The organism is Streptomyces sp. 35G-GA-8, assembly GCF_023534745.1.
GTDB lineage: Bacteria > Actinomycetota > Actinomycetes > Streptomycetales > Streptomycetaceae > Streptomyces.
The window spans coordinates 56313-113983 of sequence record NZ_JAMHJQ010000003.1; the positions used below are offsets into that span (position 1 = coordinate 56313).

A 57671-nucleotide genomic window follows, 5' to 3' on the forward strand; every position below is an offset into this window, starting at 1 on the left:
TACGCGCCCAGTCGCTCGCGTACTCGTCCGACAGCCACGGGAAGCGGACCTTCACCCGCCCCATCGCCTGCGGGTCCTGAGTGTCCGTCACCGTTCCATTGACCAGCCCCGAGCAGCGCCCGCCCGCACCCGCACCGGCGCCACCACCGCCCGAGCCCGCGCCGCCGCCGGTCAGACCGAACAGCGAGCGCTCCTGCTGCCCCGAGACGGTGATCCACGTCTCGTAGCCGCGCACGGGGTCGAAGACATGCCGCGAGGAGGTGACCGTATAGCGTCCCTCGAACGGCGCGCCCACGGCATTGAGCGCCACGGCGCTGCCCGCCCGCACCCGCGGATTGCCCCGGATCACCGCCTCCAGCTCGGCGAAGGATCCGGCGATCCGCTCCGCCAGCGCCTTCGCCGCCTGATCCACCTGCGCCTGCGTCCCGTACGAGGCGTCCGTGACGACGAAACTGGCCTCGCCGAAGGGCGCCGACACCTCGGCCGCCGTCACCCCGAGAGCCAGCGTCGACGCACTCCCCGCCGGTGCCCGGCCCACCAGCGGCTGTTTGGCCGCCACGTCCCAGCCGCGCACCTCCACCTCGGAGACCTGCTCGGCCGACGACACCCCGGCCCGGCAGCGGATCAGATTGCTCCCCATCTCCAGTACCAGCGGGTTCTGTTCGGCCCGCGCGGAGCTGTCCGGGGCACCACCGGCCTCGGCAGGCCTGGTGATATGCAGCCGGCCGTCCGTGACATAGGCCTGGGCGCCGGCCTCCTCCGCGAGCCCGCGCACGAACTCCCAGTCGCTGATGTTGGGCTGGGCCACATGCTCCAGCACCGGCCCGGCGACATCGACCGTCCCGGGGCGCAGCCCGGCCCGCTGTGCCACCTGCGCGCAGATGTCGGCGAGCGTCATGTTCTGATACCCGGCGACGCGGCGGCCCCGGAACAGCCGGTGCGACTCGTCGAGCCCGCGCACCACCGTGAACGTGCCGGTGTCATCGATCTCGACCTCCAGGGCCGTCACCACACCGGTCAGCAGAGGCGTCGCGGAGGGGCCCCCGCCCGCGTGCGCCAGCAACCGGGCCTCACCGCCGATCTTGAGGCCCGTCTGTTCCAGCAGCACCCGGCCGGGATCGCGGAACCGAAGCACGAAGAGGTCCGGCAGCGTCCGGCTGTCGTCCACATACCCCTCGACCAGTGTGTTGGCGAGGGCCGGTGGCAGCGGACTGCCACCGAACTCGATCACCAGCGCCTTGGCGACACCCTGCTGGGCCATCCGCCCTCACCCCTGCCTCGGCTGTTCCCGCGCGCGCTCGGATTCGCGCAGCCGGTCCAGCTCGTCGAGTGCGGGCAGCAGCAGCTCCTGGCCGCTGGTCAGCCGCATCGGGTCGTCGATCCCGTTCGCATCGGCGATGACCCGCCAGGCCCCGGGATCCCCGTACTCGCGATGGGCGAGACCCGGCAGCGAATCCCCGGCGCGTACCCGGTGCACGCGCCGCGCCGCCAGCGCACCCGAGGTCGGGTTCTGTCCCGGTGTCTCTCCGCTGATCTCCTCCATCGTCACCTGGCAGAGCGCCCTGATGGGTACACCGGAGGTCGTGAAGAGCGTGTACTTCGCCTGCACTTGGCTCACATAGCCGGGAAAGCCCGTGAGCCCGCCCCAGTGGAACACCACCCACGGCGGCGAGGAGCGCTGCTGCTGACGGGTCTCGTCGGTCGGCACACAGCAGGCGAAGAGCTTCTCCACGGATGTCACGACGCTGCTGTCCTGGGTGTCGCTGGCGTCGAAGAACATCTCCACCGTCAGCTTGCTCGGCTGCGGCCCCTGGTACTCCGGCGGCCCCGAGCTCTTCGCGCCCTTGGCGGGGGTGCGCTTCCAGGACGCCGCCTTCGTCAGGCTCAACTCCTTGGGATTGAACTGGAACTCGATACGGCCGCACGGCCCGCCAGGGGTCAGACTGCCGCCGGGCGGCGGCGTACGCAGCTCCAGATAGGCGTGCTCCAGCTTGGGCCTCGCCGAGCCGGGCGCCCGGGAGGCGGCCGTACCCGAGCTGCCGGCGGCACTGAAGGCGATGGGCCCGCTCATCGCGCTCAGCCCTCCATCACATAGCCGTGGTGGGCGATCTCGATCGTCTCGATCGCGACCTTGGGGGACTCGGGGGTGAAGGAGGGGCCGGTCCAGCGCACCGGTACGACCTCCAGCAGCCCCCACTGGGCGACCTTGCGGCCGTCGCCCGTCCTGGCCTCGATATGCGCGGTCTTACGGCTGAAACCGGTCGTCATGCTGGCGAACCACTTGGCGACCTTCTCCGTCTCCCGGGTCAGCGGGCGGGACAGCTTGACGTTCGAGTACTTGAGGCGGGTGGGCAACTGCCAGACGTGGCCGTTGTTGCCGCCCTCCTCGCGTGCTTCGAGCACCACTTCGCAGCCGAGACCGTCGCAGGTGTTGAACGAGCCGAGTTCGATGCCGTCGATGGTGACGACGAAGCAGACGCTGACGGCCGGATCGTCGTTGTCGGTCGGGGCCATGGCATGTACCTCTCCATGCTGGTGTTGATCAGGTCAATGCCTGGTGTTGATTCAATGCCTGGTGTTGATCAGGAATCCGGCGCGTTCGCGCTCCAGGCGCAGGTCCGCCTTGAGGAGTCTGCTCAGGGGCGCGTACAGCGCTCGTACGAGTTCATCGGTGACGGGCGGGGTGGCTGTGCCTGTGCCTGTGCCCGTGCCTGTGCCCGTGCCTGTGCCTGTGCCTGTGCCCGTTCCCGCGTCTGTGCGCGCGCCTTGGGCGGCCGGGGAGCCGGGTGGGGCGGACTCGGGGTCTCCGGGCACTTCCGGGGCGGTGGCGTCCGGGAACGTGGGGGCGTCGGCGCTCGGTTCCGGGTCCGGGACGGTGATCGGCGGAAGATCCGGTTCCGGCGCGGGGGCCGGGGGCTCGCTGGTGGCGGTCGCACGCTGGATCACGCGCGTACCGCGCGCACCGCGCGTACCGCTGAAGACGACGCTGCCGTCGGCCATCCGCTGGGCCACCCCCGCGGCGACGGCCGCGGAACCGGCGTCCTGGAAGGTGGGGGCGGGGCGCCCGGGGTTGGTTGTCGCTGTGTCTCGGGGCGTTGCTTCGGCCATTGCCCTTCCGACCATTGCCTCTCCGGCCATGGCTGCTCGGGCCGCCGTTGCTCGGGGTGCGGTTGCTCGGGCCACGGTCAACGGAGCTGCCGAGGAGGATTGTTGGACCGATGGCGTCCTCGTGGGCCCCGGGGGTTCCCACCGGACCGGCACGGCCGGCGGCTCCGGGGCGGTGCCGGTGCCGGTGGGTGCGGGGGCGTCCGGCCCGGTGGCGAAGAGGGGGACCGCCCGCTGCGCGAGGAGCGGAGCCACCGGACCGGACGCCGGTTCTGTCGGCCGGGGGAGTGCGGGACCGCTCAAGCGCTGGATCGGGACGGGGGCGGGGCCAGGGACGGGGGTCGGGTCGGGTGCGGGGGCTGTCGGTGACGCGGCGGGTGGTTGTTCCGTCCCGGACTCCGGTGCGTACGGCGTGTGTTGCGGTGTGAGGGGTGGGGCTTCGCCGAGCAGCGGCCCGATCGGCTCACCCGTATCCGGCGCAGACGCGGGTGGTGTGGCCGGTGTGGCCGGTGTGGCCGGTTCGGTTACCGGCCCGGAGGTGCGAGCCGCGATCGCCCGTTGCGCTGTGGGGGGCAGACCGGCCAGTGGCGCCCCGAGGCCGGGCATGCGCGGCCGGGACGGTGGCCTCGGCGTTTCCGGCGGGACGGGGAGGGGCGCGGCGTGCGACCGCTGAACGGGTGCAGGAGCGGGGGGAGTTGGTGACGTACCGACGGTGGGGACAGTGGGTGCCGGTTCCAGGGGGCGCTCACCCACCAGTTGACGTACGGGGAGTTCTGCGGGCGAGGTACCGGCGGTGACCATCTCCCCCGGGGAGTAGCTCCGTTGCAGCGGAACCGCCCGAGGCTGTACTTGTACGCGCCCCGTCGCCCCCGGCCGGTTGGCGACCGCATTGCCTTCCGTCCCCCGAATCCGCTCGCTCTCGGCCCGTCGGCTCACCGTTGCCGTCGTCGGTCCGGTGGAGGCGACGAGCCCGTGCACCAGCCCCGAGGGTGCCTGTGGACTGACCAGATGGCCCAGCGGCGTACTGAGCGAGGCGTCCTGCCAGGTGCCGAGCGAGCCACGGAAACCGGCCGGGTCCGTGATCAGGCCGGGCGTCGTCAACGTACGCTGCACGGGCGGGAGTTCGCGCCAGCCTCCCGCCGGGCGGCCTGTCCTGGCGGTTGCGCCGGCGTCCGCCGAGGTCCTACCGGTGTCTGCCGCGGTCTTACCGGGGTCCGCCGCGGTCCGGTCTCCGCGCAGCCAGGACAGCAGTCCCATGGTGTCTCCTCCCTCCCTCGCGTTTCCGGTCCCGCTGGACGCTTTCCGTTGCTCCTGGCCTACTCCTGGCCTACTCGTGGCCTACTCCTGGCCGGTGAGCCGGGCGATCTGTGCGATATACCGGCGCCGCTCGGAATGCTCCAGATCGAGCAGTTCGTCGCGTGGCCAGTGGAAGTGATAGGCGAGGTACGCGACCTCCTCGTACAGCAGGTCGGCCGCGTACGTCACGATTCCCCCGGGCGACCACCTCCGGCGAGGTCCACGGCGAAGTTCTCCTGGCAGGACGGGCAGGTCACGGCGGCGCGGGTGTGCCCCTCGGCGTTGATCCTGCGGTAGAAGTCCTGGAGGAAGGCGAGGTCCGAGGCGAACAGGTCCTCGATGACGCCCGGATGGATGTCGTCGACCGTGCCGATCCGGCTGACCACGCGGGCGATCAGGACCACCGACAGATAGGCGGCGTTCTCCCGTACGCGGTCGTCCCGGAGCGGGATCAACTCGTCGCGGGCGGTGGCCAGCCGCATCACGCCGCTGCGGTGGACGGTGCCGTCGTCGTCCACGTACCCGCGCGGCAGCTCGAACGGGAACTCGGTCCGTAGCGTCTCCCTGGACTCCCTGGACTCCCTGGACTCCCGCGAGTCCCGCGATTCCAGGGCGGGCGTACGTTCCTCGTCGCTCGTCCCACCGCGCGCGGAGGCGGACAGCACCCGCCGCATCAGTCGACTTCCATGCTTTCGTAGGTGATCGCCAGCTTCTCCGTGAGCACGGAGGTGTCGCCCGCCTTCAGCGTGCCGATCTCCAGGGACTTCGGCCAGGCGTTGATCAGCTTGTAGCGCTTGATCGCGATGCCCTCGTAGTCGTAGACGATGATCGCCCCGTTGCGCCGTGCGTCCGACATCCGGCCGAACCGCGAGTCCTTGACCCACTGCTCGAAACTGTTGTCCTCGGTGAGTCCACGGCTGACGGTGACCTCACCCGCTTTGGGGCGTCCCGGGAGCTTTTTGATGGCGTATTTGCCGTCGGCGGTGTTCTGCTTCAGCTCGATGACATCCTGCTCCATCTTCAGACCCGTCACCTCGGTGATCTGTTTGATGACGACGCTGTCGAATTCCAGACCGAAGGAATGCCCGACGGAACTGTCGAGATCGGGAAGTGGCACTACCAGCCTCCTCTGTGCTAATGGTCAGTTCGTCGATCTTCGATCTTCGATCCTCGATCGTCGCTTGGTGAGGGCCGATCGGCGAAGGTCACTCCTCGACGGCGCCGGTTCCGCCGGTCAGCTGGGACAGCCGGAACACCACGAACTCCGCGGGCTTCACCGGTGCCACCCCGATCTCGCAGATGACCTGCCCCGCGTCGATGCTCTCGGGCGGGTTCGTCTCGCGGTCGCACTTGACGTAGAAAGCCTCCTCGGGCGTCAGCCCGAACAGCGCGCCCCTGCGCCATTCATTGACCAGGAACGCCGATACCGTACGGCGGATACGGGCCCACAGCGCGTCATCGTTCGGCTCGAACACCACCCATTGTGTGCCGGTCAGAATCGACTCCTCCAGGTAATTGAAGAGTCGGCGCACATTCAGATAACGCCAGTGGTGGTCCGACGCCAGCGTCCGCGCGCCCCAGACGCGGATACCGCGACCGGGAAAGGCACGGATGCAGTTCAGGCCGATCGGATTGAGCAGATCGTGTTCGCCCTTGGTCAACTGCGTCTGCAAGGAGACCGCTCCGCGTACGACCTCGTTCGCCGGGGCCTTGTGCACCCCGCGTGAGGCATCGCTCCGGGCCCATACGCCGGCGATATGCCCGCTCGGCGGCACGAAGGTATTGCGGCCGGTCGCCGGGTCGAACACCTTGATCCACGGATAGTAGAGCGTCGCGAACCTGGAATCGAAGCCTGTTGTCTCCGTGCGCCAGCCCTTGATCTGCTGTGGGCTCAGGGCGGGGGGCGCGTCCAGGATCGCGATACGGTCACCCATCAGCTCGCAGTGGCTGATCAGGGCCTGCTGCACCGAGATCACCGACTCCCGGTCCAGCACTCCGCGCTCGAAGGCGCTCATGAGGTCCGGTACGGCGACCATGGTGACCTCGTCGATGGCCTCCAGCCCGCCGAGGCCCGTGCGCTGGTCCGGGTCTCCCACGTACTCGTCCGCGGACAACGGCCCGGTCGCGGGCCCCGCGTCGTCCGCGGGCCGGAGTATCACCGTCCCCGCCTCGGGTCTGCCCGGCGCGGGCCCGCGCCCCGGCTCGCGTACCTCGATCAGCTCGGACCGGGCCTTCACCTGGGAGGCGACATTGTCCTTGCTGCGCTTCGACGACACCGCCGGGTAGGTCTCCACGACCTTGCCGTCCTTGGCCACCACCAGACTGAACACGTCCTGCGGCGGATCCTCGCCCTCGGGGTCGGCCACGGTCACGGTGATCTCACCGGTCACACCGGGCAACGCCCGTACGGTGTACGGCCCGAGGCGCGCCTCCGCGCCGGAAGCGAGTTCCCCGGCCGGACCGCTGTCCGCCTCGCCGCCACCGATGCGAATCACGTAACAGGTCCCGCCGCCATTGGCGAAGAAGCCGTAGACGGCCGAGGCGAGATAGGTGCCTTCGACGAATTCGCCGAACCGGCCGACGAACTGCGACCAGTTGGTGATCAGGGTCGGTTCGTTGAACGGCCCCCGCTGGGCGAAGCCGACAAAGGCGGCGACGGATGTACCCACGCCCTCGATGGGCCGTGAGCCGGACTGGACCTCTTCGACATACACGCCCGGGGACAGATACGACGGCATGCGACTCTCCTTGACCGGGAACGTGGTTGATCAGGGAACATGGTTGATCAGGGAACGTGGGCGATTCTCGCCGTGGGCGAGATCATCCGGAACGGGCATTCGGCCGCCGCGTCGTACCGAGGCGACTGCCCGAAAAGGCAGAGTCGCCGGGACAGATGATCGGGCAACGCATCCTGCCCTCGACGCTGTCCGCCTACGCTGCCGGGCGTACCGTACGCGCGCACACCCTGGCTGATATGTCGGGGACCCGTGACCGGGAGCGGCGGTGAAGGCCGCTCCGGAGAAGAGCTCGGCGGCTGCCGTACGCGCGGACGCGCCCCGGTCCTCGGCCCCCGCGAGGGAGACGGCCCCCTCACCTGACGTATCGACGGCAGCTGTCCCCGGCCCACGCCTGAACGCCCGAAGCCTCCAGAGACTCCAGGGGAGGGCGGGCAACGCGGCGGTGTCGCGGCTCGTCGCGCAACGGTACGCGGAGGTGGTGAAGCCCCCGCCGGCACAGGCGCCCGGCTTCCGCAAGGTCCAGCAGGACGTGGCCGCGAAGAAGCAGCGGATCAAGCAGCACAAGACGGCGGCGAGGGAATCGAAGTCGGCGCAGGACGCGGCCGTCGCCCCGCCGGACGACAAGCAGGCGCAGGGCAAGGCGGCCAACGCCGAGAAGATGAACGAGGCCAAACCGGGCGAGTTCGACAAGAACGCGTTCGTCGGCGCGGTCAACGAGGCGATCGCCGCCCAGGCGCCGAAGAACCTCGACGAGGCCGACGGATTCGCCGACTCCGGTAAGGCCGACACCATCAAGGACTCGGTCGACGGCAAGGTCAAGGACGGCAAGGAGTCGTCGGCCGAGGACATCGAGAGCGCGACGGCGGCCGCCCCGGACACCTCTCAGGCCAAGGAGAAGCAGGTCACCCCGATGGGCCCGGACCAGCCTCCGGGCAACCCGGGCGCGCCCAGCGCGGCGGACGCGGTGCCGGCCAAACAGCCGGACAAGGTGCTGGACTTCTCCGAGGGCAACCAGCGGGTCGACCAGCAGATGGCGGACGCCGAGGTCACCGAGGAGCAGCTGGCCAAGGGCAATGAGCCGCAGTTCGACGCGGCGCTGTCGGAGAAGAAGAAGGGCGAGCAGCACACCGCGAGCGTCCCCGCCAAGGGCCGCGCGGCCGAGGCCGAGCAGCTGTCGGCGGCGCAGGCCGGCGCCGCCGCGTCCGGCGCGGCGGCCATGACCGCGATGACCGCCGACCGCGCCGCCGCGGGCAAGGCGGTCGACGGCGGCAAGGGCGAGACGAAATCGGCGGACGAGAAGAAGCGCGAGCAGGTCACCGCCAAGCTCCAGAAGGTCTTCGACGCCACGCAGAAGGACGTCGAGAAGATCCTCGGCGACCTGGACGGGAAGGTCGACAAACAGTTCACCGAGGGCGAGAAACGGGCCCGCGACGCCTTCACCGCCGACCACAAGCGCCGCATGAAGCAGTACAAGGACAAGCGCTACTCGGGCTTCACGGGCAAGGGCCGCTGGATCAGGGACAAGTTCAAAGGACTGCCGCAAGAGGGCCTGGACATTTTCAAGAAGTCCCGGGAGCTCTATGTCACCAAGATGCAGGCCGTCATCTCGTCCATCGCCGACACCATCGGCACCGAGCTGGGCCGGGCCAAGGCGCGTATCGCCACGGGTCGAGCGGAGTTGAAGGCGGAGGTCGAGCAACTCCCCGCGGATCTCAAGCAGTTCGGCGAAGAGGCGGCGGCGGACTTCGCCGGCAAGTTCGACGACCTGGAATCCGAGGTCAACGACAAGTCCACCCAACTGGTCCAGGACCTGGCCCAGAAGTACACCGAGGCTCTCAACTCGGTGGACGAGGAGATCAAGAAACTAGAAGAAGAGAACAAGGGCCTGATAGCGAAGGTCGTGGACGCCGTGGCAGGCGTCATTCAGACCATCATGGAGCTGAAGAACCTCCTGATGGGCATCCTCGCCAAGGCCGCCGGCGCCATCGGCAAGATCATCAAGGACCCGATCGGCTTCCTCAGGAACCTGGTCTCCGCGGTCGGTTCGGGCCTGAATCTCTTCATCGGAAACATCGCCACCCATCTTCAGAAGGGCCTGGTCTCCTGGCTCCTGGGCACGGCGGTCAGCACGGGCCTCGAAATCCCCGCCCGCTTCGACCTCAAGGGCATCATCCAGCTCATCGCCTCACTACTGGGCCTGACCTGGGACAACATCCGAGCCCGCGTCACCCGCAAGGGCGTCCCCGACGAAGCGATGACCAAGGCCGAACAATCCGTCCCGGTAGCCCAGTCCCTGGCCCGAGAAGGCCCGGCCGGCGCAGCCCAGGAGATCACCGCGGAGACGGGCGATCTCAAGTCGACCATCCTGGACGACCTCAAGTCCTATCTGATCCCGACCGTTCTGATGGCGGGCATCACCTGGATTCTCTCCCTCCTCAACCCCGCCTCGGCATTCATAAGGGCGGTCAAGGGGATCATCGACATCGTCACATTCATCGTGACCCAGGGCGCCCAGATAGTCGAGTTCGTCAATTCGGTGCTGGACGCGGTGGTGGCCATAGCCAACGGAGCCGCGGCCGCCGTCCCCAAAACAGTGGAAACCGCCCTGGCGGCCAGCATCCCCCTCCTCATCGGCCTCCTCGCCTCACTCCTGGGAATCGGCGGCCTGGCCAACAGGGTCAGACAAGCCTTCCAAAAGGTCTCCCGCCCGGTGAACCGGGCCATCGACAAAATAGTCGACAAAATCGCCAAGGCCGGCAGGGGGATCTGGAATAGAATTCGCCGACGCGACGCGAAGTTGAGTAATCGAAAACCTTCAGCTGGAGATGTGGGAGGAAATAAGAGCTCCGCTGAGAATAGGAATTCTCCAGAGCCTGCAGGCGGCACTCGGGATGCCAAGCAGCGGCGTCTGGAGCGGGCGGTGGCTGCCCTGAAACCGCGTATCGCCAAGGCGCTTGAGAGCGGTGTGAGCCCTTCCAGGCTTCGCGTCAAGCTCGCGCTCTGGAAAGCACGCTATCGCCTCTCTTCTCTCTCATTGGAGAGTGGCGGAAGTTTCGTAGCGAAGATCAACCCGTCCATTACTTTGGACGATCCGAAGGGGAGGAGAGTATCCGACGCCGAGTTGGCGGACCTTCTGTTGCCAATATTTCGAGAAATAGAAGAAAGGTTCAACCGAGAGCCAGCGGGAACTCTACTTCCTGACGGCTCGATCCAGTTGAGGCTTCCCCTTGCTGCGGAAGCCGAGCGGCTCTTCGCGGCGGGCGCCGCCAATGCATTGGATCTCGGTCTCACTCGTTCGCAGCAGCGTGCAATTCTTGCGAACGTACGTCAAGCTGCCTCACAGCAGGAAGTGGAGCCCGGGGTTTTCCTCTATCTCCCCTCGAATTCCCTGAAGAGTTGGCAGCACACTCCAGATGGCGTGCGGCGCATCGGCAAGGTGCAGGCCCCCTGGAATCCTCAACTCAACACTCCCAAGAGGCGAGAGCGTCGCGAGCCGGGAAAGTATAAAGCCGAGATGATGGCTGCCCTCGTGCTGCGAGGCGTAACGGAGTTTGGTCTTGCCGCAGCAGATATCGAGCATGCCTTGACTGTGGGATCGAGGGCTGCCACTGCCTCCTTGAGGCGGAAGATGACATCAGGGAATGTTCAAGATCAGCGCGAATATATCGACCTGCTTCATATGCATAACCTGCTCCGGCACGCAGTGGAAGCAGGCCGTTATCCGGGAATGGGAACAGTAACGGCCCTCTCATCTGCGCTCGTGGCAACTGGAGTAGCTACGCATGATCAAGTGGTGAGTGGAAATATGGCGCCGATGGCTCCGGTGGGTGCCGCATTCACTGCGAAGAAACCCAAGCGGCGCAGGGATGATCAAGGGAATCTTGTCCCGCTCGGATCTAGCTATCCACATGAGCACCAACTTGCTGACCGAATCCGCATGCGCAGGGTGGGGACGATTATTCGCCAGTTACTGGAGGCGGCCAAGAGTAAAACGGTTATTGCCACGCCTGCGGGATATCGTCTGGATGTCCTGGCGCGTGCGATCAGGCAGTGGCTCGCGACCCGTCTGGATCAGGGCCGTGACGCACTCGACAAAGAGCTTGCTTCCAAGCAACTTCGACAAGAGCTTATGGAACTTATGTCTCACTATGACGGCCAAACCTAGAAAAACCCCACCTTGGGGCAGAGGTTGCGGGCTCCGGTCGAGTCGAGAGTCAAGGTTTACGATACGCCGAATATGGCAATAGACGAAGGGGGTAAGAGAACGGATCGCGAGTAGTAATATCCTAGCTTAGGATGTTGGATGCTTAGCCGCTATTATGTCCTGAACAGCAGGCCTGGTGATGATCAATTCTTCGACATCCTGGAAGACGCCTTGGCGTCTCTGGAGGAGAATGCTTCGGTATCCGTGAGTTTTCAGGACAGCAAACAGGTCGGCGAGCATCAAGAGGTGCATAGTTACAGCACGGAGAGTGGAAATCTGCAGCTCATTGTAACGGATGATCGCGATATTGGAACGCGATATATCATGTTGGCGGCGAAGGATATTGATATCCTCGATCAGGTTTCGGTGTTGGCAGATGCGTTGAGTGTAAAGTCGATCGAAGATTTGAGATCTGAAGCCCGGCAGTCCATGAATCGAGACCCCATTGCATTGGTTCGTGTTGCGCTGGCATCTGAAGATCATTCGGATGTTGAGACTCTGGAGCTGATCACAGAGGGGCTTCGGAGTGAAGATCGGGAGGTGCGGCTGAGGGCGGTGGAGGCCGGAAGTCTCACCCAATGGCGCGAGTTCGCCATCCCATTGGCTGAAATCTATGAAAGTGACCCCGATCGGGAAGTCCGCTTCGTTGCGGGCCACGCTTTGCAGGTTTTGCTATCCGCGAACCCGTGAACTCGATAGAAATACTCGACCGCGCCGTCTTAGATATTGTCGAACGTGGCGAGTTTCGCGAGCTTCTTGTGGCAGGTCACGGCGGAAGACATGGCCAGGCCTCGGCTCTGCCAGTCGTTGCGGACCACGTACGGGATCTTGAGACCGCGAGCGGCCCATGGCAGGCTCATGCCGCATGATCGATGAGTTCGCGAAGGACAACCTGCACGGGAGACTGAGGCGGGACCGCAAGGCGCTGCTCTGGAAACTCGACGGCTTGTCCGAGTACGACGCCCGCCGGCCTTTGACAGCGACCGGGACCAACCTCCTCGGCCTGGTCAAACACGTGGCCACCGTCGAGGCCAGATACTTCGGCGAGGTCTTCGACCGCCCTTCCCCGGAACCGTTGTCCCGGTGGCAGGACTCCGACGGCAGCGATCTGTGGGCGACCGAGGACGAGACCAGCGATCAGATCATCGGATTCTACCGGCGCACGTGGGAACACTCAGACGCGACGATCAACGAGCTTCCCCTCGACGCCCCCGGCCACGTGCCGTGGTGGCCGGAGCCCTATCTCAACACGAACCTGTTCGCCGTCATGGTCCATGTCCTCGGCGAATCCATCCGGCATGCCGGGCACGCCGATATCCTGCGCGAGGGCCTCGACGGCCGGACCGGGTTGCGCGCCGAAGCCGAGAAGCGGATCGACGAGGAAGCCCGTGCGGCCTACTGCGCCAAGGTCGAGCAGGCCGCCAGGTCGGCCGCGTCAATCAAGGCTCAGGACAACGGCGGCGCCGACCCGTTGAACTCCGCTGGCTCCGCGGCCACAGCCGCCTCACCGTCCGATACGAACGAAGGGGCTCGCACTTCCTCGCCCTGGCCTGCTACAAGAGGCTCGCGAAACTTGCCACGTGAGACAACCTCTCAGGTGAGTAACCCCACGTAGGGGCCGAACTCCGAGGCCAAGGTCAGGCGGCCCAGTTTCTGGTATTCGCGTTGGATCGCGTGGATCAGGATCGGCATCGTCACCGGGGTGCCCGAAGCCGCCGAGAGGTAGGCCGCCGTTACCGCTACCGAGCGGATGTTGCCGCCCGCCAGTTCGAAGGACTCGGCGCAGAAGGCGAGATCGAGGCCGGAGGCGCGCGGGAGTGCGGGGCCCAGACAGCGTTCCCAGAGGAGCAGGCGTTGGGGCGGGTCAGGAACGGGGAAGTCGATGACCAGATCGAGGCGGCGGGTGAAGGCGTCATCGAGGTTGGCGCGGAGGTTGGTGGCGAGGATGGCGAGGCCGTCGAAGGACTCCATGCGTTGCAGCAGGTACGCGCTCTCCACGTTGGCGTAGCGGTCGTGGGCGTCCTTGACCTCCGAGCGTTTGCCGAAGATCGCGTCCGCCTCGTCGAAGAGCAGGACGCCGTTCACACCGGCCGCCTCGGAGAAGATGCGTTCGAGGTTCTTCTCGGTCTCGCCGACGTACTTGTCGATGACGGTCGCCAGATCGACCGTGTAGAGGTCGAGACCCAGATCCGCCGCGATCACCTCGGCCGACATCGTCTTCCCGGTGCCGGAGTCGCCCGCGAAGAGGGCCGACACGCCCCGACCGCGCCCGCCGCCCGGACGCATTCCCCACTCGCCGAGGACCTGGTCGCGAAAGCGGGCGCGGGCGGTGAGCTCGTGGAGCTGGGCGTGGGTGTCCGGGGGGAGGACCAGGTCGTTCCAGGTCACGGAAGGTTCGATACGGCGGGCCAGCCGGTCGAGGCCCGCGGCGTTCTGGGCGCGGGCGCCCCGGCGGATGTGGTCAGGTCCCAGGGCGCCACCGTCCAGGCGGGCCGTCTGGGCGGCGCTGCGGGCCGCGCCCTCGATCTGGTCAGGGGTGAGCAGGAACGGGGAGAGCAGAACGCCGACATCCAGATCGGCCGGGATCGGCTCGGCGTAGGCGTCGCGCCAGAGGGCCGCCCGTACCGCCGGTTCCACCCGAGGCGCGGACAGCAGCAGTGGCGGGCGCGTCGACCAGGCCGCGTCCCAAGGGGTGCGGCCCACCAGGACCGTCGGCAGCGGGGTGTCGGTGAGCAGCCGGAGAGTCCCCGGGTGGTCGCGCGACAGCACGTCCAGCGGCGCGCAGACCAGCCCGGCCCCCGTCAGCCGACCCTCCCGTACCAGTGCCCGCACCGCCTCGACGGGCGTCGGATCCTCGGCCAGCCGGGTCAGATCCAGACCCAGTACGCCACGCCCCGCGAGGCTCAGCGCCGTGGCGGCCAGCGCCGTACCCGCGCCGCCCTGTTCCTCGCGGAGATACGCCAGTTGGACACCGGAGCCGAGGGTACGGGCGAGCGGCCCCGGGTCTCCCACACCCGGTACGGCGTGCCAGGGCGCCAGCAGACCGATCAGCCGGGGATCGGGGCTGTCGTCGCCCAGGAGGTGCGCGGTGACGCGGTCGGGAACCCGTAACGCGCGCCCCAGGAACGGCCGTTCCGCCTCCTCCACCAACAGCAGCCCGCCGGCGCGCAGCGGTGCCCGGGGGCCGAGCCTGGCGCGGGCGTCCGCGTCCGCCGGGGAGAGACCGCAGAGACCGAGGGCGAGTCCGAAGGTCGGGCGGCGGCGGGTGACATCGTCGTTGAGGTAGCCGTAGAACGCCTCGAACCGGTCGTCGAGATCCGGCAGGAGCGCGATGAGCAGAATCTCGACATCCAGCGGACTGAGGTCGAACTCCTCTGCCAGCGTGGTGAGTCGGGACGGCGGCCCAAGTGCGGGTGGAGCGCTGTCCTCGTCAGGTGCATCGGTCGCGCCGGATGTGCCGGTCGCGCCTGTCGTACCGGTCTCGTCCGGCGCGGGGAACGCGCGGCGCCCGTCCAGCAGCCGTGTGATCGTCTCCTCGGTCAGATACAGACCCCGGAACTCGTCGTCCGGATGCGGGTCCGTGAGCCGGCGCGCCTCGACCGCCCGGCGTACGCGCCGCTCGATACGTACGGCACAGCTCAGGAGATGGCGGAGGTCCCGGCTCTCCTCGTCGGAATCGGGCCGTTGCCTGTCCGGCCGCTTGGCGTCGTGCCGTTCGGGCTCAGGCATCGCCCCGGTTCTCCGTAATCCGCAGCGACAGCCCGGGGCGCCGGCGGGCCGTCTCGCGCTCGTCGGCGCCGCCGGGCCGCCCGTCCTCGCCGACGCCCTCGTCCGTCGGCTCCCCGCCACGGTCGACAGCGGCCCCGTGGGCCTCGTGGGCCCCGTACAACGGAAGCACCCCACGGCCCGGCATCGGTCCGGCGGGCCGTCGTGCGCGCTCCTCCCGCGCACGGTCACCCGCGCGGTCACCGAAGTGGACGCGCATCCCCTCGTCACCCACCGGCGGACCCGCGGCGTAGGTCGGCGACGCCGTGACCGGCACACTGATCACCAGGTCGAGCGACGGCTTCAGTTCACCGCCGAGCGCGCTCCACACGTCCGCGAAGGAACGGTCCTCAGGCGGTGGCAGCGCGATGGTCATCGGTACGGCCACCCCGATGTCCTGGAGCGTTCCCGTCAGCCGCTCGGAGGGCAGCGCCTCGTACCGCAGCAGACAGGCCAACAGCGAGGACAGCAGCCGGTGTTCGTCCTCCGGCCGCTTCGTCCAGGCGGTGATCAGATACGAGAGCTTGAAGAACCGCGGCGGCCGGCGGCGGGCGACGACCGTGCCGCGCTCGTCGTACTCGTTGTGCAGCCCGCGTTCGCGCCGCCGCATGTCCTCGCGGATGTCGTAGAGATACAGATTCACCGTGGGCGCGTTGACTTTGGCAGCCCACTCGCGGGTCGGCGCGTCGAACACCACCGCGATCTGGGCGCCTTCGAGGACCTCGGCCCTGAGCAGCGCGCGCAGGGCGTCGTCCACCTCGTGGATCACGACTCCGCTCCTGTCATCCCCGCTCCTGTCGTCCCCGCCCCTGTCATCCCCGGCTCTCTCGTCGTCGCTCCCACCGGCCTCTCGCTCATCCGCGTCTCGCTCATCCGCGTCTCGCTCATCCGCGTTCCGCTCATCCGCGCCCCGCGAAGTCCGGTGGCTGGAGCTTGCGTTGAACCACCAGGACGGGCTTCGTGAGCCGGTCGAGTCCGGTGACGTCCGCGCGGAGATCGCGTGGCCCGAGCTGGTCCCTGCGCAGTACCAGCACCTGCGCCTCGAACGTGCCGTCGCGGCCCGCCGTCACCGGCGGACCGCTGGCGGTGATGCCCGCGCTCCAGCTCAGCCGTACGTTCGAGCCCGGCGGGAAGTCCGTCCCACGTGCCAGCACCACCTGTCCCGGTGTGGCGACCTGAGGTGTGACGACCAGCTTCGGCTGGAGGACACGGAGCGGGCCCCGGTCGGTGTTGTTGGCCGGTCTGCGGTCGGGCAGCGTGGCGACGGCGGTCGCGTGGACGTCTCCGCTGATCGCCGTCCCGTACGTCGCCGTCTGGGTGACCTCGACCCGCCCTCCCGCCGGGATCGTGCACGGCGCGGTCGGGGTGCAGCGCGACAGCCCGGCCAGCGTACGTTTGCCCGCGTCCGGCGTCCTCGGCCAGGCGGAGGTGACGATGACACCGGTCGCCGCGTCCGGACCGGCGTTGGTGAGGAGGAAGCGGGCACGTGCGGGGCGGCCGGTGTATGTGCGCGACGGGGTGAGCTGTACGTCCACGGTGACATCGGCGGTCGGAGGCACCGGGGGAGCGGGCGGCGCGGGGGGAGCGGGAGGAACCGGCGGAACGGGCGGGACAGGTGGCAGCTCAAGGACCTCCACCGTGGCCGTGTCGGTGCCGGTGTTGCCGTTCGAGTCGGTGGCGGAGCAGGTGACCAGGGTGCGGCCGACCGGGAAGAGCGAGCCCGACGCGGGGGTGCAACGTACCGGCAGCCGCCCGTCGTTGGCGTCCACGGCGGTCACCGTCAGCTCGACGCGCGCGCCGTCCGGGTCCCTGGTCGTCACCGTACGGTCGTCCACGACGACCACCGGCGCGTCGACATCGTTGACATCGATGTTGATCGCCTGCGTCAGCGCGGGGTCGGCCGCCGCGTTCGGCCCGACGGCATCCGTACCGGGCGGGCTCGTGCCCAGCAGGAACTGGACCGTGCAGGTCAGCCTGCGCCCCTGCGGAGCATCCTCGGCGACCGTGATCGTCTCGTCGAAGGCCGCCGGGTCACCACTGGTGACGGTACGGGTGGGCGGGGCGAGCGTCACCGTCAGGGCGGGGTCGCAGTTGTCCAGCCGGTGGCCGACCTGGGTGGGCAGGTTGGCGAGACCTTCGGCGATCGAGTTCACCACCGCGTCCGCGTCGACGCCGGGGATCAGCCGGCCCCTGGTGGCCTCGATGACCTTGTCGGCCTGGCCCGGCTCGTGCAGTGGGTCCTCGATCTGTCCGGGGACACCGGCGTCCCCGTTCCCGTTGAGTCCGTCGCCGACGGCGGTGGCGACGTCCACGCCCAGTACCCGGATTCCCCGGTCCTGGAGCGCGTAGATGGTGTCGGTCAGGGAGTGGCCCATGCTGGGGTCGTGGCTGGAGGCGTCGCCGACCAGGACGACCACGGGGCTCGCGTCCGTACGGAACTCGGTCTGGCCACCGCTGCCGTCGGCGATCTGCCACAACGCGTTGATCCAGTCCTCGGAGGGGCCCATGCTGCCCTGGCCGCGTTCGACAGTGAGGGCGTTCACCCCCTCCTGCACCTTGCCGAGGTCGTCCGTGAACGACTGGAGCACGGTGTAGGTCCGGTCGCCGTCGACCTGCTGGTCGCCGTACGTGGCCACGGCGAAGCGCGAGTCGGGCTGCTCCTCGATCACTCTCTCGGTGATCACGGGAAGGTTCCGCTGGATCTGCTCGATGGACGGTTCCATGCTCAGGGTGCCGTCCACGAGCAGCACGATGTCGGGCTTCGGCGGGATGGCCGGTGTACGGACCAGCTTGTCCACGGCGATGGACTCGCCCGGGTCCAGCCGCTCCGTCACGACGGCCGGTGTGACCGGCGGCTCGGGTACGGGGACGGCCGCGCGAGGTTCGGCGGCGGAGCTGGGCAGGCCGGTCACGATCAGCAGCAGGAGGGCGAAGGACAGTACGACGCGCAGGACAATGCCGTTGGGCTGAGGTCGTTTCCGTGCCGACCGCCGGAACCGTTGATACCGCCGCACGGAAACCCTCCCCCAGATCGGCGCACGGGCACCCACCATCCCGTGCTCGCGCCCCGCGGGCAGCGGGGCGCGAGTCATATCCGCGGGTACCGAGTTCTGCCCTTTGGGGCAGCCGTGCGGCGAGTGGCTGTGATGAAAGATCAAAACCCGGCGCGGTTCGAACTTATAGATCTTTTCGGCCCGTGGATCAGTTCGGTCTTGAGTTCGGGCCGTGGATCTTTTCGAACTGTGGCTCAGATCAGACCCTGGCGCAGCGCGTACGCCACCGCGTGGGAGCGATTACGCAATTGAAGCCGGGTCATGACCGCGTGCAGGACGTTCTTTATCGTGCGTTCGGAGTACGCGAGCTTGGTCGCGATATCGGCGGTGTCGTATCCCTCCGCGACCAGCCGGAGTACATCGATCTCCCGGGAGGAGAGCCCGGTGAAGTGCAGGCCACGTGGTCCGAGCACCTGGCCCTGCAACTTTCCCACCTGCTCCAGAAGGCGTCCCAGGAGATCGGCGGGCACATGGCCCTCGCCGTTCGCCACGGCGACAATGACCCGAACGAGATGATCAGGTGTCGCCTCCGAACGCCGGACCACCCCGGCGACACCGCACTCCGCCGCGCTGACCAGCTTCTGCTCGTCGATCTCGGTGGCCACCAGTACTCCGCGTGCCGTACCGCTGCGCTGGATATTGCGCAGCATCCGTAATGCCTCCTCATCTATGACATCCACGACCACCACGACTACCTGCGGGGTGAGTTCACCGTCCTCCCATCCGGTGAGCGTCACCTCCGGCCTGGTCCGCAGCTGGCTGGCCACCCCCGCTTGGGAGATCGGATCCTGTGCGCGTAAACCGACGATCGTACGGTCTGTCATGAATTTCCCCCTCCGCAAATGCGAACCGATGGCGTCATCATGGGCCGTATGGGACCTGGCAAACTGAGCGGTGGTTGCCTTACGCATCGGCAGATACTCCATTCCCACCGAGTGCGGACGCGAAATCCGCAGCCGCCCGATGGGCACTACATCTGCCCGAAAGTGTTCCTGTCCGACCGGTGTTCCCGGTAATGCGCGGTCCTACGGTGCGACGTATGAGTCTTACGGCCAGCCTCGACGCATCGTCCGTCACCGCCGAGCCGGGCGCACGGACTGACGTACCCCTACAGATCCTCAACTCCGGCAGTACGGTCGAGGAATACCGCTTCGAGGTGGTCGGAGCCTGCGCCGCGTGGGCGACCGTGGAACCGCGGACACTCTCCCTCTATCCGGGCGCCTCCGACACCGTCGTGCTACGGCTCACACCACCGCGCGACCCCTCGGTTCCCGCGGGCGAGACACCGTTCGGTGTGCGTGTGGTGCCGACGAGCGAGTCGAGCGAGACCGTGGTGCCCGAGGGGCGGGTGACCGTGGCACCGTTCACCGAGGTGACCTCGGAACTGGTGCCGCGCGGCTCCAGCGGCGCGCGCCGCGGCAGCCATCAACTCGCCGTGGACAACCGGGGAAACGCGCCGGTGACCGTACGCCTCAGCGGCCGTACCGGTACCGAGCGCGCCCGCGTCCGCTTCGCCTCCGCCGAGCTGCTGATACCGCCCGGACACGCGGACTTCGCGAAGTTGTGGGTACGGCCGGCCAAGCGGCTGTGGCGCGGTACGCCGGTGACCCACACGTTCCAGGTCCTCGCCGCGCCCGTGGCGGCGGAGGAGGGCCAGGAGCCGTACGAACCGGTGGTGCTCGACGGATCGTACGAGCAGCAGGCGATCCTGCCCGGCTGGCTGCCCCGCGCGCTCATCCTCGCGGCGGTCGTGGCGATCGCGCTGGTCGGGCTCTGGTACGCGCTGCTGCGCCCCGCGGTGAAGTCGGCGGCCCGTGAGGCGATCACCCCGGAGGCGGTGGCGTCCGCCGCGGAGAAGGCGGCGTCCCCGGGGGGCGGGACGGCTGACGGCGGAGCCACGGCCGGAACCGGGGGCGGGGGTGGGAACGCCGGCGCCACACCCGGTGCCGAGGGAGGCGCGACCAGCGGAGCGGGGCAGAACGGGACGGGCTCCGGGGCGAGTTCGGGATCCGGAACGGGCACGGGCGCGGGCAGCGCGCAGGGGGCGGGCGCGCCGACCAGCGCGCGCGTCGAGGTCAGGGACGCGGTGGGCGGCGGCTCGACCAGCGCATCCGCGTACCGGGTGCCGGCCGGCAGCACCTTCGAACTCACCGACATCGTGGTCCAGAACCCCCAGGGCGACGCCGGGACACTCGTCGTGTCCAGCCAGAACAATCCCCTTTGGCGACTGGCCCTGGAGAACTTCCGTGACACCGACTATCACTTCGTCACCCCCATTCTGGTACCGGCGGGCGGCGAGATCACGATGACCGTCGACTGCCGGCAGGTGGGCAGGCCGGTACAGGCGCCGAGGCCGTCGCGCTGCGCGGAGTCGCTGTTTCTGGGAGGGACGCTGCGGTCGGGCTCGGAGTGAGAAAGAGCGGCGAGGGAGTGGGGGAGTAATTGGTGAGGGAGGGATTCTCCGGCTTGGTCAGGTGGGCGGAGCCTCTTCCTCTTCCTCGGAACCCTCGTCGGCCCGCTGAACGAAGGATCCCTGTACGTTCGCGGGCTCTTCGTCCTCGTCCTCTGTTGCCTGGCGTTGCACGGGGGCTGCGGTATCCGTCGTAACGGGTGCGGACTCGGGCGACGGGGTTGGCGTCGGTGTCGGGCTCGGCTCGGAGAGCACGCGATCGGCGTTCGCGACGGCCTCCTGCTCGAAGCGGTCGGACGGATCGCTCACACGGATCCCGCCGGGCGCCTCGGATCCCTCCACCGGACCGTTGCGCTGCTGAACCACATGCGTCAGCTCGTGCGCCAGTGTGGTCCGGCCGTCGGGTGAGGACGGGTCGTAACTCTCGCGCTGGAAGACGACATGGTTGCCGACGGTGTACGCGCGGGCGCCGACCCCCTTCGCGGACTCATGAGCCGCGGCGTCGGTGTGCACGCGTACGTCGGAGAAGTCGGCGCCCATGCGACTCTCCATGTCGGTACGGGTGTCGGTGTCCAGAGGCGAACCGCCACCGGAGGAGATCACATCGTGCACGGGAGAGCGGTCCTGGTGGGCGTCGGGTGTGGGCTCCTCCTCGGGCGCCGCGTCCCTGCTGAGCATCGTCCCGACGGCGCTGTTTCCCACGGAGCGCTGAAGGCTGCTCAGGCCGGCCGCCCCGACCACATCGGGCCGCCCGGCGGCGGCTGCCTTGAAGAGGTACGAGGTATGCGCGGACTCCCGCGCGTCAGTGGCCGAGCCCTGTGCGGTGGACCGGAAGGTCTCGTCGTGCTCGTGCCCGTGCCCGTGCCCGTGTTCATGCTCCGACTCGTGCCCCTGGTCGTGTGCGCGCATCTCTGTCTCCCCTGACTGTGCCGCTCACCCTGCCTGGACCTCCACTGCCCACTCTCGGGCCGAGCACCGAGGACGGTCCAGCCCGGACTTCATGGGCGGGGGGCATGGCGTTCTGCCTTTTGGGGCAGGGGTGGGGGCTCGGGTGGGTGGTTGGCGTCAGGTCAGGGCGGAGGGGTAGTCGGGGTGGGCCGGAGTCGGACATGGCGGGTGGGGGCCGCCCCTGATCTTTGAGTGTCGCGGTTGCGGGTCGGGCGTCAAGGGCGCTCCTTCGTCGCGTCGGCAAGCCGATGACCTTCGGTCACCCTTGACTCCCGCCCCTCCACCGCAAGTGCTGCTTTGAGGGGGGCGGCCCGGGGGGAGGGGTCCCCGGGGAAGCTCCCTTGTCCAAAGGTGTGCTCCCGGCTTTCGGGTGGGTGGGCCCTGCGGGGCGCGCGGGAGTGGAGTGGGGCGGCCCGGCACCGGCTCAGCGAGCTGATGTGCGTGGGTGGTTGGGACTCATGCCCCGCTGCGCGGGCTCGTTGTTGTCTGCATCTGTTGCCTGGGGCGGACGAGCCCGTCACCCGCCCCCTATGTCCCAGTTTGGCGGGCTGTTCTGGGGGCTCCCGGCCGGTGATGCGTCCTGAGTTCGGTTAAGTCGTTCCCACGACACATCACCTCCTCTGACCGGCCCAATCAGCGCCTCGTCAGTCACACCCACCCCACCACCCACACACCCTGACCAGCGGGGCATGAATCCCCGCCGCCCACGGGGATCAGTCGCTTTGCCGGTGCCGGGCCGCCCCACTCCACTGCCGCGCAGCCCCGCAGGGTCCACCGACCTGCGGTCGGGAACCGGCCGCCGAAACATGGGTGCTTCCCCGGGGACCCCTCCCCCCGGGCCGCCCCCCTCAAAGCTGCACTTGCGGTGGAGGGGCGGGTGTCAAGGGTGAAGCGAAGCGGAATCGGCGCAGCCGACGCGACGAAGGAGCGCCCTTGACGCCCGACCCGCAACCGCGACACTCAAAGATCAGGGGCGGCCCCCACCCGTCTCTGGACCCTCCGGTCCACCCCGACCAGCCCGCTCACAAGGCGGCTGACGGACCATGGTGCGCCACACTGCTATGTGACATGCTACTGACATGGGCAGCTCGGAGAGATCTCCAGATGTCGTTGTCATCGGCGCGGGCATGGTCGGCGCCGCCTGCGCCTACTACTGTTCCGCGGCGGGTCTCCGCGTCACCGTGATCGAGCGGGGCGCGATCGCCGCGGGAACCACCTCCGCCTGCGAAGGCAACATCCTGCTCTCCGACAAGGAACCAGGACCCGAACTCGATCTGGCGCTGCTCTCCGTGCGCCTCTGGGGCGAAGTCGCCCAGGACATGGGTCCCGAGCGGCTGGAGTACCAGCGAAAAGGCGGCGTCGTGGTCGCCACCTCAGGCGCCACGGCCGACGGTCTCCGGACACTCACCGCCGTTCAGCGCGCCGCCGGAATCGACGCGATCGACGTGTCCTCCGGCGAAGTCGCCGAGCTGGAGCCGCACATCACACCCGACGTGGTCTCGGGCGCCTACTACCCGCAGGACTGCCAGGTCCAGCCCATGCTGGCGGCGGCTCGGCTGCTCCAGCGCGCGCGTGGGCACGGTGCCACCGTACTGCCGGGGACGGAGGTCGTCGGATTCGTACGGGACGGCCGTGGCACCGTCACCGGCGTCCGGACGGACTCGCCCACGGCGCCCGTGATCCATGCCGGGTGGATCATCAACGCCACCGGCACCTGGAGCGGACAGACCGCCCGCCTCGCGGGCGCGCCCGTCCCGGTGCTGCCGCGCAAAGGGTTCATCCTGGTCACGGAGCCGCTGCCCCGGGTCATCCGGCACAAGGTGTACACCGCCGAGTACGTCGCCAATGTGGCCAGCAGTGACGCGGCGCTGGAGACCTCGGTCGTGGTGGAGGGTACCGGGGCCGGGACCGTACTGATCGGGGCCAGCCGCGAACGTGTCGGCTTCGACCGGTCGATGTCGCTGCCGGTCCTGCGCAAGCTCGCCGCACAGGCCATCGCCGTCTTCCCGTTCCTCGCCGAAGTCCGGCTGCTGCGAAGCTACTTGGGCTTCCGCCCCTACTGCCCGGACCACCTCCCGGTCATCGGCGCCGACCCGCGCGCCCCCGGACTCCTGCACGCCGCGGGACACGAGGGCGCCGGGATCGGGCTGTCCACCGGGACCGGGTATCTGATCGCGCAGGTGATCGCCGGTACGGAACCCGACCTGGATCTCTCTCCGTTCCGCCCGGACCGGTTCGGGGAGGAGGTGGCGGCGTGAGTGCCGAGGGCGAGACCCCCCAACCGCGGTTCCAGTTCCGGTTCGACGACGGGACGATCGACGCCTCGGCGGGCCAGACCATCGGCGCCGCGCTCATCGCCGCCGGGCACCGCTCCTGGCGCCGTACCCGCATCGGCGGCGCTCCGCGCGGTGTGTTCTGTGGCATCAGGGTGTGCTTCGACTGCCTGGTCACCGTCAACGAGCAGCCGAATCGACGGGCTTGTCTGATCGAGGCCGCGCCAGGCGACCGGGTACGTACTCAGGAGGGGGCGGGCCATGACGACCTCGCGTGCTGATCCGGCCGCCGCACGGCGCGACCGTTACGATCTCGCCGTCCTCGGCGCCGGCCCGGCCGGTCTCGCCGCCGCCGTCACGGCCGCCGGCGCCGGAGCACGCGTCGCGCTGATCGACGCGCAGCCGCGGCCCGGCGGCCAGTTCTGGCGCCACCGCGAAGGCGACAACGGCGCGTCACACCACGACTGGCCGGTGTTCCAACGACTGTTGCGCGGACTCACCGACCACGCGGAGCGGATCGCACACCTGCCGGGGCAGTCCGTGTGGCACATCGAGCGGACCGCCGAGGAGTCTCCGTACGGATTCCGCACCCACACCACTGCCACCCGCACCCTCGACGACAGCACCGAACGGGTCGTCGAGAGCCGTACGGTGGTGATCGCCACCGGAGCGTACGACCGCCAACTCCCCTTCCCCGGCTGGACGTTGCCCGGCGTCTTCACCGCAGGCGGCGCGCAGGCGCTGCTCAAGGGGCAGGGGGTACGCGCAGGCCGGCGGATCGCGGTCGCCGGCACCGGCCCGTTCCTCCTCGCCGTCGCCGCCGGACTCGCCGAGGCGGGCGCGGACGTCGTCGGGGTCTTCGAGGCCGGGCTGCCCACCGCCTTCGCGCGGCATCCGCTCGCCCTGGCCCGTAACCCCGGCAAGCTCGCCGAGGGCGCGGGGTTCCTCCGTACGCTGCTGCGCCACCGCGTGCCGTACCGGACCCGTACGACCGTGGTCGCCGCCCACGGCGAAGGCGAGGTGTCCGGGGTCACGGTGGCCGCGCTCGACGCGCGGTGGCGGATCGTGCCGGGCAGTGAGCGCCGTGTCGACTGCGACACGCTCGCCGTCGGCTACGGCTTCACGCCCCAGATCGAGATCCCGCTCCAGCTCGGCTGCGACACGCGCCGCGACCTCGACGGAAGCCTGGTCGCCGGCGCCGACGGCCGGCAGCTCAGCTCGGTTCCCGGGGTCTATCTCGCGGGCGAGGTCTGCGGCGTCGGTGGCGCGGACCTGTCCGTGACCGAGGGCCGGCTCGCCGGACTCCACGCCGCGTACGCCACCGTCGGCACCGCCCCGGACCCGGCGGCGGTGCGCCGGCTGTCGCACCGGCGCGCGGCGCTGCGCGCCTTCGCCACCGCCCTGCACGAGGCCTGTCCGGTGCGCCCGGGGTGGACCGGGTGGATCGACGACGACACCGTGGTGTGCCGGTGCGAGGAAGTCACGGCGGGCGCGATCACCGAGGTCATCGAAGAGCTGGGCGCCACCGATGCGCGCGCGGTGAAGCTGTTCGCGCGGCCCGGCATGGGGCTGTGCCAGGGGCGCGTCTGCGGATACGCCACCAGTTGTCTGGTCGCCGCACGCACCGGGCGCGAACCGACCGAGGACGATCTGCGCTCCATGGCGAGCAGACCCATCGCGCAGCCGGTGTCGCTCGGCGCCCTGGCCGCCGCCGCGAAACCCACCGCCCAGCCCCGTCAGTCCCATCAGCGAGGTCAGTCCCGGCAACAGAGTCTCCGTGGAGGTCGTATGAACGCGTCAGCGCCCCGGCAACTGCAAGAGCACGAGCACGAGCAGTCCCGGCGCAAGCCCTGGCACGGCGTGCTGGTCGCCACAGCGCTGCCGCTGCGCGAAGGCTCCACCGGCCGGCTGGAGGTGGACTTCGACGGCTACGCCGACCATGTCAGCTGGCTCGCCGCGAACGGATGCGACGGCGTCACCCCGAACGGCTCGCTCGGCGAGTACCAGACCCTCTCGCCGGAAGAACGCGCCCGTGTGGTGACCACGGCGGTCGAGACCGCTCCCGAGGGCTTCACGGTCATGCCCGGAGTGGCCGCCTACGGCGCCGACGAGGCCCGCCGCTGGGCCGAGCAGGCTGCCGAGGCGGGCGCCGCCGCCGTGATGCTGCTCCCGCCGAACTCCTACCGGGCCGACCCGCGTGCCGTGGTCGCGCACTACCGCGAGGTCGCCAAGGCCGGCCTGCCGGTCGTCGCGTACAACAACCCCTTCGACACCAAGGTCGATCTGGTGCCCGAGCTGCTCGCGGAACTCCACGCCGAGGGACTGATCGTCGCGGTCAAGGAGTTCTCCGGCGATGTCCGCCGCAGTTACCGGATCGCCGAACTCGCCCCCGGTCTCGATGTGTTGTGCGGCGCCGACGATGTCGCGCTGGAGCTGGCCGTCGCGGGTTCCCCCGGCTGGGTCGCCGGCTATCCCAACGCGTTCCCCCGCGCCTCGGTCGCACTGTGGCGTGCCGCCTCGGCCGGTGATCTGGAGACCGCGCTGCCGCTCTACCGGGCGCTGCACCCGCTGCTGCGCTGGGACTCCAGGACGGAGTTCGTGCAGGCGATCAAGGCGAGCATGGATCTGGTTGGTCGCTACGGCGGTCCCTGCCGTCAGCCGCGCGTTCCGCTCACCCCCGAGCACGAGGAGATCGTGCGCAGGGCCACCGAGAAGGCGCTCGCGGAAGGGCTCGGGTAATCCGTATGCGCAGCAGCAGGGTCTTCCACGCGGTCGATTCCCACACCGAGGGCATGCCCACCCGGGTCATCACCGGCGGCGTCGGTGTGGTGCCCGGCGCCACCATGTCCGACCGGCGCCGGTACTTCATCGAACACCTCGACCACATCCGTAAGTTCCTGATGAACGAGCCCCGTGGCCACGCGGCGATGAGCGGGGCGATCCTGCAACCGCCCACCCGCCCCGACGCCGACTACGGCGTGCTCTACATCGAGACCTCCGGCTGTCTCCCGATGTGCGGGCACGGCACCATCGGTGTCGCCACCGTCCTGGTGGAGACCGGCATGGTCGAGGTCACCGAACCGGTCACCACCATCCGCCTCGACACCCCCGCCGGGCTGGTCGTCGCCCGGGTCCGGGTGACGGACGGAGTGGCGACGTCGGTCGTCCTGCGGAACGTACCGTCGTTCGTGCTCGGTCTCGACCGTACGGTACGGGTCGAGCCCTGGGGCGACATCCCCTACGACCTCGCCTTCGGTGGCAACTTCTACGCCATCGTCCAACTGGACAAGCTGGGCATCCCGTTCGCGCGGACGGAGAAGCGGCGCATCCTCGACGCGGGCCTCGCCATCATGGCCGCCGTCAACGACCAGGACCGCCCCGTCCACCCCCTCAACCCCGAGATCAACGGTTGCCACCATGTGTATCTGGCCGCCCCCGGGTCGGACGCCAGGCACTCCCGGCACGCCATGGTCATCCACCCGGGCATGTTCGACCGCTCGCCCTGTGGCACCGGCACCAGCGCCCGTATGGCCCAGCTGCACGCCCGTGGCGAACTCGCACTCGACACCGATTTCGACAACGAGTCGTTCATCGGTACGCATTTCACCGGCCGCCTCGTCGAAGAGGGCATCCTCGGCGAGCAGGGCGTACCCGGCGGACCCGGGCAGGGCGTACCCGGCGGGCCCGAAGCGCCCCGCGGTCTCACCACCGTGATTCCCACCATCGAGGGCCGCGCCTGGATCACCGGCACCGCCCAGTACCACTACGACCCCGACGACCCGTTCCCCGAAGGGTTCGAGTTGTGACCGTACGAAGGAGCAGGCCCATGACCACGACCGAGGGTGACCCCAGCACGCCGCTCCTGCCCTCGTTCGGCGCCCGGCGCAATCTCCGTGAGGAGATCATCGAAACCCTGCGCGGCGCGGTGATCTCCGGTCAACTGCGCCCCGGCGTCGTCTACTCGGCGCCCAGCCTGGCCGAGCAGTTCGGCGTCTCCTCCACCCCCGTACGGGAGGCGATGCTCGATCTCGCCCGCGAGGGGCTGGTCGGCGTGGTCCGTAACAAGGGCTTCCGGGTCACCGACCTGTCGGAGGCCGACCTCGACGACATCACGCATCTGCGCGCCCTCATCGAAATCCCCACCGTGCGACGGATCGCCGAGGCGGGCGTCGATCCCGCCGCCATCGAGCGGCTGCGTCCGCTGGCCACGGCCATCGAGGACGCGGCACGCCGACAGGACCTCATCGCGCATGTCACCATCGACATGGAGTTCCATCTCACGCTGCTGGGTCTGACCGGCAACACCTATCTGGTCGAGACCGTCCGCTCCCTCCGCTCCCGGTCCCGGATCTACGGTCTCAAGATCCTGGCCGAGCGCGACCGGCTCATCCCCTCCTCGCACGAGCACTCCGAACTCCTCGACCTGATCAGTGCGGGCGACGCGGACGGCGCCGAGCAGCTGATGCGACGTCATATCGGCCATGTCCGCGGCATCTGGGCGGAGCGGGTGGCTACGGACGACGAGGACAGTCACCCCGAGAACAGCCACCCCTGAGAGTGGTCTTCCGCTGCTCCTGTTCCGTTATCGGGTGTATGCCGCCATCACGGGAATGTATGGATGAAAGCCCCTTTCAGGGTCTTCGGCCCGCCGTCCCCGGCCGGCCCGTCCATCGAACAGGAGACGGTGGTCATGAGCGTTGTCGGTGGCATCCCGCACTACCCGTTCAGCTTTCGCGGCGACGCCTTGGCGAGTGAGCTGGGCAGATTCGTTGTCGAGGAGCCCGTCACCCGCGTGGTGACCAACGCCGGCGCGCTCGGCTGGCTCGTGACCGGTTACGACGCCGCGCGGGAGGCGCTGAAGGACCCCCGGCTCAGCCGAAGCCTGATCGCCGACCCCGCGATGCCGCAGGAGGACCACTCCGCGCCGCCGCTCAGCGTCGTCGGCACGATGACCATGCTGCGGGCGGCGGGGCTGCGGGACGAGGCCGTGAAGGGAATGGGGCCGCGGCAGCCGCATATCTCGCTGGAGCGGGTGCGCGACATCGCGTCCACCCTGCTCACCACCATGACGGCGAAAGGGCGGGCGAACACAGAACCGGGCGATCTGGTGGCCGACTTCGCCCTCCCGTGGGCCTCCCAGGTGACCTGTGAACTGCTCGGGCTGCCCACCGAGGCGTCCCCGGAGCTGGCCGGCTGGTTCCGTCTGCTCTGCACGGGCGAAGAGGCGGACGAGCATCTCTTCTCCGACTGGACGAAGGCGCTGAGCCGCTTCGACGACTGGATGACGGGCATCGGCACGGAAGGGCTGCTCGGCCGCCTCGCTCTGCTGAACCGCTCCTCCGAACATCCGCTGAGCCACCGGGAGTTGGTGGAGATCGCGCTGTTCCTCTTTGTGTCGGGCCTGGGGAACCCGGCCGGCTTCCTGGCACTCTGCGGTCTGGTCCTGGCACGCGACCCGGAGCTGGCCGCCCGGCTGAGGGCGGAGCCGCAGGCGCTGCCCGGCGCTCTGGAGGAGCTGTACCGGTGGTCCGTCATGCTGGGCGATTCCATTGCGCGTATCGCCCGGGAGGACGCCGAGGTCGGCGGAGTCCGGGTCAGCGCCGGTGAGTTGGTGCTGATCTCCATCGACGCGGCCCATCGCGACCCCGCCGTCTTCGACTCGCCCGACCGGCTGGACATCGACCGGCGGCCGTCGGCGCCGCATCTCCGGTTCGGGCAGGGGCGGCATTTCTGTCCGGCCGCCGCGCTGAACCGGGCGCAGACCGAGGCGGCGTTGCGGGCTCTGCTCGACACCGTCCCCGGGCTGCGGCTGGCCGTCGCCCCCGAGGAGATCCGCTGGCGGCAGGACCACGCCGTACTGCTGCCGGAGACGATTCCGGTGCGCTGGTGACGGTCGCCCCTCTGCTCGGTCGCCCCGCTGCCCGGTCGCCCCGCTGCTCGGTCGTCCCGCTGCTCGGTCGCCCCGCTGCTCGGTCGCCCCGCCGCCGCACGAGCGGCGGCGGGACGGGGCCGGGGAAGCGGCAACATCCCCGGCCCCGACACCACGTGACCCGTTCGCCGCCTATGGCACCGTCGCCGCCACGCCGGCCGGAGCGACCGCGGGCCGCGTCATATAGCCCGAGGTGAAGAAGTACTCCAGATAGCGGTCCAGCATCACCGCGTCCACCGGCGGGCAGTCCAGACCGCTCCCCGCCAGGGCCGCTTCGGTGTTACGGCGGCTCAGCCGGGGGAAGACGCCCTCCAGATACATCTCCTTGACCGAGATGTCGCCCTGGTTCGCCCGGTCCACACAGAGGGACACGAAAGGCGCGGTCGGGCTGGTGGGATGGAGTGAGACATGACGTACCAGCTCGTCCACCCACTCCCCGTACGGCAGCATGCGCATCGCGCACCCCGCCGCGCGCATCCGGTCCAGCACATCACGCAGCACGGCCGGGCGCGGATTGGTGAGGTGGTAGACCCGGTCCTTCGCCCGGTGCCGGGTGGCGATATGCACCACGGACTCCGCCACATGATCGACCGGCACGAAATCCATCGGCAGCGCGATATCGGGAGCGAGCCCCGTCTCCGCGATGGTCTTGAACAGCGAGCAGATCGCCGTCTCCGTGTTGCAGGCGCCGTGCAGCCGGTCCCCGGTCACTTCGTACGGACGGTAGACGGCGACCGGAAGTCCCTGCTCGGCCGCGCCGCGCAGCAGACTCTCGGCGACCCACTTGCTCTCGGCGTACCCCATCGTGAGCCGGTCCGCGTGAGCGAGACGTACGTCCTCGTCGACCTCCCGCGCCCCGGCGGTGCCGAAGCCGGCGAGGACCGCCACCGTGGACAGGAAGTGCACCGGCACCCGGCGGGGGGCCGCCAGCTTGATGATCTCGCGGGTGCCCTCGACATTGGCGGCCCGCAGAGCGCCGTACGGATAGAGGAAGTTGACCTGCGCGCCGTTGTGCACGATCAGATCCAGGCGCGCGGCCAGAGCGGCGGCGTGTTCCGCTGACAGACCGAGTCCGGGCGCGGCGAGGTCCCCGGGGAAGCAGACCAGCCGCTGCCGCACGGTGTCGTCCGCGCGCAGACCGTAGCGGGTGAGCGCGGCCAGGACGCGGCGCTCCGCGTGCGCCGCGCCCGAGGCGCGTACCGGGCAGTGGATACGGGCCGTGGTGTCCCGTAACAGCCGGTCCAGGAGGAACGCGCCGACGAAACCGCTGGCGCCGGTGAGCAGGACGTCCGACGGGTCGCCGGGCCGCGGCACCGGCGTCTCGGCGGGCGGCAGCGAGAAGCCGAGCGCGCTCTCGCGTACGAAGTCGACCTCCGCGTCCGGGGCCCCCGAAGGAACGCCCGTCCGCCGCGGGCCGGCCGGCCGGCCGCGATGGGCGCCGACGGCGGCCGCGAAACCCTCCAGCGTCGGGTCGGCCAGCAGGGCGCGGATCAGACCGCTGCCGAGCGCCGCGTCAAGATTCAGCAACGCGAGCGCCCGGGCGACGACTTCGGCCGCCAGCAGGGAATCGCCCCCGATGAGGAAGAAGTTGTCGGTGGGCGTGGGGCGTACGCGCAGCACCAGGTGCCACACCTCGGCCAGCGCCTCCAGCGGGCCGTCCGTCTCGGCGCCGGGGCCGCCGGACCGTGTCCCCCCGCCGGGACCGGACGGGTACGGGGCGCCTTCCCGCGACGCACCGCCCGGCCCGCTCATCTCGCCGTGCCCCGACTCGGCCAGCAGGCGCCCGCGGTCGACCTTGCCGGCGCTGGTGACCGGGAACCGTTCCCGCGCGACAAGGGTCGGCACCGCCTGGGCGGGCAGCCAGCTCACGCAGTATCTCCGCAGCGCGTCCACCGGAAGCGTGCCGCCTGGCCGCGCGGGGGTGAGATAGGCGGCCAGGACACCGTCGCGGAGTTCCACGACGGCCTCGCCCACCTCGGTGTGACAGCGCAACCGCGCCTCGATCTCGTCCAGTTCGATGCGCTGGCCGCGCACTTTGACCTGCCGGTCCAGCCGTCCCCGGTACTCCAGCAGACCGTCGGGGCCCCGTACGACACGGTCACCGGTCCGGTACAGCCGGCCACCCGGCTCGTCCGGCGAGCCGACGAACCGTTCCGCCGTCAGCTCCGCGTCCCCGATGTACTCCAGCGCCAGGCCGTCCCCGCCGACGTACAGTTCGCCCTCCTCGTCCGGCGCGGCGGGCGTACCGTCGGGGCGCAGTACATGGCAGGTGGAGGTAGCGAAGGGACGGCCGATGGGAAGGTGGGTCTCGTCGCCGGTCAGCTTCGGCAGGAAGTACGCGGTCGACACCACGCTGTTCTCGGTGGGCCCGTAGAAGTTCACGACGGTCGTGCCGGGGCAGGCGGTCTGTACGGCGCGGGCGAGACCGGGGTCCATCGCCTCCCCGCCGGCGGAGGCGAACCGCAGTCCGCGCAGGGCACCGGGCCGGGTCCTGGCCACATGGTGGAAGACGCTGGTGGTGAGATAGGCGACGGTCACGCCCTGAGTGCGCAAGCGCTCCTCCAGGACGGCGGGGGCGAGCAGTTCCTCGCGGTCCACCAGTACGAGGCAGGCGCCGCCGAGCAGTCCGCTCCAGATCTCGATCGTGGAGGCGTCGGAGGAGAGGCCGTAGCCGTGCAGTACTCCGTCGCCGGGGCCGGGCGGGGGCAGTCGTCGATCCGACAGCACCAACTGGATCACCCCGCGGTGGGCGATGGCGACGGGCTTCGGCCTGCCGGTGGAGCCGGACGTGAACATCACATAGGCGCGGTCGGTCGCCGCCGGGGACGGCAGTGGGGTGCTCTCCGCGGCGGGAGGGGCGTCGGTGATCCGGCCCAGCTCGACGCGCGTGCGCAGACCGCGGATACGACGGACGCTGCCGGGCAGAACGACGGCGACATGGACGCCCGCGTCCTCGGCCATCGCCCGCAGCCGGGCCGGCGGATGGTCCTCGTCGAGGGGTACGTAGGCACAGCCGGCCTTGAGAATGCCCAGGAAGGCGACCAGCGCCTCCAGCGAGCGGCTGCCGCACACCCCCACCGCCGAGCCCGGTGCCACCCCGGCGGCGAGCAGCCGGGCCGCCAGGCGGTCGGAGTCGGCACTGAGCTGACCGTATGTCATGACGCGGTCCCGGTGCCGGGCCGCGGGCGCCAGCGGGGCGGCCCCGGCGCGCGCTTCGAACAGCCGCGGGAGGCTGCTGTTCCGTGGATAACCCGGGTCAGGGGACGCCGAGTCCCCCGGCCCGCCGGGGTCCGGCGGACGGCCGGGGCGAGGACGGCCAGGGCTCCGGGGGTGCCCGCGGCCCGGGGCGAGGGGAGTGACGACCGGTCCGCTGCGTCCGGTCGTGGGGTCGGGGTGGCCCTCGATACCGTCCGTGTGGATACCGTCCGTCTCGATGCCCTGCGTGTCGATGCCTTGCGTGTCGATGCCTTGCGTGTCGATGCCCTGCGTGTCGATACCGTCCGTGCGGGGGTCGGTGTCGGTCATGCGGTCCTGCCTTCCGGCGCTGTCGGGGTCGGATCAGCGTGCGCCGTCGGCACCGGCGAACTCGGCGGCGAAGGCGGCGAAGTCGGCGCTCCGCCAGCGCTCCGGACGCATCCGGAAGGTGATGTCGTCGATGAGCTGGTCCCGTGTCCCCACGAGGTAGTCCCGCGCCTCGGCGGCCCCCAGATAGCGATGGGCCATGGCCTCGCGCTCCGCCGCGTCCATCGGATCCGCGACGGAGGTGATGGGACCCTCCACGCTGACATAGCGGTAGGGGGCGGTCTCGTCCTGTACGCACAGGCTGAAGCGGCCGGCCTCTTTGAGCAGACGTGCCTTGAGCGACATCCTGCCGGTCTGCACCACGACGTCCTTGCCCGGCTCGTACCGGTACCAGACCGGTACGAGCAGCGGTGCGCTGACTCCACGGGGGTCGGTGACTCCCAGGACACCCACATGGGTGTCGGCCAGGAATCGTTCGCGTTCGTCACCTTGCATGGCGGGCACCATCGAGGCCTCCACATCTCCGTCGGGGCCGGGAGACCGTCACGGGCCCCGGCAGTAGGGGAAAGCGACGGAGGCGGGCTCACCGCGGCCGGGGAAGTCCGGCCGCCACGCCGCGGGCGGGCCGTACCGCACCCGCCGTACTCCGCAGCAAACGTCTCGCCCCACCGGTATGCCCTTGGCTGCGCCACATGACCCGGTAAGTAATCCCTTCGGGGGTTTAGTGCTACTAATCGGTCCTTGTGGAGAGGAGTGGCGGAGAGCGGAGGGGAGGGGGCGTGGAGGGGGCACGGAGGGGCACCCAAGGCCCTCTTCGCTTAACGTAGCTGTTCGGATACGGTGTGTGTCGATCGGGGCCGGGCCAGAGAGACGGAGACGGATATGACCATGCCAGCGTCGCGAGTGGAGCGAGTCGGTGTGTTCTGCGGCGCCAGGCCGGGCGCCCGCCCCCAGCATCTGAGACTCGCCACCGAGTTCGGCGAGGCGCTGGCGCAGCGCGGGACGGGACTGGTGTACGGCGCGGGAGGCGTCGGCATCATGGGCGCCGTCGCCGATGCCGTGCTGGACGCGGGGGCGCCGGTGACGGGAGTGATCCCCCGTCAGTTGTACGAACGTGAGCAGCCGGACGAGTCACGCACCGAAGTGATCGTCGTGGAGACGATGCACGAGCGCAAGGCGCTGATGTACCGCCTCGCGGTCGGCTTCGCGGTGCTCCCGGGCGGCCTCGGCACGCTCGACGAACTGCTCGAAGTGGCGACATGGAACCAACTGGGCATTCATCACAAGCCACTTGTGCTGGTCAACCAGGGCGGATTCTTCGACCCGCTGCTGACGCTCCTGGACAATATGGTCGCCGACGGCTTCATCAGTCAGGAAGAACGCGTAGTCATCCAGGTCGCGTCCGGGGTGGAGGAGGCGCTCGACTGTCTGGTCAGCCCGGAGCCCAAGCCCAAGTCCAAGCCCGAGCGGCCGACGCCGCCACCGGTCGCCGCCTCCCGGGCCGCGGCGGCCCCCACCGCCGCGACCTGACCGAACCGGCGGGCGGGCGGGGACTGGGCGGGGAAGCTCAGGCCGCCTCGTCCACGCTGTCATGGAGGGCCGCGGCCCACTCCAGCAGCAGGACCTCGTACGCCTCCGCCGGCCAGGTCCCGTCGGACGAGTCGGTCGCGTCCACGAGCGCGCGGATGCGCTCATTGGCCGCGACGGCGTCGGATGCCGGGGTCCCGGAAGCGGAGGAGGAGGACATGTGACCAGCCTAGGGGGCCATGCCCCGTCCCGGTGCCGATCGGGGAGCGTCCTTGCTCACACTTCGTTCACGCGCCGCCACGCATCGCGCGGGCCCCGGCGGCCGGGATCAGCCGGCCGACTCGCCCGCGTGCGGGCTCAGTGTGTCCGTGCCGACCAGGACCAGGATCGCGATACCGAGCAGGATCCGGTAGATCACGAACGGCATGAAGCTCTTCGTGGTGATGAACTTCATGAACCAGGCGATAACGGCATATCCAACAACAAACGCGATGAATGTCGCGAAGATGGTCGGTCCCCAGGAAACATGCCCCTCACCTGCTTTCCTCAGTTCGAACGCGCCCGAGGCGAGCACCGCGGGGATCGCGAGCAGGAACGAGTACCGCGCCGCCGCCTCACGGGTGTATCCCATCAGCAGACCACCGCTGATCGTGGCACCCGAGCGCGAGACACCGGGCACCAGCGCCATCGCCTGGCAGAAGCCGTAGATCAGACCGTCCTTGACGCTCAGCTCCTTCAGCGACTTGCGCTCCTTGATCGCGCGGTGCTTGCCGCCGGTCTCGTCGCGGGCCGCCAGCCGGTCGGCGACACCGAGCACGATGCCCATCACGATCAGAGTGACGGCGATCAGTCGCAGATCACGGAACGGACCGTCGATCTGGTCCTTCAGCGTCACGCCGAGGACGCCGATGGGGATCGAGCCGATGATGACCAGCCAGCCCATCTGGGCGTCGTGATCACCGCGCATCGACTTGTTGACCAGCGAGCGGGACCAGGCGGAAACGATTCGGGCGATGTCCTTGCGGAAGTAGATGAGGACCGCCGCCTCCGTACCGATCTGGGTGATCGCGGTGAACGCCGCGCCCGGATCCTGCCAGCCGGCGAAGACCGCCGTCAGCCGCAGGTGGGCGCTGGAGGAGATGGGGAGGAACTCGGTCAGCCCCTGGACGAGCCCGAGGATGAAAGATTCGAACCAAGACATGGGGTACTACGCCATCCAAGAGATGATCAAGCACTGGCCCGCGGAACAGCGGCGCAGTGACGGACTGAGGGCTGACGGTCGAAGTGCGGGTTGGATCATATGGATGGGTGAGTGGTCCTACTCATGCCGGCTCTTCACTGACGTGGCGCTCAAGTGGCGCTGATGTGGCACTGCTGAGGTCGGTCCCGGACCGAGTCCGGGACAGGGCAGATCATCGCCGTCCGCACAGGGCGACGGCGATCACATGGTGGTGGTGGGCAGCGTAGCGTCTGTTAGATAACGGGACGGAGGTGACCCCTGGTGCAACGGGTCCTCGCCCTGGCACATCCCGCACCATGAATGACCTACACCCAGGGGATTTCGGCGAGGGCAAGGTCACAGTGACGCGCTCTGCTTCTCGTTCGCCGCGCTGCCCTAACATCTGGGCATGACGGTGCTGCCTGACGACGGGCTCTCCCTGGCCTCCGAGTTCCCCGACGCGACCCGCGAGCAGTGGCAGAGCCTGGTGGCAGGCGTGCTGCGCAAGTCGGGTCGGGATCTGCCGGGGCCGGCTGCCGAGGAAGCGCTCTCCACCACGCTGCAGGACGGGCTCAGCACCCGTCCGCTGTACACCGCGGACGACGCGCCCGGAGGCATCGGCTATCCGGGCTTCGCGCCGTTCACCCGAGGCGGCCGTCCCGAGGGCGCCGCGGTCTCCGGCTGGGACGTACGGCAGCGCCATACGCTCCCGGACCCCCTGCGCGCCAACGAAGCCGTGCTCTCCGACCTGGAGAACGGGGTCACGTCCCTCTGGCTGTCGGTGGGTTCCGCCGGAATCCCGGTGTCCGGGCTCGCGACGGTGCTCGACGGCGTCTATCTCGATCTCGCGCCGATCGCGCTCGACGCGGGCGCCGAATTCGGGCCCGCCGCGAGGGCGTTGCTGAAGCTGTACGAGGAGCGCGGGGTGGCCCGCCACGCGGCGCGCGGCACCCTCGGCGCGGACCCCGTCGGTGAACTCGCCCGTACCGGACGGGAAGTGACGGGCCTGACGGAAGAGGCCGCCGAACTCGCCGCGCTCTGCGACCGGGAGTACCCGGGCCTGCGCGCGATCACCGTCGACGCGCTGCCGTACCACGAGGGCGGCGCCTCCGACGCACAGGAGTTGGGCTGTGCCCTGGCCACCGGGGTCGGCTGGCTGCGCGACCTGACCGCGGCCGGACTCACCGTCGAAGCCGCCTGCGAACAGATCGAGTTCCGGTACGCCGCGACCGCCGACCAGTTTCTGACGATCGCCAAACTCCGGGCCGCGCGCAGGCTCTGGGCCCGGGTGACAGAGGTCTGCGGCGCGGGCGCGGGCACCGGGGCGCAGCGTCAGCACGCCGTGACCTCACCGGTGATGATGACCCGGCGCGACCCCTGGGTGAACATGCTGCGGACCACGGTCGCCTCGCTGGCGGCCGGGGTCGGCGGCGCCGACGCCGTGACCGTACTGCCCTTCGACCACGCACTCGGCCTGCCCGACGCCTTCGCGAGCAGGATCGCCCGCAACACCTCCACGATCCTGCTGGAGGAGTCCCACCTGGGGCGGGTCATCGACCCCGCGGGCGGCTCCTGGTACGTGGAACGGCTCACCGACGATCTCGCACACGCCGCCTGGGCGTGGTTCCAGGAGATCGAACGCGCCGGTGGCCAGCGCGCCGCGCTCCACGACGGACTGATCGCCGAACGGCTCGCGGCCACCTGGCAGGAGCGCTCCGGCAGGCTGGCCCGGCGGCGCGAACCCATCACCGGCGTCAGTGAGTTCCCGCAGCTCTCAGGGCCCCCGGTGGAACGCGACCCGGCGCCCGCGCCGCCGGGAGGCGGACTGCCGGTGGTACGCCGCGACGAGGCGTACGAGACGCTTCGCGCCCGCTCCGACGCGCATCTCGCCGCCACCGGCGCCCGGCCCCGTGTCTTTCTGGCCGCCCTGGGACCGGCCGCCGCGCACACCGCGCGCGCCACCTTCGCGGCCAGCCTGTTCCAGGCAGGCGGAATCGAGCCGGTCCACGACCCGGTGACGGTCGACGCGGCGACCGCCGCCGACGCCTTCACCCGCAGCGGGGCCGCCATCGCCTGTATCTGCTCCAGCGACGCGCTCTACGCCGAGGGTGCCGCGCCCGTCGCGGCGGCGCTCAAGACGGCCGGCGCTCTCCAGGTGTTCCTCGCCGGCCGCCCCGGCGAACAGCGTGAGACCTATGTACGGGCCGGAGTCGACGAGTTCGTCGTCGCGGGCGGCGACGCGATCGCCGTCCTGACCTCCGTCCTCGACCGGATGGGAGTGGCGTGATGGGGATCCCGGACTTCTCCGAGATTCAACTCGGCCCCGGCGACAGCGCGGGGACCACCGAGGACCAGTGGCGTACGGCCGTCAAGGAGCACACCGGCAGGACCGACCACGAACTGTTCTGGGACACCCCCGAGGGCATCGCCGTCAAACCGCTGTACACCGCGCGGGATCTGGCGGGGCTCGACTTCCTCGGCACCTACCCCGGCATCGCGCCGTATCTGCGCGGCCCGTATCCGACGATGTATGTCAACCAGCCCTGGACCATCCGGCAGTACGCGGGGTTCTCCACCGCCGAGGAGTCCAACGCCTTCTACCGGCGCAACCTCGCCGCCGGGCAGAAGGGCCTCTCGGTCGCCTTCGATCTGCCGACCCACCGCGGCTACGACAGCGACCACCCCCGGGTGACCGGCGATGTCGGCATGGCGGGTGTGGCCATCGACTCGATCTACGACATGCGCCAGTTGTTCGACGGCATCCCGCTCGACAGGATGAGCGTGTCGATGACGATGAACGGCGCGGTCCTGCCGGTACTCGCGCTCTATATCGTGGCCGCCGAGGAACAGGGCGTACCGCCCGAGAAGCTGGCCGGGACCATCCAGAACGACATCCTCAAAGAGTTCATGGTCCGCAACACCTATATCTATCCGCCGAAACCGTCGATGCGGATCATCTCCGACATCTTCGCGTACACCTCGCGGAAGATGCCGCGCTACAACTCCATCTCCATCTCCGGCTACCACATCCAGGAAGCGGGGGCGACGGCCGATCTGGAGCTGGCCTACACCCTCGCGGACGGCGTGGAGTATCTGCGCGCCGGGCTCGGGGCCGGGCTCGACGTGGACGCGTTCGCGCCCCGGCTCTCCTTCTTCTGGGCCATCGGCATGAACTTCTTCATGGAGATCGCCAAACTGCGCGCGGCCCGGCTCCTCTGGGCCAGGCTGGTCAAGAAGTTCGATCCCAAGAACGCCAAGTCGCTTTCCCTGCGCACCCATTCACAGACCTCCGGCTGGTCGCTCACCGCGCAGGACGTCTTCAACAACGTCACCCGCACCTGTGTCGAGGCGATGGCCGCCACGCAGGGCCACACCCAGTCGCTGCACACCAACGCGCTGGACGAGGCCCTCGCCCTGCCCACCGACTTCTCGGCCCGTATCGCCCGCAACACCCAGCTGCTGCTTCAGCAGGAGTCCGGGACCTGCCGGGTGACCGACCCGTGGGGCGGCAGCGCGTATGTCGAGAAGCTGACCTACGACCTCGCCAGGCGGGCCTGGGGGCACATCGAGGAGGTCGAGGCGGCCGGCGGAATGGCGCAGGCCATCGACGCCGGAATCCCCAAACTCCGGGTCGAGGAAGCCGCGGCCCGTACCCAGGCGCGGATCGACTCGGGTCGTCAGCCCGTCATCGGCGTCAACAAGTACCGGGTGGAGACCGACGAGAAGATCGACGTGCTCAAGGTCGACAACTCCTCCGTACGCACCCAGCAGATCGAGAAGCTGCGACGGCTGCGCGCCGAACGCGACGAGGACGTCTGCCAGGACGCGCTGCGCGCGCTCACCGCCGCCGCCGAGGCCGGCTCGCGCCCCGGACTTGACGGCAATCTGCTCGGCCTCGCGGTGAACGCGGCCCGCGCCAAGGCCACCGTCGGTGAGATCTCCGACGCCCTGGAGAAGGTGTACGGGCGCCACTCCGGCCAGATCCGTACCATCGCCGGTGTGTACCGCAACGAGGCAGGCACCTCCCCGGCCGTCGAGCGCACCCGCGCCGCCGTCGAGGACTTCGAACAGGCCGAAGGACGCCGGCCGCGCATCCTGGTGGCCAAGATGGGCCAGGACGGCCATGACCGGGGCCAGAAGGTGATCGCCACGGCCTTCGCCGACCTGGGCTTCGACGTGGATGTCGGCCCGCTGTTCCAGACGCCCGCCGAGGTGGCGCGGCAGGCCGTCGAGGCCGACGCGCATATCGTCGGTGTCTCGTCGCTCGCCGCCGGGCACCTCACGCTCGTACCGGCGCTGCGCGAACAGCTCGCCGAGGAGGGCCGCGAGGACATCATGATCGTGGTCGGCGGGGTGATCCCGCCCCAGGACATCGAGGAGCTGCACCGGGCCGGGGCCGCCGCGGTCTTCCCGCCGGGGACGGTCATCCCGGACGCCGCGCACGATCTGCTGACCGCGCTCGCGCTCTCGCTGGGTCACGACACCGCCGCCGATGAGCCCGCGGCCGGAGAGGCCGCCCCGGGCGAAGCCGCCTCCGGTGAAACCGCTCTCGGCGCGGAGCGGTGAGCGCGTGCCCCCACGGATCGACATCGACAGTTACGTCAAGGGCGTTCTGGACGGCTCCCGTTCGTATATCGCCCGTGCCGTCACCCTCGTGGAGTCCACCAGGTCCGACCACCGCAGGCTCGCCCAGCAGTTGCTGACCGAACTGCTGCCGCACTCCGGGAAGGCCCGCAGGATCGGTATCAGCGGGGTCCCCGGCGTCGGCAAGTCCACGTTCATCGACGCGATGGGGACGCTGCTCACCGGGCTCGGCCACCGTGTCGCGGTGCTCGCCGTCGACCCGTCCTCCAGCAGGACGGGCGGCTCCATCCTGGGCGACAAGACCCGGATGGAACGGCTCGCCGTGGACCCGGCCGCGTTCGTACGGCCCTCGCCGACCGCGGGCACGCTGGGCGGGGTGGCCAAGGCGACCCGCGAGACCATCATCGTCATGGAGGCCGCCGGGTACGACGTGGTGCTCGTCGAGACCGTAGGGGTCGGCCAGTCCGAGACCACCGTCGCCAACATGGTCGACTCCTTCCTGCTGCTCACGCTGGCGCGCACCGGGGACCAGCTCCAGGGCATCAAGAAGGGCGTCCTCGAACTGGCCGACGTCATCGCGGTCAACAAGGCCGACGGCCCGCACGAACGCGACGCGCGCTCGGCCGCACGGGAACTCGCGGGCGCGCTACGGCTGATGCACCCGGCGGACGCCGCCTGGACGCCGCCGGTGCTCAGTTGCAGCGCGCGGGAGGGCAGCGGCCTGGACACCGTATGGGAACGGCTCGAACAGCACCGCGCGGTGCTCGGCGCCGACGGCCGGCTGGAGCGCAAGCGCCGCGACCAGCAGGTCGACTGGACGTGGGCGATGGTCCGCGACCACCTCCTCGACCGGCTGCGCGAACACCCGGGCGTACGGGAACTGGCGCCCGCGCTGGAGCGGGAGGTACGGGAAGGGACCCTGACCGCGACGCTCGCCGCGGAGCGGATCATCGAGGCGCTGGCGGCCCCCACCCGTATCTGATCCCCCTGACGGACCGGTGGGGAGCCCCAGGAACAGCGTGTCCATACTGGACGGGTGCGATCTCACGGACGCGTCGGCCCAGGGAAGGAACCAGCGAGAGCATGGCCCACGACGAACCCGTACTGACCGCCCGCGCGGGCCGTACGGCCCACATCACCCTCAACCGACCCCGCGCGCTCAACGCCCTCACCCACCCCATGGTGCGGACGATCGACGAGGCGCTGGCCGCGTGGGAGGGCGACGACGACGTCACGGCCGTGGTCATCTCGGGCGCCGGTGACCGAGGGCTCTGCGCCGGTGGCGACATCCGTGTGATCCACGAGGACACGCGCACCGGTGGGGGTGTCTCGCCCGCCTTCTGGCGCGACGAGTACCGGCTCAACGTCCGGATCGCCCGCTACCCCAAGCCGTATGTCGCGCTGATGGACGGCATCGTGATGGGCGGCGGCGTCGGCGTCTCGGCGCACGGCAGCGTACGGATCGTCACCGAACGCTCGGCCGTCGCCATGCCCGAGACCGCGATCGGGCTGGTCCCCGATGTCGGCGGCACCTATCTGCTCTCCCGCGCGCCCGGCGAGCTGGGCACCCATCTCGCCCTCACCGGGCAGACGTTCGGCCCGGCGGACGCGCTGCTGTGCGGGTTCGCGGATCACTTCGTACCCTCCGACCGGCTGGGCGAGCTGCGCGCCGCGCTCGCGGGGCCCGAGGTACGGGAGGCGGCGGACGTGCGGGAGATCGTGCGCCGGTACGGGGCGACAGCGCCGCAGGGGCGGCTCGACGCGGACCGTGAGTGGATCGACGACTGCTACCCGGCCGGGTCCGTGGAGGAGATCATCGACCGCCTGCGGGGCAACGGGGCACCGGCGGCGAAGGACGCCGCGGAGACGCTTCTCACCCGGTCGCCCACCGCGCTCAAGGCCACGCTCGTCGCGGTCCGCCGGGCCCGCAGGACCGCCACGCTCGAACAGGTGATCGATCAGGAGTATCGCGCCTCGTGCGCTGCGCTGACCTTCCCCGATCTCCAGGAGGGCATCCGGGCCCAGGTCATCGACAAGGACCGCAGGCCGCGCTGGTCGCCGAAGGAACTGGCGGAGGTCACGGACGCCGACGTGGCGCGGTTCTCCGCACCGCCGCCCGGCGGCGACCTCGGGCTCGGCACGCCATGACCGCGCCGCCACACCCGGCGTGAGGTGAGCTCAGCGGCGGCCGAGGCGGTGGCGCTGGCGCCAGGCGACGATCGCCGCGGCCACCCCGGTGACCACGATGAAGCCGGTCGCGATGAGGAACATCGGCGAGGTCGGGGAGGACGCCTCGCTGCCCGCGATCACATATGCCGCGGTGTTGGGGATCGTTCCGATCCCGGTCGCCAGCAGGAACGGCGCCCATCGCATACGTGAGACGGCGGCGCAGTAGGTGCCGAGGGCGAACGGCACTCCCGGAAAGAGCCGGAGCGCCATCATCGACCGGAAGCCGTGCCTGCTCAGCTGTCCGTCGGCCGCCAGCAGCCAGCGGCCCCGCAGCAGCGGCCGAAGCGCCCCCTGCCCGAGAATGCGGACGAGCCCGAAGGAGATCGCGCCGGCCAGGACCGACCCCACGCTCGCGGCGAGCAGCCCGAACGCCGAGCCGAAGAGCGCGCCGGCGGCGAGACTGAGCAGGGGACGGGGTACGAACGCGACGGCGCACAGCCCGTACGCCACGGCGAACAGCACCACCGCCGTCGCGCCGCTGAACTGCGGCGGCCAGCCGTCGGCGAGAAACTTCTGCGGTTCGTACAGCAGCACCGCCACGCCCGCCGCGGCGAGCACGACGACGAGCAGGGCGAACCGCGACCAGGGCGAGAGCAGCAGCCGGAGGCAGCGCAGAGCGAGGCCCGGCGAAGGCTCGGGGGCCGGCTTCGGGACCGGCCTGGGGGCGGTGTCGAGCATATTCGGGGATGCTAGCCGACCCACATGAACTCCCGTGGCGGGGAAAACCATTCGACGTGAACAGTGGGCATGGGCCAGGATCGGCGACATGTTCCGGCACGCCTTCCCCGCAGCGCCGTCCGCAGTCGCGGACGCGCCGAAGGCTGCCGGTTTCCCCGCCGGTCTCCCCCTCGCGCACGCGGCCGACACGGCGGCGCTCATCGCGACCGCGCCCCCCGCGGCGGCAGCCGCGGCAGCGGCACCCGCGGCGCCCCTCGGCGGCGCCCGAAGCTGACCCTTCCCGGATCGTCCGGCGGACCCCGCAGGGGGAGGGTCGGCAAGGCCCGGGGGTCCCTCTCAGCTTCGAGTTCCTGGAAGGAACCACGCGAACCATGCCCAAGACGGCATACGTGCGCACCAAGCCGCATCTGAACATCGGCACCATGGGCCACGTCGACCACGGAAAGACCACCCTGACCGCCGCCATCACCAAAGTCCTCAGCGACCGGGGGACCGGCACGTTCGTGCCGTTCGACCGGATCGACCGGGCCCCGGAGGAGGCCGCCCGGGGGATCACCATCAACATCTCGCACGTCGAGTACGAGACCGACACCCGGCACTACGCGCATGTCGACATGCCGGGCCACGCCGACTACATCAAGAACATGGTGACCGGCGCCGTCCAGCTCGACGGGGCGATCCTCGTCGTGTCCGCGCTCGACGGGATCATGCCGCAGACCGCCGAGCATGTGCTGCTCGCCCGCCAGGTCGGCGTCAACCACATCGTCGTCGCGCTCAACAAGGCCGACGCGGGCGACGACGAACTGACGGACCTGGTCGAGCTGGAGGTGCGTGAACTGCTCACCGAGCACGGGTACGGCGGCGACGCGGCGCCCGTCGTCCGGGTCTCCGGGCTGCGCGCGCTGGAGGGCGACCCGCGCTGGGTGGCGGCCGTGGAGGCGCTGCTCGACGCGATCGACACGTATGTGCCGATGCCCATCAGGTACACGGACGCGCCGTTCCTGCTCCCGGTGGAGAACGTCCTCACCATCACCGGGCGCGGCACGGTCGTCACCGGTGCCGTCGAGCGCGGCACGGTGCGGGTCGGCGACCGGGTGGAGGTGCTCGGCGCCGGTATCGAGACGGTCGTCACCGGGCTGGAGACCTTCGGCAAGCCGATGGAGTCCGCCGAGGCCGGGGACAATGTCGCGCTGCTCCTGCGCGGCACGCAACGCGACGCGGTCCGCCGCGGCCATGTGGTGGCGGCGCCGGGCAGTGTCGTGCCGAGCAGGCGCTTCACCGCGCAGGTGTATGTCCTCTCCGCCCGCGAGGGCGGGCGGACGACCCCGGTCACCAGTGGCTACCGGCCGCAGTTCTACATCCGTACGGCGGATGTGGTCGGTGACATCGACCTGGGCGAGGCGGCCGTCGCGCGCCCCGGGGACACGGTCAGTCTGACCGTGGAGCTGGGCCGTGACGTCCCGCTGGAGGCCGGGCTCGGCTTCGCGATCCGCGAGGGCGGCCGTACGGTCGGCGCCGGCACGGTCACGTCCCTGCTCTGACCCCGTCCGCGAGGCCGCGCCCGGCCCGCGCCCATGGTCCGCGCGCCCGTCCCCCCGGTATCCCGGGGAGGCGGGCGCGCACAATGGAACCGTGAACGAAGCGATCCCCGTCATGCGCGCCGTGGACACCGGCACCGCCAAGCTGCTGCCCGATGTGGACCGGGAGCGTGCCTGGCTGCTCACGGTCGACGGCGCGCCCCAGTCCTATGTCGATCTCGACGAGCCGACCCATCTGGAGTTCGAGTACGTACGGCGTCTCGCCCATGTCATCGACCGCGCGGGCGAGGAGGGCGCTCCGCTCACCGTGCTCCACCTCGGCGGCGGGGCCTGCACCCTGCCCCGCTATGTGGCCGCCACCAGGCCCGGCTCCACGCAATGTGTGGTGGAGGCGGACAGGGGACTGCTGGCGCTGGTCGCGGAGACACTGCCGATACCGGACGGCACCGGCATCGCCGTGCACGGCGCGGACGCACGCCACTGGCTCGAAGCCGCCCGGGACCGCTCCGTGGATGTGCTCGTCGGCGATGTCTTCGGCGGCTCGCGGGTGCCCGCTCATCTCACCTCCGTCGAGTACGCGCGCGAGGCCGCGCGGGTGCTGCGGACGGACGGGGTCTACGCCGCGAACCTCGCCGACGGGGCGCCCTTCGACTTCCTCCGCTCCCAACTGGCCACCTTCGCCACCGTTTTCGAGGAACTGGCGCTGATCGCGGAGCCCGCCGTCCTGCGCGGCCGTCGCTTCGGCAACGCCGTGCTGGTCGCCTCGCACACGGAGATCGACATGGCGGCCCTGGCCCGCCGTACCGCCGCCGACGCCTTCCCCGCCCGGGTCGAACACGGCGCGTCGCTGCGGAAGTTCATCGGGGACGCGGCGCCGGTACGGGACAGCGGCGCCGTACCGTCACCCCGCCCGCCCGACGGTGCCTTCGGCGTCGGCTGACACGGCGGCACTCCCCGCGCTCTCCGCGCTCTTGCCTGTCCCCGCCGCCGGGGTGGTGGAGTCGCGGCGCGTCAGCCGGCGTACGTCCGGCACGGTCAGGACCGCGGCCGTCAGCAGGATGACCAGCGCCGAGCAGCCCCACAGCGCGTAGGTGCGCCCGAAGGCGCTCTCCGCCGGTCCCGCGAGCGCGGTGGCCAACGGAATCATCCCGATCGAGCCCAGCATGTCGTACGCGGAGACCCGGGAGAGCTTCTCCTCGGCGATCTCCTGATGCAGCGCGGTCATCCACGACACCCCGAAGACCTCGACCGCGAGCCCCGTCAGGAACATCACCAGCGCAAGCCCCGCGCCCGGCAGCGGTATCGCGAGCCCGGCGGACGGCAGGGCCAGGGGAAAGACGCACAGCGTGCCCGCGAGCAGCAGCCGGCGCGGCTTCCAGCGCATCATCACCAGCGCGCCGCCCACGGTGCCCGCGCCGAAGGCGGCGAGGGCCAGCCCCCAGGGACCCGCCCCGCCGAGTTCATCGCGGGCGACCAGCGGCCCGTACACCGACTCGGCCGCCACGACGACCGCGTTGACCACCGCGAACTGGACGACGATCGTCCAGAGCCAGGGCCGGCCGATGAACTCCCGCCAGCCGTCCCGCAGATCGGCGATCATCCCGCCGCCCGGCTCACGCGGCGGGATATGACTGACATCGAGGAAGGCGCGCAGCGCCCCGGCCACCAGGAAGGCGGCGGCGTCGACGGCCAGCACCCAGCCGGGGCCGATCACCGCGATGAGCGCCCCGCCCAGCGCGGCGCCGCCGATCCCGGCGCCGTGCATCGACATCCGGTAGAGCGCGAAGGCCCGGGCCGCCTGTTCGCCGCTGACACTGGACATCAGCATGCCCTCGGAGGCCGGGCTGAAGAAGGCGTGGCCCGTGCCGCCGAGCGCGGCCAGCGCCATCATCTGCCAGAGCCGCGCATCGCCCGTCAGCACCAGGGCGGCGAAGGTGGCCTGGGAGACGCAGTTGACCGCGTTGGCGGCGACCATCACCCGGTGCCGGGGCAGCCGGTCCGCCAGCGCGCCGCCGACCAGCAGAAAGAGAACGAGCGGAATCGTACGGGCCGCGGCCACCAGCCCCACGTCGCCCGCGTCGCCGCCCAGTTCGAGCACCGCGAACGCCGAGGCGATCAGCGCGCCCTGGCTGCCCAGATTGGTGGCGATCGCCGCGGCGGTCAGCAGTGTGTAGTTACGGCCTGCCCACGGCGGACGGTGCGGACGGCGGGGACGTCGCGGGCCGGTGTCGGCGTCGCCGTGGGCGTCGGCGTTGGCGGGAGAGGTCACCCGGGGACTATCCCCGCGACCGGTAGCCCGTGCCAACCGATTTTGTCACGTTCCGGTCAGGAGGCCCCGGCCAGTCGGACGGTGCTCATGATCTTCTTGATCGTCGTGTCCGGGATCTCGTCCGGCACGCCCTTGTTGGCGTAGAGCACCCAGGTGGAGAAGTCGCCCTTGGCGTTGGCGAAGGTGAAGGCGATCGACTTGCCGTCGGTGTCGCACTTGTTCTTCTTGGTGAGGCCGGTGACCGTCGCCGTCGCGAAGTGACCCTTGAGCCCGGACGCGGTGGTGTACGCCTCGGCCTCGCTGACCTTCATCTTCTCCTTGAGCGACGCCTCGGACTCCTCCTGGGCGTAGGGGGCCCAGACCCAGCTGCCCGCCTCGTTCCGCGCGGCCGACGCCGTGTCCTCGGCGCCCCTGCCGCCCTTGGTACCGGTGCCCCCGAGGCTGCTGTCCTCCATCTTGCCGTCCTTGTCGGTGTCCTGGGAGCACCACTTGGACTTGTAGAAAGCGGGGGCCGAGAACGTGACGAGAGGGGAGCCGTCGCCCTTCTTCGCGTCCTCGAAGCCGGATATCACGCCCGGCTTGTCGACCTCCCAGTCGGCGGGAACGTCGAATCGCGTCCCGTGCTTCGGGTTGGTCACGACCTTCCAGCCGGGGATGGTCGGCTCGGCGGCGGAGCCGTCCCGGGGGTTGTCGACGGACGGGGCGGCGGACGGCTCACTCGACGGGGAGGCGGAGGAGGACGCCTTGGCGTCGTCCGCGGCGTTGTCGACCTTTGTGTCGTCCCCGCCGATCACGAAGAACGCGGTGCCCGCCGCGGCGATCACGACCACCGCGGCGGCGACGACAGCGACGACCGTCGTGTTCTTCTTCTTGTCCGGTCCGGGACCGGGCGGACCGGGCTGCCCCGATACGGCGTACTGCTGCGGCACGGTCGGCTGCTGGTACGGGTTGGGCTGCTGGTACCCCTGCTGCGGATAACCGGGCTGCTGCGGATACCCCGGCTGCTCCTGTCCCGGCTGCTGCGGCGGGTAGCCCGGCTGCTGATATCCCGGCTGTTGATAGGGATTCGGCTGCTGATACCCCGGCTGCTGGTACGGATTGGGATTCTGGTCCTGCGGGTTCTGCTCGCCCCCGGGCGGCTGCTGTCCTTGCCACATGGCGAGTAACGATAGAGGGGTCCGCCGGGCGGCTGCCACGTCCGCCCCGTCAGGGGATGGTGAAGCTCTGCTACTCGCAGGTAACATCGCATGTCATGACCACGGATCAGCTGCCCCTCGGCGAGACGCTCGCCGCCACGGTTCCCATGATCAGGACCCTGGGACTGGAGTTTCTGGAGACCACGGCGGAACGGGCCGTCCTGCGCCTGCCCGACCAGCCCGACTACCACAACCACCTCGGCGGACCGCACGCCGGAGCGATGTTCACCCTCGCTGAGTCGGCCAGCGGCGCCGTCGTGCTCGCCGCCTTCGGCGACCAGCTCCAGCGCGCGGTCCCGCTCGCTGTCACGGCGGAGATCGGCTACCGGAAACTCGCCAAGGGGATCGTGACGGCCACCGCCACGCTGGGCCGCCCCGCGGCGGACGTCGTCGCGGAGCTGGACGCCGGAGAGCGGCCGGAGTTTCCGGTGGCCGTCACTCTCACCCGTGAGGACGGAGCGGTCACCGGAGAGATGACCGTCGTCTGGACCCTCCGACCCCATTCCTGACCTCGTCCGCGTTCCTGACCCCACCCGCCCACCAGGTAGGCTGCCCGGCGTGCGCCTGGCCAGGCGCACGCCGGGCAGCGGAACCAACGAGAGGAACCGGCGGTGCACGTCCAGGAGTGGCTGGAGACCGTCCCCGCGGTCAGCGTCTATCTCCTGGTGGGGGTGGTCATCGGGCTCGAAAGCCTCGGGATCCCGCTGCCGGGTGAGATCGTCCTCGTCAGCTCGGCGCTGCTCGCCTCCCAGCACGGCGACATCAATCCGTACATCCTCGGCGCCTGCGCCACCGCCGGGGCGATCATCGGCGACTCGATCGGCTATGCCATCGGGCGCAAGGGCGGCAGGCCGCTGCTCGCCCGGCTCGGCGGGAAGTTCCCCAAGCACTTCGGCGAGGCCCAGATCGCCATGGCGGAGCGATCGTTCCAGAAGTGGGGCATGTGGGCCGTCTTCTTCGGCCGCTTCGTCGCCCTGCTGCGGATCTTCGCCGGACCGCTCGCGGGCGTGCTGCACATGCCGTACTGGAAGTTCCTGATCGCCAATGTGCTGGGCGGCATCCTCTGGGCGGGCGGTACGACCGCCGTCGTCTACTCGGTGGGCGTGGTCGCCGAGGCCTGGCTCAAGCGCTTCTCCTGGCTCGGTCTGCTGCTCGCGGTGCTGATCGGGATCGTGTCCATGCTCGTCCTGAGGAACCGCGCGAAGAAGGCCGGGGAGCCGAAGCCGTCCGCGGGCGACCCGGAACCCGTACCCGCCGCGGAGTAGGGACCGTGCGTGCCCGGGAGTCCGCTCCCGGGCCGGGCGTCATCGGTCCTCGTGCGTCCCGCGGTGGGCCTTCGCCAGCTCCAGATAGCCCGCCGCGTTCAGCCTGATCCCCGCCCGCTCCTCCTCGGTCAGCTCGCGCTTGACCTTGGCGGGCACCCCCGCGACCAGCGAGCCCGGCGGCACCCGCATGCCCTGCGGTACGAGCGACTGCGCCGCGACCAGTGACCCCGCGCCGATGTGGGCGCCGTTGAGGACCGTCGCGCCCATGCCGATCAGCACATCGTCCTCGACCGTGCAGCCGTGCAGCACCGCGTTGTGACCGACCGAGACGCGCTCGCCGACCGTGAGCGGGAAACCGGGGTCGCAGTGCAGGGTGCAGTTGTCCTGGACGTTGGTGTCGGCGCCCACCACGATCGGCCCGCAGTCGGCCCTGAGCACCGCCTGGTACCAGATGCTCGCACCCGCCGCGACGGTGACATCGCCGACCACCACGGACGTCGGCGCGGTGAACGCGGCGGCGTCGACACGCGGGGACTTTCCGCCCACACCGGTGATCAGTGCCCGTTCCGTCATGACGTCTCCTCCATGCTGATCGGAGTTACACCGTAAGCGATCACTCCTGACACAGGGACCTCAGGTCGGGTGAGGAGATGACTGTTTCTGATGACGGTTGATCAATAACCTTGGCTGAGAAGCCCGTTATCGATCGGGCTGATACTGAACGAGGAGCTCCATGGCCACCGCACATCAGGTCCCCGACATCCTGTCGCCCGAGTTCGCCGAGAACCCGTATCCGGCCTACAGCGTGATGCGCCAGAGCGCGCCGCTCATCTGGCACGAGGCCACGAAGAGCTACATCATCTCGCGCTACGAGGACGTCGAGCGCGTCTTCAAGGACAAGGAGTCGGAGTTCACCACCGACAACTACGACTGGCAGATCGAGCCCGTGCACGGCAAAACGATCCTCCAGCTGAGCGGCCGGGAGCACGCGGTGCGCCGGGCGCTGGTCGCCCCCGCCTTCCGCGGCAGCGATCTGCGGGACAAGTTCCAGCCGGTCATCGACCGCAACTCGCGTGAACTGATCGACGCCTTCCGGCACACCGGATCCGCCGATCTGGTCACGGACTACGCCACCCGCTTCCCCGTCAATGTCATCGCCGACATGCTGGGCCTCGACAAGGCCGACCACGCCCGGTTCCACGGCTGGTACACCGCGGTCATCGCCTTCCTGGGCAACCTCTCCGGCGACCCGGAGGTCGCGGCGGCCGGTGAGCGTACCCGCGTCGAGTTCGCCGAGTACATGCTGCCGATCATCCAGCACCGGCGCGACAACCTCGGGGACGATCTGCTCTCCTCGCTCTGCGCCGCCGAGGTCGACGGCGTACGGATGAGCGACGAGGACATCAAGGCGTTCTGCAGCCTGCTGCTCGCGGCCGGCGGGGAGACCACCGACAAGGCGATCGCCAGCGTCTTCGCGAATCTGCTGCTCCACCCCGACCAGCTGGCGGCCGTACAGCGGGACCGCGCGCTGATCGACCGGGCCTTCGCGGAGACGCTCCGGTTCACCCCGCCGGTGCATATGATCATGCGGCAGGCCGCCAAGGACGTCGAGGTCACCGGCGGGACCATCCCGACCGGAGCCACGGTCACCTGTCTGATCGGCGCCGCCAACCGCGACGGCTCGCGCTACCAGGAGCCGGACCGTTTCAATATCTTCCGGGACGATCTGACCACCACGACCGCGTTCTCCGCGGCGGCCGACCATCTGGCGTTCGCGCTCGGCCGGCACTTCTGCGTCGGCGCCCTGCTGGCGAAGGCGGAGGTCGAGACCGGCGTCAACCAACTGCTCGACGCCATGCCGGACATCCGTCTCGCCGACGGGTTCGACCCGTTCGAGCAGGGCGTGTTCACGCGCGGACCGCAGACGCTGCCCGTGCGTTTCACCCCGGTGAAGGGCTGACGGCATCCGCCGGGCCCGGGTTTCCGGGCCCGGCGGCCGGGCACCGGCGGCTGACCGGTGAAGACGGCTCCGCTACTGCACGACCGGGGTGAAGCTCACCGGCAGCGCGGTCAGCCCCCGCATCCAGATGGACGGCCGCCACCGCAGCTCGTTCGGCTCGACCGCGAGCACCACGTCCGGCAGCCGCTCGAGCAACGTCTCCACCGCGGTGCGCGCGATGACATCGGCCAGCAGCGGGGCCGGGTAGGGGCAGCGGTGCTCACCGTTGCTGAACGACAGATGCGCGGAGTTCTCCGGGCCGATATGGCCCTCCGGCCAGATCTGCGGATCGGTGTTGGCCGCGGCGAGCCCCAGGACCAGACAGTCGCCCGCCTTGATGTGCCGGCCGCCGAGCTGGGTGTCGCGCACCGCCCACCGGCCGATGAAGTTCTGCGTCGGCGTGTCCAGCCACAGCACCTCGTTCAGCGCCTGACCGACGCTGAGCCGGCCGCCCGACACGTTCAGCGCGAACCGGTCGTCGGTCAGCAGCAGTCGCAGGGTGTTGCAGATCCAGTTGGCGGTCGGCTGCTGCGCGGCGGCGATGACGGTGATCAGGTCGACGACCATCTCCTCGTCCGTCAGCCCGGCCGGGTGGCTCAGCATCCGGGAGGTGATGTCGGACCCCGGGTTGTTCCGCTTGTCCTTGACCAGCCGCTGCATCCGCTCCATCACCCGCACATAGGCGGCGACCGGGTCGTCACCCTCGGCGGCGTCCAGCGAGATCCGCAGATCGCGGACCAGGTCGTCGGTGTCGACGCCGTCGGCCGGCATGCCGCAGAGCCGCACCACGGCCCGCATCGGCAGCGCGTGCGCGAACGCGCTCATCAGCTCGGCCTGCCCGCTGCCGGCGAAGGCGTCGATGAGCCCCTCGGCGATCTCGCGGCAGGTATGGGCCAGTTCGAACTGGTCGACGGCCTCCAGCGCCTCGGTGATCACACCGGCCCTGCGCTGGTGCTCCGGTCCCTCGGCGAACATCACCGACGGCTGGTAGCCGACGAACGGCATCAGCGGCCAGTCGGGCGGGATCGACGGCCACTGGTTCCAGCGCCGTGAGTCCCGGGCGAACAGCTCGTCGTGGTTGGTGACATACGAGACCTCGGTATAGCCGAGCACCAGCCAGGCGGGGATGCCCCCGTCAAGAACGACGGGCGCGATCGCGCCGTGCTCCCTGCGCAGGGTGCGGTACAGCTGGGACGGGGTCTGCTGGTACTCCAGGCCGCTCAGCGCGACGGCGTCCTCCTGCGCGCCGGCGTGCGCGGGGCACCCGGGTGGCGGGAGGGCCTGGTCGAGGGAGAGGTCTGCGGGGTCGGTCATGAGGTCATCTCCCGGGCCATCGCCAGTTCGTAGAGGTGGTCCACGAGGGTGATCAGTACGTTCTTGCCGGACGAGCGCACCCGCGCGTCGCAGTCGATCAGCGGCACATGATCGGGCAGCGAGAGCGCCTGCCTGATCTCCGCCAGTGAGAACGCCGAGACATCGTCGTCGAACCGGTTGACCGCGACCACGAACGGGGTCCTGTGGTGCTCCAGCCGGTCGATCGCGTACCAGGACTCGCTCATCCGCCGGGTGTCGACCAGTACGACCGCGCCCAGTGTGCCCGAGAAGAGCCGGTCCCAGAGGAACCAGAACCTCTCCTGTCCGGGCGCCCCGAACAAATAGAGCACCATACGGTCGTTGAGACTGATCCGGCCGAAGTCGAAGGCCACGGTCGTGGTGGTCTTGGTGGTCAGCCCGACCGTCTCGTCGACACCGACCCCGGCCTGCGTCATGACCTCTTCGGTATTGAGCGGCCGGATCTCGCTCACCGACCGTACGAGGGTGGTCTTGCCCACCCCGAATCCGCCCACGATGACAATCTTGAGACCGGTCTCGGCGGCGTCGGCCAGTGGAGTACGGGCCGGCAGCTCAGAGGTTACGGAGTCCAAGGAGCACCTCCTTCAGAAGGGCGGAGTCGGGCAGCTCCGCAGAGCGTGCCGCACGGGGATGCCGGGCGGTGATCCGGCCCGTCGCGAGGAGATCACCGAGGAGGATCCGCACCACCGTCACCGGCAGCCGCAGCTCCGCGGAGATCTCGACGACCGCTGTGGGATGACGGCACAGTTCCAGAATCCGGACATGCTCCGACTGCATCCCCTGCGTCGGTTCGCACTCGCTGACGATCAGGGTGACCAGATCGAACGAGTCGTCGTCGACCCGGCTGCGGCCACCGGTGACGGTGTACAGCCGGTCGGGATCCCCGGTGTCGACGGGCCGGCGGGGGGTCATGACGGAGAACTCTCCTGGACCCACGCACGCGGCTCGGCCCGCAAATGCTCACCGATCTGCTCGACCAGCTCGGTCATCTGATGGCCCACCACACCCGGATCGGCGCCGTCCTCGGCCACGACCGCGAGATGCGCTCCGTCACCGGCCTCGACGATGAACAGCAGTCCGCCGTGGAATTCGGTCATCGAGTGGCGTACGCCGCCGGTGCCGTTGCCGAACTCCACCGAGGCGCCCTGGGCGAGCGCCTGGATACCGGAACAGATGGCCGCCAGCTGGTCGGCCTGGTCGAGGGTGAGGTGACGGCTCCAGCAGAGCTTCAGCCCGTCACGGGAGAGCACCAGCGCGTGCCGGGTGCCGGGGGTGCGTTCCAACAGGCTCTCAAGGAGCCAGGTCAGGCTGTTGTCAGTGGTCTGCATGGTGTGCGTGGAACGGGTGGTACCGGGCTGACCGGTCACCCGCCCGTGCCTCCAATCTCGCGTTCCGGGTGGGGAAGGGCGCCAAGACCCCGGGCGCCGTACGGGGAGCGGGCGGCCCTTACTCGGCCGGGGTCCCGGACGTGCCGTCAGGATCCTTCGTACCGCCGGTTCCGGGCGCGTCCTGGGCGCCGCCCGTGCCTGACGCGCCCTTCGAGGGGCGGCGCGCACGGTGGAAGGCGCCGAACTGGGAGCCCGCGTCGCGGCCCGGCCGGGCGCCGTCGCTCTCCGACTCGGACTCCGGCTGCGGCCGGCCCCGGTCGGCGGCGGCCATGGTGCGGCCGGGCGGGCGGACCGGCAGACCGTTGGGTGTCGCCACGCGGGGGCCGTCCCCGGGAGAGGACGGGGAGGGCGGGTTGGACGGCGTGGACGGGGAGGGCGGTACGGGGGAGACCGACGGCGCGGACGAGTGGGGCGGGGCCGACGGGGCCGCCGTGCCCCGCGGGGCCGAGGTGACCGGCGGGTCGGCGGCGACCGTCGCCTCCGGGGCCGGGCGCAGCAGGAACTGCTCCGGTGCCATACCGCGCTGCTGGGCCATGAGCTGCGGCGGGAAGAGGACCACGACGCCCGTACCGCCGCGGGACGAGGGCCGGTAGTTGACACTGATGTGGTACTTGGCGGCCAGCCTGCCGACCACGGCGAGCCCGAGCCGGGTGCCCTGGAGCATCGCCAGGTCGGTGACCCGTCCGGAGACGGACTCCTCGGCACGCCGCATGGCGGCGGCGGCCATCTTCAGACCGCTGTCCTCGATGGTCACCACGATTCCGGCGGTGCGCTCCTCGACATAGACATGGACCTCGTCGATGGGCGGGGAGAAGTTCGCCGCGTTGTCCATGAGTTCGGCGAGGAGGTGCATCACGGGCTCGGCGGCGAACCCGGCGATCGCGGCGCTGCTCGAACAGTGCAGCCTGACCCGCTGGTACGCGGCGATCCGGCCCACCGCGCCGCGCAGGATGCTCTCCATGGCGATCGGCTTGTTCCAGGCGCGGCTCGGGCGCCCGCCCATCAGCAGGGCCAGCCGGTCGGTGAGCAGCCCGAGCTGCGAGGTGTTGTGGTCGAGCTTGAGGAGATCCCCGAAGACCTCTTCGCCGTATCGATCCTGCATGTCGCGCAGATCGGCGAGCATGCTCACGGCCTTCGCCTGGACCCGGCTCAGCGCCTTGGCGCTGGCCGCCTGCGCCGCCGCGGCCCGTCGCTCGCTGGTGGCGAAGTTCCTGACCACGGTGTCCAGCAGGACCCGCAGCCGTGGATCGGAGGGCGGCTCGATGGTGCCGAGTACGGTGTCCGCGGAGCCGCCGGAGCGCAGTCCGCCGAGCGCGTCGGGAAGCGTCTTGGCGGTGAGCAGATCCAACTCGTCGGCGGCCCGCGTCAGCTGGGCGACGGCCCGCTCGCTCTCGGCGGTCGCGTGGGCGGCGCGCTGGGCGGAGTCGGCGATCTCGGTCGTGAACATCTCCAGCAGACGCCGCAGTTGGGGGTCGGACGGCGCCGGGGTGGACTCCAGGGTCTCGTCGGCGCCCGCGCCGTCCCGGACTCTCTTGACCACCGCGGGCAGCGCGACGTTCAGCAAATGCGCCGAGTCCGCGCCGAGTTGGGTCAGCCGTGACTGTGTCGCCCGTGTCTCGTTCTCGGCGGTGTCCGCCGAGCGCCGGCGGCCCCGCAGCAGCAGCGCGGCGGTGACGGCCGTGGCCGCCAGACACACCCAGGCGACGGCGACGGTGGCGGCCACCCAACTACGGGCCGCCGCGGGCGCCGTCGCGGCCACGGCGCCTCCCGCCGCGGCGGAGACCACCAGCAGGGCCAGGGGTACGGCGAGCGGCAGAGTCCGTGCCCTGCGTATGCGGCGCGGGCGGGGGGCGACAGGCACTGACATTCCGCGGTCCCTCGGGTGCTTGAGTGCGGGGGATAAAGACCGGCCGACCAGCGCGCTTCGGCCGCACAGGCGGGATCTGACACCGATGGGGACGGTGATCTTCCGCACCACATGTGGCGCTCATGCTAACCACGCCGCGCGCTCGTGGAACACACAGATCGCCCGGAGCCCACTCAACGGAGGAGTTCGTCCCGAAGTCACCCACCGGCCAGGGTGGGCATGGTAAATAGAATGAATCGCTGAAGCCTCTGTCATATGCGCAAACATCGCGTCTGCCATGCCCGAAGCTGGTATGCCGATGTCCGTTCGGTGCTCCGGACGCCCGCCGAGGGCCCGTTGAGGCCCGGTGTGGTCAACTGCTTTCAGCCAACCGTACGGTCACATTGGCCGCTCGAAGCCCCAGGGGAGGCGCTCGGGAGACCACACCTTAGGGGTGAGCCTTACCGTACGTTGTGCGGGGGTCACTCGATGTCCGGCAGCGCCGTTTCCGCCTGGCGCGAGCGATACGCGGTCGTAGGGGACCTCGCAGTACAGTGCGGTGAACGATGGGGTGCACCACGCCATAGTGCAGTCCATTGAACTGCCTCATTGAGCATATTGGACGGAATGTGTCGGACCTCGATCAGCTCACCCAGTCGCTCGCCCGCAATCTCAGACGCTGGCGCGGTGAACGGGGCTTCACCCTCGACGCGCTGGCGGCCAGGGCGGGAGTCAGCCGTGGAATGATCATCCAGATCGAGCAGGCCCGTACCAATCCCAGCGTCGGCACCACCGTCAAGCTCGCCGACGCGCTCGGTGTCTCGATCACCACCCTCCTCGACTACGAGCAGGGCCCGCAGGTCAGGATCGTGCCTGCGGACCAGGCCGTACGGATGTGGTCCACGCCCGCGGGCAGCCACACGACGCTGCTCGTCGGCACCGAGGCCCGCGGACCACTCGAACTGTGGCGGTGGGTCCTGCTGCCGGGGGAGGCCAGCTCGTCCGACCCGCATCCGCCGGGCACCACCGAACTGCTCCATGTGACCGCCGGGGAACTGACGCTCGTCGTCGACGGCGAACCGCACGCCGTGCCCGAGGGCGCCTCGGCGGCCTTCGAGGCGAGCGTGCCGCACGTCTACCGCAACGAAGGCGCCGAGACCGTCGAGATGATCATGTCCGTGTCGATCCCGCCCGTACGCTGAGCCGCCCGCTCCGTGGTGGTGGGGCGGCTTGTTAGCGTGGCATCCATGCGCGCTCCCCTGGGAAACTTCGACAACGCCAGACCCGCCCCTGACTGCCTCGAAGAACTGACACCACCCGTCGCCGACGCCGTGCGC

The 57671-nt window shown here is 69.9% G+C and carries 49 protein-coding genes and 2 pseudogenes (2 of these 51 cut by a window edge); 24 read left to right on the plus strand and 27 right to left on the minus strand.

Annotation, left to right across the window (positions count from 1 at the left end; all coding sequences use genetic code 11):
• The 8 genes from M1203_RS06740 to M1203_RS06775 all read right to left on the minus strand — a co-directional run.
• Nucleotides 1-1261, minus strand: the 5' portion of a protein-coding gene (locus M1203_RS06740) for a VgrG-related protein (RefSeq protein ID WP_249948596.1). 698 nt of this gene lie to the left of the window's left edge; the window shows 1261 of its 1959 coding nt (coding positions 1-1261); it begins with the start codon at nt 1259-1261; the stop codon falls past the left edge of the window.
• A gap of 6 nt (nt 1262-1267) precedes the next feature.
• Complete coding sequence (locus tag M1203_RS06745) at nt 1268-2071, minus strand: LysM peptidoglycan-binding domain-containing protein (protein ID WP_249948597.1); 804 nt, start codon at nt 2069-2071, stop codon at nt 1268-1270.
• A 5-nt stretch (nt 2072-2076) separates the two neighbouring features.
• Nucleotides 2077-2514 carry a phage tail protein gene (locus M1203_RS06750; protein ID WP_030353089.1) on the minus strand — a complete coding sequence of 146 codons (438 nt, stop codon included), beginning with the start codon at nt 2512-2514 and terminating at the stop codon, nt 2077-2079.
• A gap of 51 nt (nt 2515-2565) precedes the next feature.
• Entirely contained in the window at nt 2566-3108 is a 543-nt protein-coding gene (locus tag M1203_RS06755) for a hypothetical protein (RefSeq protein WP_249948598.1), read from the minus strand.
• A gap of 1335 nt (nt 3109-4443) precedes the next feature.
• Entirely contained in the window at nt 4444-4590 is a 147-nt protein-coding gene (locus M1203_RS06760) for a DUF6760 family protein (RefSeq protein ID WP_249948599.1), read from the minus strand.
• Nucleotides 4587-5075: a hypothetical protein gene (locus tag M1203_RS06765; protein WP_249948600.1), complete on the minus strand. Its 489-nt coding sequence runs from the start codon at nt 5073-5075 to the stop codon at nt 4587-4589. Before M1203_RS06765 ends, M1203_RS06760 begins: the two co-directional genes overlap by 4 nt.
• Nucleotides 5075-5518 (minus strand): phage tail protein, encoded by a 444-nt coding sequence (locus M1203_RS06770; protein WP_249948601.1) that lies wholly within the window; start codon nt 5516-5518, stop codon nt 5075-5077. Before M1203_RS06770 ends, M1203_RS06765 begins: the two co-directional genes overlap by 1 nt.
• A gap of 88 nt (nt 5519-5606) precedes the next feature.
• The gene (locus M1203_RS06775; RefSeq protein ID WP_249948602.1) at nt 5607-7139 is read right to left on the minus strand and encodes a phage tail sheath subtilisin-like domain-containing protein; all 1533 of its coding nucleotides are present in this window, start codon (nt 7137-7139) and stop codon (nt 5607-5609) included.
• Nucleotides 7140-7614: 475 nt separating this feature from the next.
• On the opposite strand from M1203_RS06775, the gene M1203_RS06780 reads away from it, so the two are divergent.
• Together M1203_RS06780 and M1203_RS06785 are read left to right on the plus strand one after the other, a co-directional pair.
• Complete coding sequence (locus M1203_RS06780; RefSeq protein WP_249948603.1) at nt 7615-11304, plus strand: hypothetical protein; 3690 nt, start codon at nt 7615-7617, stop codon at nt 11302-11304.
• A 138-nt stretch (nt 11305-11442) separates the two neighbouring features.
• Nucleotides 11443-12033 carry a HEAT repeat domain-containing protein gene (locus tag M1203_RS06785; RefSeq protein ID WP_249948604.1) on the plus strand — a complete coding sequence of 197 codons (591 nt, stop codon included), beginning with the start codon at nt 11443-11445 and terminating at the stop codon, nt 12031-12033.
• Between the two features lie 29 nt (nt 12034-12062).
• Here the strand turns inward: M1203_RS06785 and M1203_RS06790 are convergent, their stop codons facing one another.
• The gene (locus M1203_RS06790) at nt 12063-12203 is read right to left on the minus strand and encodes a hypothetical protein (RefSeq protein ID WP_249948605.1); all 141 of its coding nucleotides are present in this window, start codon (nt 12201-12203) and stop codon (nt 12063-12065) included.
• A 5-nt stretch (nt 12204-12208) separates the two neighbouring features.
• Here M1203_RS06790 and M1203_RS06795 point away from each other — a divergent pair.
• Nucleotides 12209-12790 (plus strand): annotated as a pseudogene (locus M1203_RS06795) (DinB family protein); the annotation flags it as partial.
• 146 nt (nt 12791-12936) lie between these two features.
• Here M1203_RS06795 and M1203_RS06800 read toward each other — a convergent pair.
• From M1203_RS06800 to M1203_RS06815, 4 genes are all read right to left on the minus strand, one after another.
• Nucleotides 12937-15072, minus strand: a complete 2136-nt coding sequence (locus M1203_RS06800; protein WP_249948606.1) for an ATP-binding protein — start codon at nt 15070-15072, stop codon at nt 12937-12939.
• Complete coding sequence (locus tag M1203_RS06805) at nt 15065-15877, minus strand: DUF4255 domain-containing protein (protein WP_249948607.1); 813 nt, start codon at nt 15875-15877, stop codon at nt 15065-15067. Before M1203_RS06805 ends, M1203_RS06800 begins: the two co-directional genes overlap by 8 nt.
• Nucleotides 15878-16007: 130 nt before the next feature.
• Nucleotides 16008-18122: a VWA domain-containing protein gene (locus tag M1203_RS06810; protein WP_249948608.1), complete on the minus strand. Its 2115-nt coding sequence runs from the start codon at nt 18120-18122 to the stop codon at nt 16008-16010.
• A 233-nt stretch (nt 18123-18355) separates the two neighbouring features.
• Complete coding sequence (locus M1203_RS06815; RefSeq protein ID WP_030353099.1) at nt 18356-18985, minus strand: response regulator transcription factor; 630 nt, start codon at nt 18983-18985, stop codon at nt 18356-18358.
• Between the two features lie 215 nt (nt 18986-19200).
• Between M1203_RS06815 and M1203_RS06820 the strand changes: the two genes are divergently transcribed.
• Nucleotides 19201-20574 (plus strand): hypothetical protein, encoded by a 1374-nt coding sequence (locus M1203_RS06820; protein ID WP_249948609.1) that lies wholly within the window; start codon nt 19201-19203, stop codon nt 20572-20574.
• A 57-nt stretch (nt 20575-20631) separates the two neighbouring features.
• Here M1203_RS06820 and M1203_RS06825 read toward each other — a convergent pair whose 3' ends face one another.
• Complete coding sequence (locus M1203_RS06825; RefSeq protein ID WP_249948610.1) at nt 20632-21480, minus strand: DUF4157 domain-containing protein; 849 nt, start codon at nt 21478-21480, stop codon at nt 20632-20634.
• 1118 nt (nt 21481-22598) lie between these two features.
• Here M1203_RS06825 and M1203_RS06830 point away from each other — a divergent pair.
• From M1203_RS06830 to M1203_RS06865, 7 genes and pseudogenes are all read left to right on the plus strand, one after another.
• Entirely contained in the window at nt 22599-23777 is a 1179-nt protein-coding gene (locus tag M1203_RS06830) for an FAD-binding oxidoreductase (protein WP_249948611.1), read from the plus strand.
• The gene (locus tag M1203_RS06835) at nt 23774-24073 is read left to right on the plus strand and encodes a (2Fe-2S)-binding protein (protein ID WP_249948612.1); all 300 of its coding nucleotides are present in this window, start codon (nt 23774-23776) and stop codon (nt 24071-24073) included. Before M1203_RS06830 ends, M1203_RS06835 begins: the two co-directional genes overlap by 4 nt.
• A pseudogene (locus M1203_RS06840) lies at nt 24054-25382 on the plus strand (FAD-dependent oxidoreductase); the annotation flags it as partial. The gene M1203_RS06835 and the pseudogene M1203_RS06840, both read left to right, overlap by 20 nt.
• Before the next feature lie 198 nt (nt 25383-25580).
• Nucleotides 25581-26531: a dihydrodipicolinate synthase family protein gene (locus M1203_RS06850; RefSeq protein ID WP_249949061.1), complete on the plus strand. Its 951-nt coding sequence runs from the start codon at nt 25581-25583 to the stop codon at nt 26529-26531.
• Between the two features lie 5 nt (nt 26532-26536).
• Nucleotides 26537-27598 (plus strand): proline racemase family protein, encoded by a 1062-nt coding sequence (locus tag M1203_RS06855; protein WP_249948613.1) that lies wholly within the window; start codon nt 26537-26539, stop codon nt 27596-27598.
• A 20-nt stretch (nt 27599-27618) separates the two neighbouring features.
• The gene (locus M1203_RS06860; RefSeq protein WP_249948614.1) at nt 27619-28347 is read left to right on the plus strand and encodes a GntR family transcriptional regulator; all 729 of its coding nucleotides are present in this window, start codon (nt 27619-27621) and stop codon (nt 28345-28347) included.
• 135 nt (nt 28348-28482) lie between these two features.
• Nucleotides 28483-29682, plus strand: a complete 1200-nt coding sequence (locus M1203_RS06865; protein ID WP_249948615.1) for a cytochrome P450 — start codon at nt 28483-28485, stop codon at nt 29680-29682.
• A gap of 171 nt (nt 29683-29853) precedes the next feature.
• On the opposite strand, the gene M1203_RS06870 is transcribed toward M1203_RS06865, so the two are convergent.
• Together M1203_RS06870 and M1203_RS06875 are read right to left on the minus strand one after the other, a co-directional pair.
• On the minus strand, nt 29854-33246 hold the full coding sequence (locus tag M1203_RS06870) for an amino acid adenylation domain-containing protein (RefSeq protein WP_249948616.1): 3393 nt from the start codon (nt 33244-33246) through the stop codon (nt 29854-29856).
• A gap of 33 nt (nt 33247-33279) precedes the next feature.
• Nucleotides 33280-33738, minus strand: coding sequence for a pyridoxamine 5'-phosphate oxidase family protein (locus tag M1203_RS06875; RefSeq protein ID WP_249948617.1), 459 nt, complete (start codon nt 33736-33738; stop codon nt 33280-33282).
• A 393-nt stretch (nt 33739-34131) separates the two neighbouring features.
• Here M1203_RS06875 and M1203_RS06880 point away from each other — a divergent pair, with 393 nt between their 5' ends.
• On the plus strand, nt 34132-34773 hold the full coding sequence (locus M1203_RS06880; RefSeq protein WP_249948618.1) for a TIGR00730 family Rossman fold protein: 642 nt from the start codon (nt 34132-34134) through the stop codon (nt 34771-34773).
• Nucleotides 34774-34810: 37 nt separating this feature from the next.
• Here M1203_RS06880 and M1203_RS06885 read toward each other — a convergent pair whose 3' ends face one another.
• A complete protein-coding gene (locus M1203_RS06885) occupies nt 34811-34990 on the minus strand; it encodes a hypothetical protein (protein WP_249948619.1) in 180 nt (59 codons plus the stop codon).
• 108 nt (nt 34991-35098) lie between these two features.
• On the minus strand, nt 35099-35971 hold the full coding sequence (locus M1203_RS06890) for an undecaprenyl-diphosphate phosphatase (protein ID WP_249948620.1): 873 nt from the start codon (nt 35969-35971) through the stop codon (nt 35099-35101).
• Between the two features lie 427 nt (nt 35972-36398).
• Between M1203_RS06890 and mutA the strand changes: the two genes are divergently transcribed.
• The 4 genes from mutA (at nt 36399) to M1203_RS06910 (ending at nt 42721) form a co-directional block, all read left to right on the plus strand.
• Nucleotides 36399-38276, plus strand: coding sequence for a methylmalonyl-CoA mutase small subunit (gene mutA, locus M1203_RS06895; protein ID WP_249948621.1), 1878 nt, complete (start codon nt 36399-36401; stop codon nt 38274-38276).
• Complete coding sequence (gene scpA, locus M1203_RS06900) at nt 38276-40555, plus strand: methylmalonyl-CoA mutase (RefSeq protein ID WP_249948622.1); 2280 nt, start codon at nt 38276-38278, stop codon at nt 40553-40555. The genes mutA and scpA overlap by 1 nt, the downstream gene beginning before the upstream one ends.
• 4 nt (nt 40556-40559) lie before the next feature.
• On the plus strand, nt 40560-41555 hold the full coding sequence (gene meaB / locus M1203_RS06905; RefSeq protein WP_249948623.1) for a methylmalonyl Co-A mutase-associated GTPase MeaB: 996 nt from the start codon (nt 40560-40562) through the stop codon (nt 41553-41555).
• A gap of 101 nt (nt 41556-41656) precedes the next feature.
• Nucleotides 41657-42721: an enoyl-CoA hydratase/isomerase family protein gene (locus M1203_RS06910; protein WP_249948624.1), complete on the plus strand. Its 1065-nt coding sequence runs from the start codon at nt 41657-41659 to the stop codon at nt 42719-42721.
• Between the two features lie 30 nt (nt 42722-42751).
• Here M1203_RS06910 and M1203_RS06915 read toward each other — a convergent pair whose 3' ends face one another.
• Entirely contained in the window at nt 42752-43480 is a 729-nt protein-coding gene (locus tag M1203_RS06915; protein WP_249948625.1) for a TVP38/TMEM64 family protein, read from the minus strand.
• A gap of 88 nt (nt 43481-43568) precedes the next feature.
• Here M1203_RS06915 and M1203_RS06920 point away from each other — a divergent pair, with 88 nt between their 5' ends.
• The 3 genes from M1203_RS06920 (at nt 43569) to M1203_RS06930 (ending at nt 45958) form a co-directional block, all read left to right on the plus strand.
• A complete protein-coding gene (locus M1203_RS06920; RefSeq protein WP_249948626.1) occupies nt 43569-43754 on the plus strand; it encodes a hypothetical protein in 186 nt (61 codons plus the stop codon).
• Between the two features lie 97 nt (nt 43755-43851).
• Nucleotides 43852-45021 (plus strand): elongation factor Tu, encoded by a 1170-nt coding sequence (gene tuf / locus M1203_RS06925; protein ID WP_249948627.1) that lies wholly within the window; start codon nt 43852-43854, stop codon nt 45019-45021.
• Between the two features lie 91 nt (nt 45022-45112).
• Nucleotides 45113-45958: a fused MFS/spermidine synthase gene (locus M1203_RS06930; protein ID WP_249948628.1), complete on the plus strand. Its 846-nt coding sequence runs from the start codon at nt 45113-45115 to the stop codon at nt 45956-45958.
• Here the strand turns inward: M1203_RS06930 and M1203_RS06935 are convergent.
• Nucleotides 45920-47287 carry an MFS transporter gene (locus M1203_RS06935; protein ID WP_374402199.1) on the minus strand — a complete coding sequence of 456 codons (1368 nt, stop codon included), beginning with the start codon at nt 47285-47287 and terminating at the stop codon, nt 45920-45922. The genes M1203_RS06930 and M1203_RS06935 overlap by 39 nt on opposite strands.
• A gap of 56 nt (nt 47288-47343) precedes the next feature.
• Nucleotides 47344-48444, minus strand: coding sequence for a hypothetical protein (locus tag M1203_RS06940; protein WP_249948629.1), 1101 nt, complete (start codon nt 48442-48444; stop codon nt 47344-47346).
• Nucleotides 48445-48539: 95 nt separating this feature from the next.
• Between M1203_RS06940 and M1203_RS06945 the strand changes: the two genes are divergently transcribed.
• A complete protein-coding gene (locus M1203_RS06945) occupies nt 48540-48992 on the plus strand; it encodes a DUF4442 domain-containing protein (protein ID WP_249948630.1) in 453 nt (150 codons plus the stop codon).
• 102 nt (nt 48993-49094) lie between these two features.
• Complete coding sequence (locus M1203_RS06950; protein WP_249948631.1) at nt 49095-49748, plus strand: DedA family protein; 654 nt, start codon at nt 49095-49097, stop codon at nt 49746-49748.
• 39 nt (nt 49749-49787) lie between these two features.
• Here the strand turns inward: M1203_RS06950 and M1203_RS06955 are convergent, their stop codons facing one another.
• Nucleotides 49788-50321, minus strand: coding sequence for a gamma carbonic anhydrase family protein (locus M1203_RS06955; protein ID WP_249948632.1), 534 nt, complete (start codon nt 50319-50321; stop codon nt 49788-49790).
• 160 nt (nt 50322-50481) lie between these two features.
• Here M1203_RS06955 and M1203_RS06960 point away from each other — a divergent pair, with 160 nt between their 5' ends.
• Nucleotides 50482-51708 carry a cytochrome P450 gene (locus tag M1203_RS06960; protein WP_249948633.1) on the plus strand — a complete coding sequence of 409 codons (1227 nt, stop codon included), beginning with the start codon at nt 50482-50484 and terminating at the stop codon, nt 51706-51708.
• 72 nt (nt 51709-51780) lie between these two features.
• On the opposite strand, the gene M1203_RS06965 is transcribed toward M1203_RS06960, so the two are convergent.
• The 5 genes from M1203_RS06965 to M1203_RS06985 all read right to left on the minus strand — a co-directional run bounded on the left by M1203_RS06965 (nt 51781) and on the right by M1203_RS06985 (nt 56355).
• Nucleotides 51781-53061 carry a cytochrome P450 gene (locus M1203_RS06965; RefSeq protein ID WP_249948634.1) on the minus strand — a complete coding sequence of 427 codons (1281 nt, stop codon included), beginning with the start codon at nt 53059-53061 and terminating at the stop codon, nt 51781-51783.
• Nucleotides 53058-53672, minus strand: coding sequence for an ATP/GTP-binding protein (locus tag M1203_RS06970; RefSeq protein ID WP_249948635.1), 615 nt, complete (start codon nt 53670-53672; stop codon nt 53058-53060). Before M1203_RS06970 ends, M1203_RS06965 begins: the two co-directional genes overlap by 4 nt.
• On the minus strand, nt 53653-54012 hold the full coding sequence (locus M1203_RS06975; RefSeq protein ID WP_249948636.1) for a DUF742 domain-containing protein: 360 nt from the start codon (nt 54010-54012) through the stop codon (nt 53653-53655). Before M1203_RS06975 ends, M1203_RS06970 begins: the two co-directional genes overlap by 20 nt.
• Nucleotides 54009-54428 carry a roadblock/LC7 domain-containing protein gene (locus tag M1203_RS06980; RefSeq protein WP_249948637.1) on the minus strand — a complete coding sequence of 140 codons (420 nt, stop codon included), beginning with the start codon at nt 54426-54428 and terminating at the stop codon, nt 54009-54011. Before M1203_RS06980 ends, M1203_RS06975 begins: the two co-directional genes overlap by 4 nt.
• Before the next feature lie 118 nt (nt 54429-54546).
• Nucleotides 54547-56355: an ATP-binding protein gene (locus M1203_RS06985; protein WP_249948638.1), complete on the minus strand. Its 1809-nt coding sequence runs from the start codon at nt 56353-56355 to the stop codon at nt 54547-54549.
• 608 nt (nt 56356-56963) lie between these two features.
• On the opposite strand from M1203_RS06985, the gene M1203_RS06990 reads away from it, so the two are divergent.
• A complete protein-coding gene (locus tag M1203_RS06990) occupies nt 56964-57536 on the plus strand; it encodes an XRE family transcriptional regulator (RefSeq protein ID WP_249948639.1) in 573 nt (190 codons plus the stop codon).
• Nucleotides 57537-57581: 45 nt separating this feature from the next.
• Nucleotides 57582-57671 carry the beginning of a YbaK/EbsC family protein gene (locus tag M1203_RS06995; protein WP_249948640.1) on the plus strand. The gene runs 465 nt beyond the window's last position, so 90 of the gene's 555 nt are visible here — the first part of the coding sequence; the start codon lies at nt 57582-57584; its stop codon lies beyond the right edge, outside the window.

Bases quoted from the DNA above. Each gene is read 5' to 3' on its own strand.
- M1203_RS06825 (WP_249948610.1), bottom strand. From the start codon at position 21,480: ATGCGCGCACACGACCAGGGGCACGAGTCGGAGCATGAACACGGGCAC.
- M1203_RS06965 (WP_249948634.1), bottom strand. From the start codon at position 53,061: ATGACCGACCCCGCAGACCTCTCCCTCGACCAGGCCCTCCCGCCACCC.
- M1203_RS06915 (WP_249948625.1), bottom strand. From the start codon at position 43,480: ATGCTCGACACCGCCCCCAGGCCGGTCCCGAAGCCGGCCCCCGAGCCT.
- M1203_RS06865 (WP_249948615.1), top strand. From the start codon at position 28,483: ATGAGCGTTGTCGGTGGCATCCCGCACTACCCGTTCAGCTTTCGCGGC.
- M1203_RS06890 (WP_249948620.1), bottom strand. From the start codon at position 35,971: ATGTCTTGGTTCGAATCTTTCATCCTCGGGCTCGTCCAGGGGCTGACC.
- M1203_RS06830 (WP_249948611.1), top strand. From the start codon at position 22,599: ATGGGCAGCTCGGAGAGATCTCCAGATGTCGTTGTCATCGGCGCGGGC.
- M1203_RS06955 (WP_249948632.1), bottom strand. From the start codon at position 50,321: ATGACGGAACGGGCACTGATCACCGGTGTGGGCGGAAAGTCCCCGCGT.
- M1203_RS06945 (WP_249948630.1), top strand. From the start codon at position 48,540: ATGACCACGGATCAGCTGCCCCTCGGCGAGACGCTCGCCGCCACGGTT.
- M1203_RS06815 (WP_030353099.1), bottom strand. From the start codon at position 18,985: ATGACAGACCGTACGATCGTCGGTTTACGCGCACAGGATCCGATCTCC.
- M1203_RS06920 (WP_249948626.1), top strand. From the start codon at position 43,569: ATGTTCCGGCACGCCTTCCCCGCAGCGCCGTCCGCAGTCGCGGACGCG.
- M1203_RS06880 (WP_249948618.1), top strand. From the start codon at position 34,132: ATGCCAGCGTCGCGAGTGGAGCGAGTCGGTGTGTTCTGCGGCGCCAGG.
- M1203_RS06860 (WP_249948614.1), top strand. From the start codon at position 27,619: ATGACCACGACCGAGGGTGACCCCAGCACGCCGCTCCTGCCCTCGTTC.
- M1203_RS06790 (WP_249948605.1), bottom strand. From the start codon at position 12,203: ATGAGCCTGCCATGGGCCGCTCGCGGTCTCAAGATCCCGTACGTGGTC.
- M1203_RS06980 (WP_249948637.1), bottom strand. From the start codon at position 54,428: ATGCAGACCACTGACAACAGCCTGACCTGGCTCCTTGAGAGCCTGTTG.
- M1203_RS06820 (WP_249948609.1), top strand. From the start codon at position 19,201: ATGAGTCTTACGGCCAGCCTCGACGCATCGTCCGTCACCGCCGAGCCG.
- M1203_RS06750 (WP_030353089.1), bottom strand. From the start codon at position 2,514: ATGGCCCCGACCGACAACGACGATCCGGCCGTCAGCGTCTGCTTCGTC.
- M1203_RS06800 (WP_249948606.1), bottom strand. From the start codon at position 15,072: ATGCCTGAGCCCGAACGGCACGACGCCAAGCGGCCGGACAGGCAACGG.
- tuf (WP_249948627.1), top strand. From the start codon at position 43,852: ATGCCCAAGACGGCATACGTGCGCACCAAGCCGCATCTGAACATCGGC.
- M1203_RS06785 (WP_249948604.1), top strand. From the start codon at position 11,443: ATGCTTAGCCGCTATTATGTCCTGAACAGCAGGCCTGGTGATGATCAA.
- M1203_RS06870 (WP_249948616.1), bottom strand. From the start codon at position 33,246: ATGACCGACACCGACCCCCGCACGGACGGTATCGACACGCAGGGCATC.
- M1203_RS06940 (WP_249948629.1), bottom strand. From the start codon at position 48,444: ATGTGGCAAGGACAGCAGCCGCCCGGGGGCGAGCAGAACCCGCAGGAC.
- M1203_RS06960 (WP_249948633.1), top strand. From the start codon at position 50,482: ATGGCCACCGCACATCAGGTCCCCGACATCCTGTCGCCCGAGTTCGCC.
- M1203_RS06765 (WP_249948600.1), bottom strand. From the start codon at position 5,075: ATGCGGCGGGTGCTGTCCGCCTCCGCGCGCGGTGGGACGAGCGACGAG.
- mutA (WP_249948621.1), top strand. From the start codon at position 36,399: ATGACGGTGCTGCCTGACGACGGGCTCTCCCTGGCCTCCGAGTTCCCC.
- M1203_RS06885 (WP_249948619.1), bottom strand. From the start codon at position 34,990: ATGTCCTCCTCCTCCGCTTCCGGGACCCCGGCATCCGACGCCGTCGCG.
- M1203_RS06855 (WP_249948613.1), top strand. From the start codon at position 26,537: ATGCGCAGCAGCAGGGTCTTCCACGCGGTCGATTCCCACACCGAGGGC.
- M1203_RS06985 (WP_249948638.1), bottom strand. From the start codon at position 56,355: ATGTCAGTGCCTGTCGCCCCCCGCCCGCGCCGCATACGCAGGGCACGG.
- M1203_RS06745 (WP_249948597.1), bottom strand. From the start codon at position 2,071: ATGAGCGGGCCCATCGCCTTCAGTGCCGCCGGCAGCTCGGGTACGGCC.
- M1203_RS06755 (WP_249948598.1), bottom strand. From the start codon at position 3,108: ATGGCCGAAGCAACGCCCCGAGACACAGCGACAACCAACCCCGGGCGC.
- scpA (WP_249948622.1), top strand. From the start codon at position 38,276: ATGGGGATCCCGGACTTCTCCGAGATTCAACTCGGCCCCGGCGACAGC.
- M1203_RS06850 (WP_249949061.1), top strand. From the start codon at position 25,581: ATGAACGCGTCAGCGCCCCGGCAACTGCAAGAGCACGAGCACGAGCAG.
- M1203_RS06975 (WP_249948636.1), bottom strand. From the start codon at position 54,012: ATGACCCCCCGCCGGCCCGTCGACACCGGGGATCCCGACCGGCTGTAC.
- M1203_RS06775 (WP_249948602.1), bottom strand. From the start codon at position 7,139: ATGCCGTCGTATCTGTCCCCGGGCGTGTATGTCGAAGAGGTCCAGTCC.
- M1203_RS06910 (WP_249948624.1), top strand. From the start codon at position 41,657: ATGGCCCACGACGAACCCGTACTGACCGCCCGCGCGGGCCGTACGGCC.
- M1203_RS06875 (WP_249948617.1), bottom strand. From the start codon at position 33,738: ATGCAAGGTGACGAACGCGAACGATTCCTGGCCGACACCCATGTGGGT.